Consider the following 41,356-nt stretch of genomic DNA (forward strand, 5'->3'; position numbering starts at 1 on the left):
CGGTTCATCCGCCCTCGGTCCAGGCCGTGCCTGGTCCGGGGTGCAGGGGGCGGACAGCCCCCTGCTGGGGTGCGGGGCAACGCCCCGCGCGCGCGCTCAGGGGCTTCCGCTTGGGGATCGCGATGGGCTGAGCGCCGGAATTTCGCCTCTGCAGGTGGCAAATTCCGCCCCGAGATCGGGATCCGGCGTTCGAGCAGGCTCGAACGATGCACAGGCGCCCTGAAACACGCCTTCGGACAGCTCCAAACCACGCACCGACGCGCCGCCATGAGGTTCTGGGGCTTCGAACGGCGCGCCGCAGGCTCGCCGGCGTCCTCGGGCGCGTCCGAACGTCGCGCCGGGCTTCCTGTGCATCGTTCGGACGTTTTCAAAGTGAGCCCCGACACGTCCTTTGCATCGTTCGTGCATGTCCGAACGAGGTGCCGGTCGACCGCCGCGGAGTTTTTGCAGGCCCGAAAGCTCGAACCTGCTTTCAGGCTGTGATTTGCCAGCATAAAAGAGCCTCCATCGCCGAAATCGCGCATCCTTCACCGATGCAGCTCTGGCTCGCCTTCACCTCCCCCTTCGCTCGCAAGATCCGCATCGCCGCCCATGAGCTCGGGCTCGCGGGTGAGATCGTGCTCGTGGAGACCGATCCGTGGACGGATCCGCGCTTGCGCGCGGTCAACCCCTGGCCAAGGTCCCGACCCTGATCCTCGAAGACGGCGAGATCCTCCACGAATCGTCGGCGATTTGCGATTATCTGGACGAGCGGGCTGCTCGAGGCCCGTGACCTTTTGCTTTCTCGCGCGGCAAAGGTCCAAGACCCCGAACTGCGTCGGAGCTACCTCGAGAATGTCCCCGAGAATGCGCGCATCCTCGCCCTCGCTGCCGCCTGGGAGCAGGCCGCCGCGTGACCTCGGAGAGCGCTCAAAACAAGTCGCGCGTCCAGCCGACGGTGACGAGCGCGCCGAGTCGATCGGTCCCGAGGGTGTGCATGGACGTCTCTTCGGTGGAATCGCCGTGGTCCCAGTCCACTGCCGTGTAATGCGTGGTGACCCTCGAGTGATAGAGATCTCCTTCATAGAGCCCCATCAGCCCGACCTCGACGTGATTCGGACCGCGGCCGAAGACGTAACTCGCGCCGATACGCGCACCCGCGAAGGGGATGGTCCCGTCGGCTCCCGGATCCTGGCTGAAGATGCGTGCCCCCACGTTTTGATAGGCGTGGAGCCCCAATACGGCGCTCGCGGTGAGGCGCAAGCCGAAAGGAGCGCGCCACGCGAGCCCGCCCGTCGCCCCGAAACCAGCGTACTGGCTCATGAACTCGGTGCCTCCCTCACCAAACCCGCCGACCTCGAACATCCCCAGCCGATACTGAACGTGAATACCAGCCATGGCGCCAAGCTCGTAAGCCGAGAACAGGCCCGCGTAGCCGCCCACCCTGACGTCGCTCGGCGGCACCTTGCCCGCCTGCGCGGCGTCCGCACCCACGGAATCCTGCGCGGCCGCGGGCGCGGCGCAGAGAAGGAGAGCAACGCCGAGACCAATGCACGTGTTCGACAATCTCGTTTTCACGGTAAGCTCCTCGCTTGCACCTCGGCCCAGGCAATCCACATGCCCGCTGCGTCCGCGAAGCGTGGGTGGCGAGCAAGGAGGAGGGTGCGAAGCGAGCTACCGCGCGTGATGTCGTGCGCGATACGCTCGGAAGGGCGTGCTGTGGTGGCCGAGGCACGCCTCTGCGACGAGGAGTTCCGAGTACGCGCCGCCAAACGAAGACACGGTGAGGACCGAGAGCGACACGAGGATCACGGACCGTATCCCCGCGGGCACGGTCCGTCGGTTTGCTACGATGCGACCTACTTCTTCGCCTTGCCCGCGGGCGGGAGCACCGTCGCGAGCGCCTTCTTGGCGTCGGCCTCGGTGCCCTTCTCCAGCGCGATCGCGAGGATCACGTCGGCCGGCTCGTCCGCGACGACGCCAATCGCGGCGCCCTTGAAGTCGTCGAGCCCGTGCTCCTTTGCCGCGTCGCCGTCGATGAGCGAGCGCGGCGTGAGGTTCGCGATGCCCGACTTTTCGGGCTTTTTCGTGGGACGCACCAGACGCACGCGCGCCTTCTTGGCGCCGTTCGCGACCTCGAACGTGTGCGCCTCGTACAGGCCCTCGACGAAGTAGCTATTCGTGCCGTCGACCGTCTTCCACGGGCTCGCCTTGAATGCCTCGCGCAGGTCCGGTTGCTCGATCTCGCTCAGGCTCTTGCCAGCGATCTGATACGTCGAGGCCGGCTTGGTGAGCGGCGCGATGACCTCGGCCGCGGGCTTCGGGGCTTCGGCGGCGGCGGGGGCCTTGGCGCTCGGCTCCGCATCGGCCGCCGGGGCCGGCGCGGGCTCCGGGGCAGGCGCCGGGGCGGGCGCGGCCGCCGGTGCATCCGCGGGCGTCTCGGGGGCGGGCGTCGTGCCTCCGCCGCAAGCGACGCCGAGGACGATGGTGGCGAGGAGGAACGAGGAGCTGATGGTCTTGGAGAGGTTCATCGCGGCGGGGCTCTACTACAGAGCGCCCGCGCGGTACAGGATCACCGTGGGGCGCCTCGGCAAGGCCTTTCCCCCGGGATTTCGCGTTTTCCTCCAGGGAACACTTGACGGCGCGTGCCCGTACCCCGATGCCTTCTCGTCGTGGCCCGTCCCGTCAAGGCTGATCCCGAGACCACCAAGAAGCGGATCCTCCAAGCGGCAGGGCGGCTCTTCGCGGACCGTGGCATCGACGGCGCCAGCCTCCGCGACATCGCGGTCGAGGCGGGGCTGAGCCAGAGCCTCGTCAGCCATTACTTCGGCGGGAAAGAGCAGCTCTACCGCGCCGTGGTGCGCGGCATGCTCCGCGAGCTCGGCTCGCTCGGCGAGGCGCTCACCGCGTCGCTCGCCGAGCGCCCGGCCACGCCCGAGGAGCTCGTCCATCGCGCCGTGCGCACGGGCTTCCGCTTCGCGCGCGAGCACCGGGACGCCGTGATGCTGATCCAGCGCTCGTTCATGGAGAAAGGCCACCTCGACGAGGAGACGTTGTCCGGCTCCCTGCTCCCGTTCCTGGAGCGCAGCTCGCTCGTGCTCGCCGCGCTCACCGGCAAACCCGCGCGCGCGCTGCGCATGCCCGTTCAGAGCAGCATCTTCCTCGTCGTTCGTTACAGCCTCGCGCCGCTCCACGAGCTCGCCGCGATCGCCGGCACGATCGCGGCGCCCGAGCACGAGACCCTCGCGGCCGTCGAGGAGCACCTCGTCGAGGCCGTCGCGGCCATCACCGGCATGCGCCGCGCCGCTTCCTCGTCCGCCCTTTGACGGGTTTGGCCCTCGCGATCACTTGGGGGCGTTCATGCAGGGGAACGGCATGTCGGAGCCGACGCCGCCCCAGCGGATCGAGCCGCCTGCCGCGTCACGCGTGATCCCGATGTTGAAGACGCGGCACGCGTTCTCGTCCTTCTCCTTCTTCAACCGCACCACGACGGCGGCATCGAGGGTGTAGTGCGTGAGCACGCCCGTGATCTGGTTCCGGATCGGCTCCCATTGCGCCGAAATCACGCGGGAGCCGAGCACGATTTCATTGTCCCAATCCGGTTTGTCGTCGACGAGCTTCGTGATCTCCGGCGCGAGCTTGTCGTTCTCCGGGTGCGGCGACGGGGCGAGCTGGGCGCCGTACTTCGCGAGATACTCCTGCTTGGCGCCGGGCTTGACCTTCACCTTGAGCGTCCCTTCGGCCACCAGCGGGTCGGTGTCGCGGGAGGCGCCGCAATCCATGCTGACGAGCACGCGCACGGTGTTGTCGCCCTCCTTGAGCTTGGGGACCATGATGGCGTTGAACTCGCGCAGGGCGCGCGTGTCGTTGTCCGCCTTGGTGAACGTCACGGTCGACGCTTTCGTGAACGGCACCTCGAGCTCGCCCGTGAGGCTGGCCATGGTCCGCACCTTGTTGTCGTTGAACTCGATGAGGTCGAAGGAGGAGATCTGCGACGCCGGTTTGCCGGCGTTCTCGCCGTTCACGTCGATCCGCAGGATGTGGCGCTGGCGATTGTCGCACTTCGGCATCAGGTTGTGCGGCGACTCCTTCGACCAGAAGCGCGCGTAGAGCGGATCGCCGAGCGTGTATTCGGTGTAGATGCTGCTGTCGTCGGCGCCGTCCTTGGGGATGGGCTTCGACGAGAACACGACCTGGCCCGCGTATTTCTGGTGGAGCGGGCCCTCCCAGGCGCCGGGATCGACGTAGTCCTTGCTCCCCGGCGCGGCAGGGGCCTCCTTCGCGTCCTCGCTCGCGGCTTCGTTCGCCTTGCTGCCGGAACCCCCGACGAGCTCCCCCAACAAAGAGACGCATCCCGTGAGGCCGAGCGCGCTCACCAGCATGAGAGTCCTGACCACCACCACCTTCACGAATACCTCCGACACCGCATCGCGGCTTCCCAGAATTGGGCGAACGTTCAATTACGCAGCTGGTTCCAGGAAGTCAAGCCCTTGGCGCAGGGCTGCCGCTCGCCCGGTGCCGTGCCGCCAAACGTGTTCCGTGTACAATCGCCCCCCGATGCCCGACGCCCGCCCCCACCTCGGCGACGCCCACAACTTCGGTCGCCGTGTCACCCGCCGTGACGGCCGCATCTCGAAGCCCCGCACGGTCTTCTGGGAGTGGCTCCTTCTCGCGGCGGAAAGCCCGCTCCGGCGCTTCCTGGCCGAGACCGCCGAGCGGGACGGGCTCGGCGCCGGCGCGTTCGGCTTTCTCCCCGATCTGAAGTTCTCCTCCCCGCGCGCCCGCGACGGCGGCGAGGTGGAGGCCGTCACGCTGGAACCGCTGCCCCTACCCTCGCCCGAGCAGAGGCGCGGCCTCGCGCGTATCGTGGGCCGCTCGCTCGCGCTCTGGAGCTTTCTCGGGGTCGCCGACCTGCACTGGGAAAACCTCGTGCTCGGCGTCGATGCGCGCGGAGAGGTGGTGTTCGCGCCGCTCGACATCGAGATGATCCTCGCCGAGCTGTCGCTCCCGACCGAGACGAAGCTCTTGCCGGACGCCGATCCCGAATACGCCGCGGTCTGCCGCCACGCCGCCGGCGTCCGGCGCGTGCTGCCGTATCTCGGCAAGCCCGTCGACCCGGCCGATCTGGTCGCCATGGCGAGCGCCTACCGCAGCATGCTCGGCTTCCTCGATCGCCACGCCCGCAAGATCGCCGACGTGTTCGCGAGCCTCCCCGAGCTCGGGGAGATGCCCATCCGGGTTTGCCTGCGCGGGACCGACGAATACGTCCGCGCGCGCTCGGACGCGTCGTCGTTATGGCCGCCGCTGCTCGACGCGGAGACGGAGCAGCTCGCCCGCGGCGACATTCCCTATTTCTTCCAGCTCTACGGACGGCGGGGCATTCACTGGTTCGGCAACCAGGAGCTCTCCAGGCTCGAGAGGCTCCCGCTCGAAGGTGACGTCCCGCAGCTCGATCCGGTCCTCCAGGTCTCTCGCGGGTTTCGCTCGCCCTCCCGCGCGAAGCTGCGAGAGGACGGGCTCTTCACGCTGCTCGGCGCCTTCGACCACGGTTCGTTCGCTGGCAAGCACGAGGCCGACGGGCTCGCGGTCACCTTCCGGAAACGCGCTCTCGTCGTGCACCTGCCCGACGGCGAGGAGCTCGAATCCCGGCGCAACCTGAGCGCGTTCGTCGGGAGCGTCTATCTGCCCTGTCGTTGCGGCGAGGTGCTCTCGGTGTTCGTCCCGGAGGTCACGATGTGCGAGGCCGCGACGCGCTGAGACGATCCCCTGCCCCCTCGGCGTGGTAACGTGACGCCGTGCTCCCCGCCTGTGACACCTGCCGCCGCCCGACCGTTGCCTGCGTGTGTGATCGGATCGTCTCGTACCCGACGGACCGCCGCGTGCTCATCTTGCAGCACCCGCAGGAGCAGGACGCGCTGCTCGGCTCGGCGCAGATCCTGATCGCGAGCTTGCCGAAGGCCGAGCTCGTCGTGGGCTTGAGCTGGCGCAACCTGGGGCACGCGCTCGGCGAGGAGGACGTCGACCCTCGCAAGTGGGCGGTCCTCTTCCCCGATAGCGAAGCGCAGAGCGACGTCACCACGAGGCGCGGCGCGCCCGTCGACCCGAAGGAGCTCGAGGGGATCATCGTGATCGACGGGACGTGGTCGAAAGCGAAGACGCTGTGGTGGCGCAATCCCTGGTTGAACAAGCTGAACCGCATGAACCTGCGGCCCACGAAGCCCTCGATCTACGGCCGGCTGCGCGCCGAGCCGAGGCGCGAGTACGTCTCGACGCTCGAATCCGTGGCGGCCGCGCTCACGCTTTGCGGGGAGAAGCCGGAGATCGCCGTGGGCCTCGAGCGTGTCTTCCGCACGCTGGTGCAGCGCGTCCGTGACGCGAACTTCCCGCCGGAAGAACGAAAGCTGCCGCGGCGGACACGTCCCCCGCGAAGGCCCGAGGCTCCGGGGCCGACGGGGCCAAAAGCGCCGAAGGAGTGAAGGGCGAGCCCGCCTCGGCAGGTCTGGATACCCCCGCCCTTCGACCCTACGTCGTGCGCATGAAAGAAGCGCCGAACGTTTCGCCCGCCGTCGATCTCGCCCTCGCGTTCGTGAAGACGGTCGAGGCCGGCGGGGACATCCTGGGGCTCGTGACCGACGACGTCGAGGAGGAGGAGCTGCCGAACCGGGTGTTCGCCGCGGGCGCGCGGCGGGACCTACCGGCGATGCGGGCGGGGGTCGAGCGGGGCAAGACGATCTTCGCCGAGCAGCGCTACCGGGTGTTTCGCGCGTTCGGCGACGCGACGCAGGCCGTGCTGGAGCTCGAGTGGACGGGCGTCCTCGCGATGCAGCTCGGCTCGCTCGCGAAGGGCGCGACGATGCGCGCGGCATGCGCGTTTTTCTTCGATACGCGTGATGGAAAGATCGCCCGCATCCGCCATTACGACGCGTTCGAACCGTTCTGACGTACGCACGGGCCCGTGGGCTCAGGAAAGGCGCTCCTCGACGATCATCCGCACGCCGTGCCTCGGCCCCGCATTGGCGGCGCGCACGGCGCCGTGATCGGGCTTCAGCGACGCGAGCCGCCATTTGTGACGCCCGAGCAGCGTCCCGAGCACGAGCTTCATCTCGTAGCTCGCCATGGCCGCGCCCAGGCAGCGCCGCGCGCCGCCGCCGTACGGCAGGAATTCGAATGGCGAGTACTGGCGGTCGAGGAATCGCTCGGGCGAGAACCGCTGCGGCTCCGGATAGACGTCCTCGCGGAAATGGGCGACCGAGATCGCCGCGACCACGCCCGTGCCGGCCGGCAGGCTGTAGCCCATCACATCGAGGGGCCGGAGCAGCTTGCGGGGCGCCGGCGCGGGCGCGAGCGGATAGCGGCGGAGCGTCTCGTTGCACACGGCCTCGAGGTACGGGAGTTTTCCGAGGTTTTCCGGTTCGGGATCGGGCCCGAGGGAGCCGAGCTCGTCGCGGAGGCGCCCGAGCACGGCGGCGTTTTCGGGCCGATGCAATGCGTAGAGGGCCCACGCGACGGCGATCGCCGTCGTCTCGTGCCCGGCGAAGACGAGGAGGATGAGCTGATCGCGGATCTCGTCGTCATCCATCGGCTGCCCGTCCTCGGTGCGCGCCGCGAGCAAGAGGCTCAGGATGTCCTCGCGGGGCCCCGTGGCCCGACCCTTCGCGATGAGCTCGTCGAGCGCGGCGTGGAGGCGGCGGCGTCGCTCCATGAAGCGCGCGTAGGGGCCGATGCCCCCGAATTCGCGGCGCAGCGCGGGGAAGAGGGCGAGGAGCGGCGAGATGCCATTCGTGATTTCGAGCAAGAGCTTGGCCAGCGCCTGCATGCCGGCGCGCTCGGTGACGCCGAAGACGACCTGCAGAATGACGTCGAGCGAGAGCTCCTGCATGACGTCGGACATCGTGACGGTTTGTCCGATCTGGAAGCCCGCCGCGCGCTCCTCGGTGAGCCGCACCATCTGTTCGCCATAGGCGCGCATGCGGGCTCCGTGGAACGGGGGCATCATGAGCTTGCGCGCTCGCTTGTGGCTTTGCCCGCTCGCGAGGATGAGCGAGCGGGGGCCGACGAAGACGCCGAGGTCCTGGTTGAGGGGCTCGAACGTGTCCGGATCGGCCGTATAGATGGCCTTGATGCCCGCAGGATCGCCGGTCATCACGAGCGGGGGATCACCCGGGAAGGTGAACGTACCGCCGTATTTCTGCGTGATCGGCTCCATGCAGCCGATGGGATCCCGCATGTATCGAACGAGGCTCGTGAGGCTGGTGCGCGGCCCAGGCGGTAGGTCCCCCATCACGTGATGATGCCAAGGTCGGAGTGGCACCTCAACGCAAAACGTACCCGCGGGGCCGCGAGGCTGGTAAACTACCGGCCTTCATGGTCGTCCGCGATTACCAGTGGGTCACGAGCTCCCTTGCGGTCGGCAGCGCCGTTGCCAAGTAAGAGCAGGTCGCGGCGCTCGGCCATGGTGGATCCGGCATTGAAGCGCCGACACCGTACGTCGAGCGAGGCCGACCGACGCATCGAGCCACGCAGCAGCCTGTGGAACACCCTCTGAAAATCGAGCTACCCTTCGGCACCATGCTCGCCTGCGTCGACGTCGCCTACGCTCCCGACGACACCTTCGCCGTCGCCGCCGGCCTGCTCTTCCACCGCTGGGACGACGCGGCCGCCGCGCGCGAGCTCACCGCACGTATCGACGAGGTCGCGCCCTACGAGCCCGGCGCCTTCTACCGGCGCGAGCTTCCCCCGCTCCTCGGCTTGTTGCGAGAGGTCGACCCGCTGCCCGAGGTTGTCGTCGTGGACGGCTACGTGTGGCTCTCGGCGGACGGGCGGCCGGGGCTCGGGGCGCGGCTCTTCGAGGCGCTCGGCAGGCGCGTCGTGGTCGTCGGCGTGGCGAAGACCGCGTTCCACGGCGACGCGCCGGCCGTCGCGGTGAAGCGGGGCAAGAGTGAAAAACCACTCCACGTCACGGCCGCGGGCGCGACGCCGGACGAGGCGGCGGCGTGGATCCGGTCGATGCACGGCCCGCACCGGCTCCCCACCCTGCTCGCGCGCGTCGACAGGCTCTGCCGGGACGCCTTGAACCCATGAAAAAAGACGATCGCCGCATCCGTCTCGTGTTGCGCCTCCTCACGGCCGCCCTGATCGTCGCCCTCTTCTTTCTCGAAGGAAACATGCTCATCGGCCCCATCACGCGGGTTTTCCCCCGCGAATGCGCGGCCGTGACGCCATCGCCGCCGCAAGTGGACACCACGCTTTTGCCCGCGCACGTGGTCGGCCAGGAAAACCTCTGCAATCGCGTGTCCAACGGCCATTGCGAGCGCGTCGTCGACGACGACCGGGTGACCGGCATGTGCAAGAACGGCGGCATGATCGGGGACTGGACGGTGAAGGACGCGGCGACCGGGGCCCTGCGCTGGTCGGGGCAATACGAGGGCGGCTGGGCGAACGGCGAATTTCGCGTCTGCAAGGACCCCGCGCATTGCGACAGCTTCCGCATCAAGGACCTGCACCTCGACGGCCCAGCGGTCACATGGGAGCGCGACGGCGACCGATGGATCGAGCTCTCCGGCCGGTACGAGCGCGGCCGGGGCGTCGGGCGATGGGTGCGCCGCGTCGACGGCAAGGGAGCCGTCCGCTCGGCGCTGGTCTACGACGAGCAGGGCCTCGACGCGAAAGAGTTTTTCTATTGCACGAACGGCAACCTGAAAGAGCGTCGCGGACAACGCACGATCCTCTTCGACGCCGCGGGAAATGTGGTCCGGGACGCGCGGCCAGACGGAGAAACGACCCTCTGTCCCCTGCCCTGAGCTGCGCGTTCCTCCAGGAGCGCCTCGCCGGGGCGCCGCCCCGGACCCCGCGGGGGCTATCCGCCCCTCGACCCGGACCAGGGCAAGCCCTGGACCTCAGGGGGAAGAACTGCGCGATGCGCAGTTCTTCCCACAGGCCGGTGGGACCGCCCCGCCCGTCGAGACGTCAGCGCTGCTGTCTTGGTTGGCGAGGTCGCTACCGGTCTCGACCGGGCCTGTGCGATGAACTGCGCATCGCGCAGTTCATCGTCCTGGGTCCAGCCCCTGGCTGGTCCGGGTGCAGGGGCGGACAGCCCCTGCTGGGGCCTGGGGCAACGCCCCAGCGCAGCGGCGTCAACATGAGACCACGACTCAGCCGTTCTGATACAAGGGGCACGATGCGCCCGCGCGCCGCTCACCACGCTCCGCTCCGCTGCCTCGACCTCGTGGTTTCCCTTGCGCTCCTCTCCGCCTGCGCCGGCCCCGAGGCTGGCAAACCCCCGGAGCCCGCGTCCTCGTCCGGCGGCGCTACGCCGACCGGGCCCTTGCGCCACGCGTACGGCCCCGAGCCCTCTCAATTCGGGGAGCTGCGCGTCCCGCAAGGCGAAGGCCCGCACCCCGTGATGGTGATCCTCCACGGCGGCTGCTGGGCCGATGGGTATCGCGAGGACCTCATGGACGGCATCAGCGAATCCCTCACCAAGGCAGGGGTCGCCACCTGGAACGTCGAATACCGCCGCCTCGGCAGCGGTGGGTATCCGAGCACGCTCACCGACGTCGGCCTCGCCGTGGACACCCTTCGCGAGCTCGCCCCGACGCACCACCTCGACACGACGAAGGTCTTCACGGTCGGCCATTCCGCCGGCGCGCAGCTCGCCGTCTGGGTCGCGGCCCGCGCACGGCTCGCCGCCGGAAATCCCCTCCGCGGCTCGAATCCCCTCCCCGTCGCCGGCGCCGTCTCCCTCGCTGGCGTCCTCGATCTCGCCGAATCCATTGACCTCGGCGTCTGCGGCGGCGCGGCGGCGAAGCTCCTCGGGGGCAGCCCGACCGAGGTCCCTGCGCGGTACGCCGAGGCGTCTCCGCGTGCTCTCTTGCCGATCGGCGTACGACAGATCCTCGTCCACGGGACCGACGACGCCATCGTCCCCCTCGTGATGAGCTCCCATTACCTCGACGCCGCGAAGGCGGCCGGCGAGAAGGACATCACGCTGAAGGTGCTCGAGGGCGCCGATCATTTCGACATGATCGAGCCTTCGTCGCCGAAATGGGCAGAGGTCTCGCAGGCGATCGTCGGGATCGGGGCGCTCCCCTGATGGTCGCCGCAGGGTTTTTCCGTCACGCTCGTCTCTTCTCCTCGATCTCCGCGCAATGCTGACACAATCCGCCATCTTCCTCGTCGCGGCCGTCGTGGCCGTCTCCGTCTTCCGGCGCATCGGCCTCGGCACCGTGCTCGGTTACCTCGCCGCCGGCGCGCTGATCGGCCCGTCGGGCCTCCGGCTCATCCAGGACGTCGACCAGATCCTCCACACCGCCGAGCTCGGGGTCGTCTTCCTCCTGTTCCTCATCGGACTCGAGCTCCAGCCGAGCCGCCTCTGGAGCATGCGGGGCACCGTCTTCGGCCTCGGCGGCGCCCAGGTCGCGCTCACGACCGCGGCGATCACGCTCCTCGGCCTCGCCCTCGGCGCGCCCTTCCCCGCGGCCGTCGTCGCCGGCGTGGGCGTCTCCATGTCCTCGACGGCCATCGCCACCCAGATCCTCGGCGAGAAAAACGAGCTCGGCACGCCGCACGGCCGCACCGGGTTCGGCATCCTGCTCTTCCAGGACGTCGCGGCCATCCCCGTCCTCGCGCTCGTCCCTCTGCTCGGCGCGGCGCCCTCGGCCTCGACGGGCAGTCCGCTCACGCACGGCCTCGTCATCGTGGCCGTCATCGCGGGGCTCGTCATCTCCGGCCGCTACCTCCTGCGCCCGGCCTTCCGCTTCATCGCCGAGGCCCAGAGCCACGAGCTCTCCACTGCCACCGCGCTCCTCGTCGTCCTCGGCACCGCGCTCATCATGGCGAGCGTCGGCCTCTCGATGGCGCTCGGCGCGTTCATCGCCGGCGTGCTCCTCGCCGACTCGGAGTACCGGCACGAGCTCGAAGCCGACATCGAGCCGTTCAAGGGCCTGCTCCTCGGCCTGTTCTTCATGGCCGTCGGCATGTCCGCGAACCTGCGCCTGATCAAAGACCGCCCGCTCCTCGTGATCGGCCTCGTCATTGCGCTCGTCCTGGTGAAGATGGTCGTCCTTTCCACGCTCGGCGTCGCGGCGAAGCTCAGCCGGCGATCGGCGACGAGCCTCGGCGTGGCCATCTCGCAGGGCGGCGAGTTCGCGTTCGTCATCTTCGGCGTGGCCCGCGGCGCCAAGGTCATGCAGCCCGAGACCGTGGAGCTGCTCATCGTGGTCGTCACCCTCTCCATGGCCATGACGCCGCTCCTCTTCCTCGCCCGCGACGGCATCACGAAGCGCCTCGCCGCCGCGGATCGCCGCTCCTTCGACAAGATTTACGACGAGGGCAGCAGCGTCATCATCGCGGGGTTCGGCCGCTTCGGGCAGATCGTCGGCCGTATCCTGCGCCTCAAGCACATCCCGTTCACCGCGCTCGACGCGAGCCCCACGCACGTCGATTTCGTCCGCCGGTACGGAAACGAAATCTATTACGGCGACGCCTCCCGCGTGGATCTCCTCCGCGCGGCGGGCGCGGAGCGGGCGCGGCTCATCGTGCTCGCGATCGACGACATGGACGCCTCGATGCGCACGCTCCACGTCGTGCAGTCGCATTTCCCGCACCTGAGGATCGTCGCGCGCGCCCGCAATCGGCAGCACGCGTACGCGCTGCTCGGCGCGGGCGTCACGAACATCATCCGGGAGACCTTCGCCGGGAGCCTCGAGGCGGCCATGATCACGCTCGAGGAGCTCGGCCTGCCCTCGGACGACGCGCGCGAGACCGTGCGCATGTTCGCCGAATACGACGAGGCGCAGATCCGCAAGGTGTACGTCCACCGCCACGACGAGAAGGCGCTCGTCGAGTCGGCGAAGCAGTATGGCGCGGAGCTCGAACGAATCTTCGAAGAGGACGCAGCGCACCGGAACTAGACGTCGGGTAAATCCAGGTTTGTCTGCCCCACGCGCACCACCACCGAGCCGACTGCCGGTCGTCAATCCGCTGCGGAGCAACGCTCCGCCCACGCGTCGTCCGCGAACGTGCCGAGGTGCTCGATGAAGAGGACCACCTCCGCAGCCTCGCTCGGCCCGAAGCGCAGCACGTAAATCTCGTCCTCCGCGAGATCCACGACGACTGCCGCCTCCAACGCTTCGCATGCAGCCTCCGGCTCGATCTGCGTGACGGTCAACGGGAGAGCTGCCTCGCCACGCGTGACGCTCACCGCGACCTTGGGGGACATCAAGAGCGCGTGCTCGCCGTCACGCGCCGGGCGATACGAAACCACGCCGCCATGGCGATCGCCTTCCGGCTGGAGCACCACGCGAAAAGCCGTGTGAATCTCGTCGACGTCAGGCAGCGCCGCGTCGGCGACCTCCCCCGCCACCACCTCCTGCAGGTCGCCGAACATGACGTGGTTGCACGCGTGCTCGAGGATCGGATCCCCCAGCCGGGGGACACAGGCATCTTCAGCGCGCCTGCCGTCCACGACCTCCACCCGGCTGCCGCACCCGCCGAGCAGGAGGGCGGCCGAGAGCAGTGCAGCCGGGCGCCGGCCCCGGGAGCGAGCGACATGCCGCCGGATGCGGAGCAGGAGCGCCGCGATCCCGACGAGCAGCCAGGTCGGCGCGTCTGCGGAGGACATCTCCCCCACGCGACAACCACACCCCGCGTCCACCCGAGTGGCCTGCGCGGCGTCCACGCACTGCGCCTCCGCGACATCGCAGATCTGATCGCCCGGGCAATGGTCGTCGTTCGTGCAGCCGCCGCCCTCGGGCTGGCACACGCCGGGGTTGGCTGGATCCGGCGAGGAGCAGACCAGCCCGACCGGGCAGCCATTCCGGCCTGGCTGGTCGACGCAGCCGTTCACGCACCGGCGCTGCCCAGGATCGCAGATGCGGCCGCTCGCCGCGTCGCCGCAGTCCTCGTCGCGCGCGCAGCCGCAGAGGTGGGCGCCCTGCGCCGAGATGCAGCGCGGCGTGTCCGCGAACTCGCTGCAGAGCCCGGCCTCGTCCCCGTCCGGAACGCCATCACAATCCTCGTCGAGGCCGTCGCACGTCTCCGTGGAGGGAGACCCCGCCGAGGCCGAGCAGAGGGCGGGCGCGCCGCTCGGCCCGCAGGCGAGCTTCCCGCTCGTCTTGCAGAGGCCCACGCCGGTCGAGCACGGCAAACCGACGTCATCGGGTACGCCATTGCAATTGCTGTCGACCCCGTCGCAGAGCTCGAGCGCGCCGGGGTGGACCGCGGGATCCATGTCGTCGCAATCGCCGTCGTTGCTCACGTATCCGGGCGGGGGGACGCACATGGTGACGACCGTATCGCTCGGATCCCCATGACCGTCGCCGTCGAGGTCGCGCCCGTTGAAGGTGACGAAGTCCTGCACGTTTTCGATGACGAGTGGCCCCCGGTCCACCGGCGCCGGCCCGAGCACGAGCCGATAACGCACGTCCTCGAAATGGTACACCTGCGCTCGCTGGAGCGGACCGCAGGGTTCGATGTCCTGCGCGAGAAGCGGCGTGAGCTCGTTGCCTTGGGGATCGAGGACGCGGATGGGGACGGACGGCTCCGAGAAGATGGCCCAGGCGCCGGCGCGGTCTTTCGAGGCCACGCGGTACGTGATCGTGTTCTCGCCGAGCGGCGCTGGCAAGATCACCTCGAAGAGCGTGTGCACGGGGTCGACGTCCGGCGTCTCGGCCGTCGCGGTGGTCCCGGCCGTGGCCTGCACGGTCGCGTAGGGGCCGAACTCGGCATGGAAGCACGAGTGGCCCACCAGGGCAGGGCCGAGCTCCTGGCAATCGGGAGGCAGCTCCGCGCGGGAGACCTGGGGCGCGAGGAGCGCGCACGAAAGGAGGGTTGCGCCGAGAGCATGGCGCGCACGCCGGCGTGGCGCCTTCGCAGAGAGACATTGGGCAGGAGCGTTCATGGAAGTTGCCTCATCGATGAGGAGAGCGGGGCCCGCGTGGCCTCACGGCACGACCAGGTCCCGCTCGAAAATCAGCTCGAAGGTCGAGGTATCCGAGGTCTCGAAGCGCAGCAGGTATTCGCGCCCTTCGGTCAGCACGGCCGTGCGCGCGTGCCGGATGAGCTCGCATACCGGGGGGGTCTCCAGGGACGCGACGGCAATGCTCTCGCCCGACGTGGCGTCCGTGACCTGGGCGGACACGTCGGCGCTCAGGAAGAGCGTGTACGTGAACATGTCGGTGGAGCCCGCGAGCGGGATGTTCTGGGAGACGTGGCCCGCGTGGACGGCGCCCATGTCCACCGCGGGCAACTGGAGCGTATAGCGCTTGTGTGTCGTCCCGACGGCCGGCGCGTTGTCGGGGGTCGGGGTGGCGACCACGTAGGCGAACGGATCCTCGAACGTGTGCCCACACGCGTGCTCGAGCAGGCCGTCTTGCGCGGCCGTGGTGAATCCGAGCTGCCCGTTCGCGAGGCCCGGCTGCGCGTCGTCGAGGGGCACGCCCGCGGTGCTCGAGAGCGCGCGCAGGTCGATCGTGTACGACGACTCGTATTCGAGGGGAAGCGACCCGCCGTCCATCGGATCGGGCGGCCCTATCTCCAGCAAGAGCGTGCGCGCGTCGGCGGACCATTGCGCGGGTATCGAGCGGACCGCTCCTGCCGGACCGGCGAGGGGCACGGCCCCGGCGCTCGTATCCATCGCCTCGTTGAACGTCACTTGCACGCGCTTGCGCCGCAGCGTCGCCGCACCCTCGCGGTAGAGCTCGAAGGGATAGACGTTCGTCGCTCCCTGGGGCGGCACCGAGGCCACCACCGTGGGATCGTCCCCCGGGGAGGCATCGGGCGCTTCGCCGCCGCCGTCCTGGCCGCCCGAGCCGGGCCGCGACGAAGGGGGCCCGCAGCCGAGGGCCATGCAGGGCGCAGAGATCGCGAGCAGCCATCGCATCCACGCCATCCGTTTCGCTCTCCCGCGGATCATCGGCGCCTCCTGTCAAAACACGGGCACGTCCGGCTGCGACGCCGGCGTCTCGTCAGACCCGACGTCGTCGAGGGAGCCCAGCCCGAGCGCCCCGGCGCCGCCGCTGCCCCAGCAGCGAATCGCGCCGGAATCGAGGCGCACGCAGATGTGCGAATACCCTGCGGACATCTCGACCACGGGGGACGCGCCGCCCACGGCAACTTCAGCGGGCGGGATCTCCCCCGGCATGTCGCCGACGAACGTGGTGATGCCGGCCCCGCACTGGCCCGCGCTGTTGAGTCCCCAGCAGCGCACCGCGCCCTCCGAAAAGAGGACACACGTGAACCGGTCCCCCGCCTCGACCGAGACGGGCGTGCCCGCGCCGAGCGCGACGTCCGGCGGCGGCATCTGCCCGGGGGCACCCCCGATGCTCTCGATCATCGGGTCGCCGAGCTGAAAGTGCGTGTTGTCGCCCCAGCACCGGACCACGCCCGTCGTCAGGATCGCGCAGGTGTGCTCTCCGCCTCCGGCCCCGCGCGCGACGAGCCCGCCCACGGGTACGTCCGGCGGCGGCATCTCGCCTGGCTCGTCGCCGACGCTGTTGGTCGAGCCATACCCGAGCTGCCCGTGCTCGTTGTTGCCCCAGCAGCGCAGCGCGCCCGACGTCATGCGGGCGCAGGTGTGCGTATATCCCGTGAAGAGATACGCCGCAGGGCCGTCGAGCGGCACCTCGGGCGGCGGCATCTCGCCCGGCTCGTCTCCGATCGGGAGCGTGTGTCCCTGGCCGAGCTGGCCGTAATCATTGCCGCCCCAGCAGCGCACGGCGCCCGACGCGAGGAGCGCGCAGGTGTGCAGGCCGCCCGCGACGAGCTGCGTGACGGGCCCCCCCAGCTCGACGTCGGCCGGCGGCAGCTCGCCGGGCTCGTCTCCCACGGACGCGACGTCGCCACGACCGAGCTGGCCGTACTCGTTGTAGCCCCAGCAGCGGACCTTCCCGTCGAGGAGCCGCGCGCACGTGTGCGCGCCTCCCGTGACCACCTCGATCACGGGCCCGCCGGGATCGACGTCTGCGGGCGGCATCTCGCCCGGCTCGTCGCCGAGGGTGCTCGCGGTCCCGTATCCGAGCTGGCCGTATTCGTTGTATCCCCAGCAACGTGGCGCCCCCGCCGCGCTGACGGCGCAGCTATGCCCGTCGCCGGCCGCGATCCGCGCGGGCGACGGAGGCTCGAGCGGGATCGCGCCGCCCCCTGCGCCGCCGGAGCCGCCGGAGCCGCCGGAGCCGCCGGAGCCGCCGGAGCCGCCGGAGCCGCCCACCCCGCCGTCCGGCCCTCCAGCGACGCCGCCGTCGCGGGGATCCATATCCACTGGGCCGTTCCCGTCCTTGCCGACGCAGGCCCACGACGCGATCGAGCTCATGGCGCCGAGCGCCAGGGCATACCACCGTGCCGAACGCATATCGCTTCCTCCGGAGGATCGTGTGGCGGAGAGGGGAAGCCCGCCGCGCGCACGGGGCGCGCGGCGGGCTTCGCGGTTCATTGCTCGCTGAGATCCTCGAAGAGGCCGAGCATGGTGCTCGCCGAGCTCTCGAACTCGACGGTGTACGTCACCCCGTTCGTGAAGTTGTAGGTGACGACCTTCGAGAGCGCCACGTTCTCCGTCTCGTAGTCCGGCAGGTCCTCGTCCTCCGACGCGGGGCAATTGGTGCTGTTCAGCGTCGTCGACCAGGCGGCCGTGACGGTCGTGGTGCCCTGCTTGACGACGATGGTCGTGGAGGGATCCACGTAGATCCCGTGCTCCTCGGTCGCGCCGGCCGTGAAGCTGACCTTACCCTTGTAATTCGAGCCCGAGGCCGGCAGCGTGATGTTGTACGCCACGTGCTCGGAGACCGACGGCGGCGTGCCGCTGCTGACGGCGGTCACATTGGTGTAGGCGCCGCCGGACGGATTCTGCGCATGCTCGCAGGCGTGCTCGATATCGTTCGCGTCGGCGATGCGGAGCACGGCCTCGGCCGCTGCGCCCTCGTCCTCCGCGGGTGAGAGGGTGCAGCCGGTCAGCGCAAAAGACACGACGGCGCCTGCCCAAAGATAGCTGTTCTTCATGGCTTCTCCTTGCTTGGTGGAGACCACGCGCGCTGCGCGAAGCGCCGCGGCGAAATCCCCTGTAACGGATGTCGAAGAGCCTCCGCCGGGAGCCTCGTTCGCGCCCCTGGAGACCGACATCCGCGGGCGGAGTGGATAGACTAGATGCAACTTTGTTGCAAGAGAAATTGTGTTTCGAAAGATACGGCATGCCGCTGTCCTCGCGCACGCCCTGCATCCGCGGCATCGGAGGCGGAGGGGATGCGGAGGTGGGAGGAGGTGCGGGATGCGGAGGTGGGGGGCGCTCGATCGATGCGCTACGAGGCTCGAGGTTCGTACAGACGAACGGATCGCTGCCTGCGCCGGTGGTCTGGGTTCAGCAGGAAGAGCCGCCGATCGGCCAAGGCCGTAATTTCGATGGAAACGAGCTGAACGCGCTCTAGACTGCGCCCCGCATGCTACGCACCGTCAACGCCGTCCGGTACGTCACCCCGCTGCGCGAGGGAGGGTCCGTGCCCGCGCTCGTCGAGGCCGACGACGACGGGCTTTACGTCGTCAAGCTTCGCGGCGCGGCCCAGGGCTCGAAGGCGCTCATCGCCGAGCTCGTCGCGGGCGAGCTCGCGCGCGCCGCGGGGCTCTCCATCCCCGAGCTCGTGTTCATCACGCTCGACGCCGAGCTCGGCCGCTCCGAGCCGCACCGCGAGATCAGCGACCTGCTCGACGCGAGCGTGGGCCTGAACCTCGCCCTCGATTACCTGCCCGGCAGCGTCACCTTCGACCCCGTCGCGGGCCCGACGCCGGATCCCGCCTATGCCTCCCGCGTCGTGCTCTTCGACTCGTTCGTCACGAACGTCGACCGCACTCCGAAAAACCCGAACCTCTTGACCTGGCACCGCGCGATCTGGCTCATCGACCACGGCGCGTCCCTGTATTTCCACCACGGCTGGGGCCCCGCGGATCCGCTCACCGAGAGCCGGGATCCGTTCACGTTCGTACGAAAGCACGTCCTCTTGCCGTGGGCGACGGCGCTCGCCGAGGCCGCGGCGCACCTCCGGGCCGCTTGGTCCGAGGCGTTCGTCACCCGGGTCGCGCAGGCGATCCCCGACGAATTTCTCACGGACGACATGGGATTCGCGTCCCCCGACGCCCACCGCGCGGCGTATGGCGCGTGGCTCTCCGCGCGGCTCGCCGCGCTCCCCTCGATCCTCTCGGAGGCCGAACGTGCGCGCGAAGAGCTCGTTTGAGTACGCCATCGTGCGTGTCGTCCCCCGCGTCGAGCGGGGCGAATGCATCAATGCGGGTGTAATTATTCATTGTGCCGCGCACGATTACCTCGGCGCGCGGATCGAGCTCGACGAGGCGCGGCTCCTCGCGGTCGCGCCGGACGTGGATCTCGAATCCGTGTGCCGCCACCTCGCGGCGATTCCGCGCGTCTGCGAGGGCGGGCCCGACGCCGGGCCGATCGGGCTCCTCTCGCGGAAAGAGCGTTTTTCGTGGCTCGTCGCCACGCGCAGCACGATGATCCAGACGTCGGAGGTGCACGTGGGTCTGTGCGACGCGCCGGATCGGGTGCTCGATCGATTGCTCGATAAGCTCGTCCGTGTGCCGCGCCCGCGCTGACGGGGTGGTCATTCGAGTTTCCAGCACGGGTTCGTCCCCAGAAATTGCGTTTCTTTGTCTTCCAAATGCCTATACTCGCTGGAGGAGGCAGGAATGGGACAAACGAACTTGCTCTTCGCGGGGCTTGGCCTCGTCGTGGCCTTCGCGACGGGGTGCGCGCCCGACATCGCGGATCTATGCGAGCGGCAGGAGGCGTGTTACGGCGGCAACGAGGCCGACATCGACGCCTGCATCGCGACGTACGAGGGGCAACGCGACACCGCGTATGGCATCGGATGCGGCGACGAGTTCGACACGTTCGTCGCTTGCACGGATCCCTTGCTGGAGTGTTCGAGCCAGCCCACGGGGGGGATGTGCATGTCGAACGCCGACTGCAACGGCGGGAGCGTTTGCAGCAATGGCCAATGCACGGGGAAGATCTTCGGCGTCCGCGCGAACGACGCGACCACGTGCGAAGCCGAGCAGAATGCGTATTCACGCTGCAACTGAAGGAGGTAGGAGCATGATTCGAACGATCCTCGTGAATGCCGTCCTCCTTTTGGGGCTCGCTTCCGCTTCGGCGGGGTGCTCCCGGGCGCAGGTCATCTGCGACCTCATCTGCGAGTGTGAACACTGCAACGATCAGCGCGAGATCGAGACGTGCGAGCAGCACGCGACGCGGGAGGCCGTGGCGGACGCCTACGATTGCGGCGACGCCTGGGCGACCTACACGACGTGCGTCGAGGAGCAGGGCACGTGCGACGAGAAGAATGCCCGCTACTCGACGATGAGCGGCAACAACGACGTGTGCGGCGACGAGGAGAACGCCCTCAACTCGTGCATCGACGCGGCCTCGGCGCACGACGGCGTTCGGTGAGGGCCTAGCGCTCGCCGTCGTCCTCGCCGGCCATCCCGAACGCCCGCATCTTTCGCTTCAGCGTGTTCCTGTCGATCCCGAGGGCCCGCGCGGCGCGGCTCAAGTTGCCACCCTCCGCCGTGAGCGCGGCCGCGAGCGCTGCACGCTCCGCAGCCTCGACCACGTCCCGGAGCGGCCGCACCTCGCTTCCGCTTCCGCCGCCGCTGCCGCTTCCGCTCCCGCCGCCGCTTCCGCTTCCGCCTCCGCTCCGGATGTCCGGGGCCAGATCCGACACGTTCACCACGTCGTCGCAGAACACGGCCCACCGCATCACCTCGGCCCGGAGCTCGCGCACGTTGCCCGGAAAGGCGTGGCTCGCGAGCGCCCGCATCGCTTCGCGCGTCACCCGCAGGCGCCGCCCTCCCTTCTTCGCCCGGATCTCCGCGAGGAACGATTCTACGAGCAGCTCCACGTCTCCCGGCCTCGCGCGGAGCGGCGGCACCGACAGCGTCGCCCCGCGCAGCCGATAGTAGAGATCCTCCCGGAACGCGCCCGCCTTCACCATCGCCCCGAGATCCCGGTGCGTCGCGGCCACGATCCGCACGTCGACGTCTACCCGCCCCTCGCCGCCCACGCGCCGGAGCGTCCCCTCCTGCAGCACGCGCAAAAGCGCCGCTTGCACCCGCGGCTGCATCTCGCCGATCTCGTCGAGGAACAGCGTCCCGCCGTGCGCTTGCTCGAACACGCCCCGGCGCCTCTTCCCCGCGCCCGTGAACGCGCCCGCCTCGTGCCCGAAGAGCTCGCTCGACAGCACACCCTCCGCGAACACCGAACAGTTCTCCGCCACGAACGGCCCGTCCTTCCGCGGCGAAAGCGCGTGAATCTCCCGCGCGCAGAGCTCCTTGCCCGTGCCCGTCTCCCCGAGCACGAGCACCGGCGCGTCGCTCGCGCCGACGCGCTCGAGCTTCGCCCTGAGCTCGACCATCGGCGCGCTCTCGCCGAGCAGCGACGAGTTTCCCCTCTGCGCTGCCGCCCGCAGACGAGCGATCTCGTCGCGCATCGCGCGGATCTCGGGAAACCCCTCGATGTCGAGCCGCACTTCCCGCACCGCCTTCGGATGCGGCACGGGTACGAACGCGGGCGGGATCACCTGCAGCATCCGCGCGGGCAAGAGGCCCGCTTGCACCAGGATCACCCAGAGCGTCTGCGCTTGCGGCGTGCCCGCCGAGAGCAGGACGTCGAGCGCCACGTTCGCGGCCAAAAGCTCCGACTTCGCCCGCTCGACGAGGGGGCCGAGCAGGCGAAAGAGTCGCCCGTAATCCGTCGGATCGTCGGTGTCGATCACGCAGAGCTCGACCTTGTGCACGCGCGCCTCGATCGAGCGGCAGAGTGAGCGAGCGGGCGTCTCCCCCTGCGGGATCGAGAGCACCCACGCGACGTCGTAACGGCTCTCGTTCTGGTCGAGCAGCCTGAGCACCGGCCCCCGATCACTCGCGGGCCGCGCCGCCTGATGCGAGGGCGGCGGGCCCGTCACCCCCGCATCCGACCACGTGATGAGCGCTCGCTTCACCTGGTGCATCGTACACCACCCATGATGCGTCGTGCACCATCCTTCTGATGCATCATGCACCACTTTCACGAGGCCACCCTCGAATTTCTCGCGAAATATGGCTGGCACGCTTTCCGCACTACGGGGCCGCGAACGCAATCAACACACCGTTCGAGTTACCTGCCATGGGCACTTCTTCCGTTCCCCAACCTTCCCTTCCCCCGCACGCTCGTATCTTCGCCCGCCCCGATGTCTGGATGGAGGGCGAGGCCATCACGCAGTTCGTCCGCGTCGCCGAGCTCCCCGGCTGCGTGCGCGCCGCGGGCATGCCCGATCTTCACTCCGGACGCGGGCCCATCGGCGCCGCGTTCGCCTTCGAGGAGCGCGTGCTGCCGTACCTCGTCGGCGGCGACGCCGGGTGCGGCGTGCTCCTCTTCGCCACGACCGCCTCGCCGCGCGCCGTGGACAAACTCGAGCGCCGCGTCCGCGCCGCGATGGACGAGGATCCGCTCGCAGACTGCGACCCCATCGAGGTCTTCGACGCCTGCTGGCAAAAGGGCGCGAAGGGCCTCGCCGAGGTCGCGAACGTGCCGGACGACATCGCCGCGATGGCCGAACGCGAGCGCGCGCTCGATCTCGGCCCGAGCGGTGATCCCGCGGCCTACCGCGATCCCTCGCACGGCCGCGCGCTCGGCAGCATCGGCAGCGGCAACCACTTCGCGGAGATCACGCGCGTCACCGAGGTGCGCGACGAGGCCGCGGCGGACGCGATGGGCCTCGAAAAAGGCGGCCTCGTCGCGCTCGTGCATACGGGCTCGCGTGGGCTCGGCGCCCAGATCGGGCGGCGCTACGGCGACGCCACGCTCACGGGCGCGGCGATCGACGTCTACCTCGCGGATCTCGCGGGCGCCGTGCGGTTCGCACAGGCAAACCGCTTCCTCGTCGCTTGCCGGCTGCTCCGCGCGCTCTCGGCGTTGCGAAGGGACAAGGTCCGCGGCGCGATCGACATCGTGCACAACACGATCCGGCGCGAGGACATCGCGGGCAGAGCCGTGTGGATCCACCGCAAGGGCGCCGCGCCCGCGAGCCGCGGCGAGGCCACGGTCGTGCTCGGCAGCCGCGGCGCGCCCTCCTGGGTGCTCCTCGGCAGCGGGCACGAAGGCGCGCTCGCGTCGGTCGCGCACGGCGCGGGCCGCCGCATGACCCGCACCGAGGCGCGGGCCAAGCTCGCCACGCGGTACAAGCGCGCCGAGCTCGGCCGCACGGCGCACGGCGGCCGCATCGTGTGCGACGACGCGGATCTGCTCTACGAGGAGCACCCGGACGCCTACAAGCCGATCGAGCCGGTCGTCGCGAGCCTGGTCGACGAGGGCCTCGCGGCTCCGATCGCCTCGCTCGTGCCGCTCGTCACGGTGAAGCAATGAAGAAGCTCGTCGTGCAGGTGACGGCGGGCTACGGGCCCGTGGAGGTGCGCAGGTTCGTCGCGCTCCTTTCGGCGCGGCTCGCGGAGGCGTGTGATGCGCGGGGCCTCGTCGTCGAGGAGACGGTGATCCACGGCGATGAGGACGCGCCTCTGTCGATGGAGCTCGTTGTTGCCGGCGATCCTGCGCGCCTCGCGGACGAGGCGGGCACGCACGCGCTCGTCGCGCGCAGCCCCGATCGCGGAAAAGCCGCCCGCAAGCGCTGGTACGCGTCCGTCGTGCTGCACGAGGACGAGGGCGTCGGCGCGGACGACGGGGCAACGATCGACCCGCGCGACGTCGAGGTCACGACGATGCGCGCGAGCGGCCCCGGCGGGCAGAACGTCAACAAGACGGAGACGGCGGTGCGCGCGCGGCACGTGCCGACGGGGATCGTCGTGCGGGTCGCGGACGAGCGATCGCAGCGGGCGAACCTGCGGCGCGCGCTCGCGCGGATCGCGGCGCTCCTCCGGAAGCGGGCCGCGCACGAGGCGGCCGCGAAGGAGGCCGCGCGCTGGACCTCGCATGCGCGGCTCGAACGAGGCGCGCCCGTGCGCACCTACGCGCTCTCGACGCAGGGCGCGCTCGTGGAGACTTGATCTTTCAGAGGTGAACGAATGCGAAAGGACATGTTCGAGATCATCATCGAGCGGCCGCGGTACGACTGGGGCCGCGGGCGTGGCGCGGGCAAGGGCCGCTACGCGACGCGCATGAAGGCCGATCTCGAGGCCTCACCGCTCAAGGAGGGCATAAAATACCGTGGTCGGACGCGGGATCTGAACGAGAACCTCGCCCCGCTCCGCCGCTTCCTCGAGCGCCGCGTGGGCCGCCCGTGGGACGCGGTCTGGTCGGAGATCCGCGCCTCCCTCTCGCCCAAGAGCGCCGTGCAGAAGCACGTCTTCGACCACGTCCTCCAGTACGTCGAACGAAACCCGATCCTCATCGACGGCATCCCGCACGCGCCCGCGGGCAATGGCCCGCGGCGTGACGATTTCCTTCCGCTCCCGGGCTACGGGCGCTGGAAATCCTTTTATGTTTGTCCGCGGACCGGCCTGCTCTGCGATGCCAGTCAGGCCCACCGCCGCCGTAAAAAGCGCGCTCCGCGGGCATGACGTCGTTGTCAGGGAGACGCCGCGCGCCGCGCTCCCCCGCCCCGCGCGTTTCTTCGAACGACGCCGCGATGGCACCCTTCTTGCCGACCGCCGGCCACCGCGCGACGCGCTCAAAGGAGGCTTTCCCATGCTTCGACTTCCCTACCTCGCCCTCGTCTCGACGCTCGCCCTCACCGGCTGTACGGGCCTCACGTTCGGGGAAAACAACCCGGGCCAAGACACCTGGCTAGAGGACGGATCCATCGCCGTCGACGACCGCACCGAGACGTCGTACGTGCTCGCCGGCGAGGCGAAGACCGACGCGCAGAACCCCTATCCCACGAGCACGCTCTTCGCGGTCGATCCGGACAGCGGCCTCGTGCGAACCGTCGAGGAGCTCTCGGGCCGCACGGATCCGCGGCTGCTCTTCCCTGCCTCGGGCTTGCTCGTCATGAGCGAGGCGAACGACAAGGATCGGATCGATCTCTACGATCACGAGACGCTCGCGCTGAAGAAGAGCGTCGACCTCGACATCCGCTACCACGGCACCCGCATGAGCCCGAGCCGCAAGTTCATCGGCGTCGCCGACAACACCTCGGACAGGTCGCCCATTCACATCATCGAGGCCGAGACGCTCGACAGGCACGTCGTCCCCCACGACGGTGAGTGGCTCGAGCTCAACTTCATGAACAAGAGCGACACCTTCGTCTCGATCGTCTTCTACGACCAGAGCACCCAGAACCCCCGCGCGCGCCTGCTCGGCTGGTCGATGGAGCAGGTCGCGAGCACGGGGTATCAGCTCGACGAGACGGGCAAGCTCTGGACGGCGCCGCTCTTCGACATCGACGTGCCGAACACCGCGTGGGACATCGCGTTCTCGTGGAGTTACGTCGGCATCAGCCCCGACGACAAGTACGTCGTGTTCCCCGTGCAGAAGACCGAAGCTCAGCCGAACGGCGAGCTCGCCTCCACGCACATGCTGCTCGTGCTCGACACGATGACGAAGGAGGTCCGCGAGGTTCCCGGCAAGGGCCCCGTGGGCTTCGCGCCCGACGGATCGACGATCGTCTCGTACGGCGATCAGGACAACGACGGCAACCAGGAGCTCTGGCTCATCGACGCGATCACGCTCGAGACCGAGCAAGAGCCCGTGAAGATCAGCGGCGGCATCAACTATTTCATCAGCCGCGACGGCAACTACGTCGTGGTCGCCCCCTCCGCCACCGGCACGGCCAGGCTCGTGCTCTACGATGTGGACCAGGACAAATCCACGCAGATGGACGGCCCCCACCTCCACCTCGACGAGTTCGTGACCCGCGTGGGCCACAAGGAGATGTGGCTCGTCGAGGACGAGTCGCTCTACCGGATCGACCTCGTGGAGGCCACGGCCACCGAGGTGCTGACATCCTTCGCCCCCGAGCACGTGAACATCCTGCCCAAGCGCGACCGCCTCGTGCTCGACGACGCCTCCTCGAACAACCTCTTCTTCTTCGACCCCAACATCCAGGGCGTGAAGTCGACCGTCGGGCTCCCCGTCTCCGCCAAGACCTCGCCCTGAGCCCGCTCGCGCGGTAGCCTCCGCGCATCATGCGGAAGGTCGTGATCCACGGGCCCGGCAGCTACGATCGCCTGAAGCTCGAAGAGCATCCGGATCCCAGCCCCGGCCCCGGCGAGATCCTCGTCGACGTCGAGGCCGCAGGCGTGAACTACGCCGATTGCATCGTGCGCATGGGCCTCTACGAGTCGGCGAAGAAGTACGTCGGCTGGCCCATCACGCCCGGCTTCGAGGTCGCAGGAAAGGTCGCGGCGCTCGGCGCAAACGTCGCCGGGCCCGCGCCGGGCACGCCCGTCTTCGCGGTCACCCGGTTCGGCGGCTACGCGAGCCGCGTCGCGATCCCCACGCACCAGGTCTTCCCCTTGCCGAAGAGTTTTTCCGTGGCCGAGGCCGCCGGCTTCCCGTCGGTGTTCCTCACCGCGTATTACGCGCTCTTCGAGCTCGCGAACGTGCGCCGCGGCATGAACGTGCTCGTCCACTCGGCGGCGGGCGGCGTGGGCAGCGCGCTCGTGCAGCTCGGTAAGATCGCGGGCTGTCGCGTGATCGGCGTCGTCGGCGCGAGCCACAAGGTCGCCGTCGCGCGCAAGCTCGGGGCCGACGCGGTCATCGACAAGAGCGTCGAGCCGTTATGGTCCGTGGCCGAGCGCCTCGCGCCCGAGGGCTACGACGTCGTGCTCGACGCGAACGGCGTGGAGACGCTCGGCGAGAGCTACCGCCACCTCGCCTCGGCCGGAAGGCTCGTGATCTACGGCTTCCACACGATGATGCCGCGAACGGGAGGCCGGCCGAACTGGCTCAAGCTCGCGCGCGATTGGCTGCGCACGCCCCGCTACAACCCGCTCGACCTGACGAACGACAACAAGAGCGTGCTCGCGTTCAACCTCTCCTACCTTTTCCACAAGAAGGACTTGCTCGAAGAGTACATGACGAAGCTCGTCGGCTGGATCGACGAGGGCCGCATCGCGGCGCCGCCCGTGACCCCGTTCCCCGCTTCGCGCGTGGCCGACGCGCACCGCGCGATCGAAAGCGGATCCACGGTCGGCAAGCTCGTGCTCACCTTCTGAGCGCTTCTTCCAGCAGCCGAGCGCTCTCGGCCTTGCCCGCTTCGCGCGCCCAGTCGAGCGCGGTCTTCCCCGTCCCGTCGTCGGCGCGTGGATCGGCGCCGAGCGCGAGCAGCGCGCGCACGGTCTTCGCATCGCCGTTGTAGGCCGCGAGGTGCAGCGGCATCCAGCCGTAGTTCGTCGTCGTGTCGATCGGCACGCCGGCCTCGACGAGCGCGGCCACGGCCTCGGCCTTGCCCGCGTTCGCGGCTCCGAGCAGCGCCTCGGGCCCGTGTTTTCCGAGGTCCACGCCTTGCGTGAAGAGCCACCGGAGCACGTCCACGCGCCCCGCGGCCGCGGCCCCTTCGAGCGCCTGCGTCGTGTTCGGATCGAGCCCGCGCGTCGCGAAGAACTCTGCGAGATCGAGCATCCCGCGCCGCGTCGCCTCCTCGAACGCCCGCGGCTCGATCGGCGCGCCCGCCTCCACGAGCTGCCGCGTGATCCCCGCATGCCCCGACGCGACGGCCGCCGTCACCGCGTTCATGTTCGCCATGGCGTCTCGCGCGTCGAGGCTCGCGCCGGCGTCGATCAGCGCCTCCACGACGCTGATCTCCCCGCGCGCGGCCGCCTCCACGAGCGGCGTGCGTTTCGTGAGCTCGTCTGCGACATCGGGATCCGCGCCCCGATCGATCAGGAGCTCGGCGACGCAGTCGTGCCCGTTCATGATCGCGAGCATCAACGCGGAGACCGTCCCTTCGAGCACCTCGCGATCGACGCTCGTCGTGTACCTCCGCGTCGCGTCCACGTTTGCCCCGCGCGTGATCGCGTCCGTGACACGCGCCTCATCGCCGCGGCTGGCCGCCTCGAGCAGCTCCTCGTCGAGCGTCATGTCTGGAGTGTGTGGGATCGAAGCGAGGGTGGGAAGCCGTACCGGAGAGCGGGCTCAGCTCCCGAGAGCTTTTTCGATGGCTTGCACGAGCTTCTCGTCCTCGGGCTCGACGGACGAGGGATACCGACCGAGCACCACGCCATCCTTGCCGACGAGGAATTTTTCGAAGTTCCACTTCACCTCGCCCGCCTCCGGGCCTCGCGTGAGGAACGCGTAGAGCGGATGCTTGCCGCTCCCCTTCACGGGGATCTTCGAGAACATGGGGAACTTCACGCCGTACTTGCTCGTGCAGAACGTGGCGATCTCGGCGTCGCTCCCGGGCTCCTGGGCGCCGTAGTCGTTCGAGGGGAAGCCGAGCACGGCAAACCCCTTCGCCTCGAAGCGCTCGTGCAGCCGCTCGAGGCCCGCATATTGCGGCGTGTAGCCGCACTCCGAGGCCACGTTGACCACGAGCACGACCTTGCCCCGGAAGTCGCCGAGCGAGCGCTCTTCTCCGAAAATTGTCTTCATCTTGAAATCGTGCAGGCTCATTTTCGTTCCTTCTTGAACCGCGGTTTCCCCGGAAGGATCCGTCCCGGCTTTAGGAGATGCCGGGGGCTGCGAGCCACCCTCGCAACCGACGAGCGCCGCGCCCCCGAGGAGCGCAGCGAAGACGACCGATCCAACCCGAAAGCTTTTCATTGCGCCTGCTTAGAGGGCCTGTGCTCGACACGCAAGGGGCGGGGCGTAGCTGGGCTCGTCCGCGCGCAGCCCCCAACCGTTGAAAGCGCATGAAAGCGCGTGAAAGCGCATGGACGAAGGACCCCGGGTCGAAGATGATGCCGCATGGCTTCTCTCCAATCCGGATCGCTCACGATCCATTGGTCGACGCGCGGGGACGAACGCGGCGAGCCCGTCGTGTTCGCGCATGGCAACTGGACCACGAGCCTCTCCTGGCGCCCCGTCCTCGACCGTTTGCCCGCGCGCTTCCGCGCGGTCGTGCCCGACCTCCGCGGCCGCGGGCGGAGCTCGGCCGAGGAACACGATTACCGCATCCCGCGCCTCGCTCAGGACCTCGCCGTCTTGATGGATGCCCTGGGTTTGTCCTCGGCGCACCTCGTGGGGCATTCGCTCGGCACGGCCGTGGTCCTCGAGCTCGCGCTCTCCGCCCGCGCTCGTTCCCTCACGCTCGTCGCCCCCGCCTGGCCCGACGGTATGCCGCGCACCTACCACCTCCCCGAGCGCCAGCGCCTCGCGCAGGAGAACATCGAGCTCTTCGGCGCTGCTTTCCGCGGCATCGCGCCCACCGCTCCGGACGACGCGTTTTTTCAGGAGCTCCTCACGGAGAGCCACCGCCAGCGCCCCGAGGCCACGATGGCCACGCTCGACGCGCTCTGCGAATGGGCGCCTGGCGACCGGCTCCGCGCGCTCGCGGGCGTGCCGGCCCTGGTCGTCAGCGGCGAGGTCGACATGCTCTCCACGCGCAAGGTGGGCGCGCGGACCGCGGAGCTCCTCGGCGCGCGCCACGAGATCCTCCCCGGCGTGGGCCATTCGCCGAACCTCGAAGCCCCCGATACCTTCGTCGCGCTCCTCGATTCCTTCCTGAAGGCACCTCCTGGAGGCTGAGCCATGCTCGATCGCGTCGTCCCGCCGCCCGATCCCGCCGTCCCGCTCGCGAACGAGGCCCGTTCCTTGCCCGACCTTTTCTTGCGCCGCGCCGCCGCCACGCCCACGGCGGTGGCCTGGAAGGCCAAGAAAAACGGGGAATGGCGCTCCACGACCTGGGCCGAGTTCAAGGCGCGCGCCACGGCCCTCGCGACCTTCCTCGCGAAGCGTGGCCTTTCGCCTGGCGACAAGATCGGCATCGTCGGCAGCACCCGCCCCGAGTGGTGCATCTGCGACGTCGGCGGTCAGCTCGCCGCGGTGGTCACGGTCGGCGCCTACCCCACGCTCGCGCCGGGGCAACTCGCGTATGTCCTCGATCACGCGGACGTGCGCATCGCGTTCGTCGAGGGCAAGGACGAGGTCGAGAAGATCCTCTCCATCAAGCACGAGATGCCCAAGCTCGAGCTCGTCGTCGTGTGGGACACGCAGGGCCTCGAAGAGACCTTGCGTCAGCATGCGTGGCTCGTCGGCTGGGACGAGGCCCTCGAAGCGCCGGGCGACGCCTCGCTCGTCGCGTCCCGCGTCGAGGCCATTTCCCCGGACGACACGGCGCTCTTCATTTACACGAGCGGCACGACCGGCCCGCCCAAGGGCGCGATGATCTCGCACCGCAACATCCTCGTGACGCTCGCGGGCGTCCATTTCAATGCCTTCACCCGCTCGGACATCTCCCTCTCGTTTTTGCCCATGGCGCACGCGGCCGAGCGCATTCTGGCGTTCTGGGGCCGCATCGATTTCGGCATCGCCACCGCGTACGCGACGAGCGTTCCCGCGGTGCTGGAGGAGCTCAAGGAGGTACGCCCGACGCTCTTCGGCAGCGTCCCGCGCATCTTCGAAAAGGCCTACGCCCGCATCCAGAGCGAGGTCGACAAGGCCCCGCCCGCGCGAAGGCGGGTGTTCCGGTGGGCCGAATCGGCGGGCCTCGCGGTCGTCGAGGCCTGGCAACGCGGCGAGGAGCCCTCGCTCCGGGCGAAGCTCGCGCATCGCGTGGCCGACAAGCTCGTCTTTTCGCGGGTCCGCGAGGTGTTCGGCGGTCGCGTGAAGCGTTTCGTCACGGGGGCGGCGCCGATTCCGCGCCCGATCCTCGCCTTCTTCTGGGCGGCGGGCCTGCCCATTTACGAGATGTACGGCATGACCGAGGCCACGGTCGTCACACACGGCAATCGCCCCGGCCAGGTCCGCCTCGGCTCCGTCGGCCGCGCGCTCCCGTTCGTGGAGGACAAGATCGCCGACGACGGCGAGATCCTCGTGCGAGGCCCGAACGTGTTCAAGGGGTATTACAAGAACCCCGAGGCCACGCGGGAGATGATCGACGAGGAGGGGTGGCTGCATACGGGCGACATCGGCAAGAAGGACGCGGACGGCTTCGTTTACATCGTCGACCGGAAAAAGCACCTGATCATCACGTCGGGCGGGAAAAACATCAGCCCGGCGAACGTGGAGAACGAGATCAAGGCGAGCGATACGCTCATCAGCCAGGTGCACGCGCACGGCGATCGGCGGCCGTATTGCACGGCGCTCGTGACGATTCACCCGCTCGAAGCCGTGGAATGGGCGAAGGCGCGCGGCCACCTCGGGGACGCGCAGGCGGAAGAGCTGCGCCGCGCCCTCCTTTCGAGCCCGCTCTCCCGTCCGCCGGGGCTCGCGCCGGTGATGGAGAAGGCCACGACCGATCCGGACGTGCAAAAGCGGATCGCGGCCGCGGTCCGCCGCGCGAATACGAAGCTCTCGCGCGTGGAGGGGATCAAGCGGGTGCACCTGCTCGATCGGGATTTTTCGCTCGAGGAGGACGAGGTCACGCCGACGCTCAAGGTGAAACGAAAGGTCATCGAGAAGAAATTCGCCCACGTCTTCGACCGGCTCTACGAGGAGCCGGGATTCGGTATTTCGATCGAAGACGAATGAGCGAGGAAACATCGGGCAGCCGTTGCGCCGGGGCGCTGCCCCGGACCCCGCGGGGGCTGTTCGCCCCTCGACCCGAACCAGCGCAAGCGCTGGACCCGGGGTGGAAGAACTGCGCGATGCGCAGTTCTTCCAACGGGCCGGTTGGACCGCGTCGCCAGCCGAAAGGGTAGCGCGGCTGTTTTCATTGGCAGGGTCGTAGCTGGTCTTGACTCGGCCTGTTCGAAGAACTGCGCATCGCGCAGTTCTTCGACAAACGGTCCAGCGCTTGCGCTGGTCCGGGTCCCGGGGCGGATAGCCCCGGGTGGGGTCTGGGGCAACGCCCCAGCGAAGCCGCGCGCCCGACGAGAATCCCGCCGGCACCCGCCACCTGCCCGCATGTTGCGCCGCAACATGAAATCCCTTGACGCGTCTCCTTCTGCGGACCTAAGCTGGCACGCGACTGGCTGCTCGATCTTCTATCGATCAGCTCAGCCCCTGTTTTTGCCCTGCTGCGGGTCCGCGCCCGCGGCAGGGCCTCGTTCTGCGCGGGCCCTTGTGCGCCGCAACATGACGGAGGACGATAGCGATGCGAGGATTGTCCGGCAAGAAGGTGCTCATCACGGGGGCGGCGAGCGGTATTGGTCGCGCCACGGCGACGCGGTTCTACGAGGAGGGCTCGGAGCTCATCCTGAACGACGTCGTCCCCGCCGAGCGCGCCGATCTCGCGTCCGCCTTCCCCGAGCGAATGACCTACGTCCCGGCCGACGTCTCGCGTCCCGAAGGCCTCGCCGCCCTGGAGCAGGCCGTGCGCGACAAGAAGGGCATCGACGTCCTCGTCAACAACGCCGGCATCACCCGCGACAAGAGCCTCGCCAAGCTCTCCCCCGAGGACTGGGATCAGGTCATCGCCGTCAACCTCACCGCCGTCTTCAAGCTGTGTCAGATGGCCGCCGCCTTCATGAAAGAGCAGAAGAGCGGCGTCATCCTGAATGCAGCCTCCGTCGTCGCCCATTACGGTAACTTCGGCCAGGCGAACTACGTCGCCACGAAGGCCGGCGTGATCGGTTTGACCAAGACCCTCGCCCGCGAGCTCGGCCGCTCTGGCATCCGCGTGAACGCCGTCGCCCCGGGCTTCATCCTCACCGACATGGTCCGCAAGGTCCCCAAGGAGAACCTCGACGCCATCGCGGGCCAGACGCCCTTGAAGCGCCTCGGCGACCCCGCCGAGATCGCCTCGGTCTACGCGTTCCTCGCGAGCGACGACGCCTCGTACATGACCGGCGCCGTCATCGACGTGAACGGCGGCCTCGTCCTCGGGACGTGATCGTCACCTCGCGAAGAGCACGAGCACGTCGTTGAGCATGCCGACGAGCGACGGCGGCATCCCGCCCCCTCCGAGCGCATCGGCGAACGTGCAGAGGAGCTGACCCAGGCGCCCGCCCCCGGCGTTCGCGGTCAGGACGAGCACGACCCGGCTCAGATCGATCTGCAAGCCGAACGCGGACAGCGAGTGCGGCCCGAGCTCGAGCTCCAGGATCGTGCAGGTCGCGTGCGTGATCGTCGCGATCTGCGCGACCACGACGTTCGTCACCGTGCCCATCACGTTCCCCGCGAGGTCGGTGACCCGCGCCGTCATCTTCCCGTTCGCGACGAGCTGGCCGCTCTGCGCCGCGAAGCTCTCGACCGTCACGGTGCCTGCGAGCTGACCTGTCACATTGCCGAACGCGTCCACGACCGACCCCGTGACCGGCGCGCTCATCCCGTACACCGCCGTGCTCTTCGCGGCCTGCGCGTCTCCCCCCGCGAGCACGAGCGCGCCTGCGAGCCCCGCCACCACCCCGAGGGTCGTCCGCCGATCCATCCTCCGTCCTTTCCGCATGCCATGCCGGTGCACACACCGAGGCGCCGGCCGAGACACGGGCAACCGGCGTACCGAGCATCCAGCATCATCCGCGCGCCGCGGGCGTTCCTAGAAACCCAGGACATCCACGAGCGCCGCCCCCACCGCCGAGGCGAACGACGCGAGCGTCGCAGGCTCATCCCAGAGCCTTGCCTCGCGCGGATCGAGCGCGTGGTGCGTCTCCACCAGCACCGAGGGCACCTTCGGCCGCCGCAGCACGAAGATCCGACGCTCCGGCGCGTGTCGATCGACGAAGACCCCCGCCTGCTCGGGATCGACGGCATAAAGCTCGCCGTACTCGATGCCCCCGTACGCCCAGAACCCCGCCTCGCGCATCCGCCGCGCCACGGACCGCGCGAGCGCGTGGCGCGCCTCCGCGAGCTTCGGCTCACCCTCGTCCGACCAGAGCACCGAGAAGCCCGGCGCCGCGAGGTTCACCACGCACTCCCGCCCGGGCTCGGGGTTCCATCGCTCGCCCGTTTGACCTCGAACGTCCGAGTGCAGGCTCAGGAACACCTCGGCCCCCCACGCCTCGGCATCCTCCAGGCGGGCCCGGTACTCGACGGGGCCGGGGCCGTCCCGTGCGAGGCGCACGTCGAAGGCCCCCGTCGCCCGCAGCTCCGCGGCCAGCGCACGTCCCGCGGCCAGCGTGAAGTCTTGCTCTTCCCGGCAAAAACACGAGAGGTTGCCGGGGTTTCCCGCTGCTCCGTGTCCCGGATCCACGAAGACGCGCCGCGTCCCGAAGCCCGCCGGAAACCGCGGCGTCAGCACCACGAGCGGCCCGAACGGATCGGGCAGCCGCGCGGCGCGCCCGCCGCGGTGCAGGGCGACGGCCGTCGTGGCCAGAGCCGCGCCCGCGCCGGCGAAGCCGAGAAGCAGGGATCGACGCGAGATCACGCCCCTCGTTCGTAGCCGAGCCAGCCCCTCCGCGCCAAGGTGGCCGGCCCTCCCGGAGCGCACTTTCCCTTGCTTTTCGCGGATCCGTCGGGCTATCGCTTCGAGAGAGCCCTAGCGCCCGAGCCTCGTCATGCCCTTCGCGCCTCCGCCCCCCCTGCCCGGCTTCCTCGCCGCCGACATGTCCCTGCGCCGCCGCGCCTACCGCCTCGAACGAGGTGAAGACGCTGGCAAGCTCGTGCATTTCGTCGACCACGGGCCGGAGCGGGCCCGCCCGGCGCTCTTCGTCCACGGCAACCCGACCTGGTCGTTCCTCTGGCGCAAGGTCATCGCGGGGCTGCCCGAGCTACGCTGTATCGCGCCCGACTTGCTCGGGTTCGGACTCTCCGACAGACTCGCCCGCCTCGAAGACCACTCCATCGAGCGCCACGCCGCCGCCATCGCCGAGCTCGTCACGGCCCTCGACCTGCGCGACCTCGTCCTCGTCGGGCAGGACTGGGGCGGGCCGATCGGCGCCCTCGCCGGCTCGCTCGTGCCCGACCGCATCGCCGCCGTCGTCCTCGCCAACACCTCCGTCCTCGTCCCGGCGCGCCCGCGCGGCACCTTGTTCCACCGCTTCGCCCGCGTGCCCGTCCTGAGCGACGTCGTCTTCCGCGGCCTCGGCTTCCCCCAGAACCTGCTCGCCATCGCCCAGGGCGACCGCCGCTCCATCCGCGGCGCGACGGCCCGCGCCTACACCTATCCCTTGCGCGGCCTCGCCGATCGCATCGGCCCCCTTGCCCTCGCGCGCATGGTCCCGGACGGCCCCGATCATCCGAGCCTCCCCGCGCTTCGGCGTGCCGAGGCCTGGATCCTCGGCTTCTCCGGGCCCGTCGCGCTCGTCTGGGGCGAGCGCGACCCGATCCTCGGCAAGGCCCTCGCGCGGCACCAGCGGGCGTTTCCCCGGGCGACCGTCACGGCCACCCAGGCGGGCCACTTCCTCCAAGAGGAGGTGCCCGACGAGATTGCCGCGGCCGTGGAGGACGTGATCGAGCGGCTCAGGCGGCGCTAGCAGGTTCGAGCCTCCTGGAGTAGGTTCCCGCGTCCGCGAAGCGGCCACGAGCGCCGCGCCGCACCTGGAGAGCCCACCGTGACGACCACAAGGCGCCCGGAAGAGCGCGAAGAGAGCGCGGCCCAGAACTTCATCCGGGCCATCATCAGCGAGGACCTCGAGAAGGGGCGCCACACGAAGGTGGTGACCCGCTTCCCGCCCGAGCCGAACGGCTACCTCCACATCGGCCATGCGAAGGCCATCTGCACGAACTTCGGCCTCGCCCGCGAGTTCGGCGGCGTCTGCCACCTGCGCATGGACGACACGAATCCCACGACGGAGGACGTCGAGTACGTCGAGAACATCCAGCGCGACGTCCGCTGGCTCGGCTTCGACTGGGGCGACAAGCTGTTTTACGCGTCCGACTACTTCGAGCGCCTCTACCAGTTCGCGGTCGAGCTCATCAAGAAGGGCAAGGCGTACGTCGACAGCCTGAGCGAGGCCGAGATCCGCGCGTATCGCGGCACGGTGAACGAGCCGGGCAAGCCGAGCCCCTACCGCGATCGCTCGATCGAGGAGAACCTCGACCTCTTCGAGCGCATGCGCAAGGGCGAGTTCGCCGAGGGCGCGCACGTCGTCCGGATGAAGGGCGACCTCGCCTCGCCCAACATGAAGATGCGCGACTGGCCGATGTACCGCATCAAGCGGGCGCATCACTACCGGACGGGCGACGCCTGGTGCATCTACCCGCTCTACGATTTCGCGCACAGCCTCTCGGACGCGATCGAGGGCATCACGCACTCGATCTGCACGCTCGAGTTCGACAACAACCGCGCGCTCTACGACTGGTTCGTGGAGAACGTCGACGTGCCCGCGCGGCCGCGGCAATACGAGTTCGCGCGCCTCAACATCACGTACACCGTGATGAGCAAGCGCAAGCTGCTCGAGCTCGTCAAGGGCGGGCTCGTGCGCGGCTGGGACGATCCGCGCATGCCGACGCTCGCGGGCATGCGCCGCCGCGGCATCACGCCCGACTCCCTCCGCGCCTTCTGCGAGGAGATCGGCGTCGCCAAGACGAACAGCACCGTCGAGGTCGAGAAGTTCGAGTCCTGCATCCGCGCCGACCTCGATCGCCGCGCCGGCCGCGTGATGGCCGTGCTCCGGCCGATCAAGGTCGTCATCGAGAACTACCCCGAGGGCAAGGTCGAGGAGTTCGAAGCCCCGCTCTTCCCCGACGAGCCCGGCAAGGGCGGTACGAGGAAGATCCCGTTCTCGCGCGAGGTGTTCATCGAGCGCGACGACTTCACCTTGGATCCGCCGGACAAGTGGTTCCGCCTCGCGCCGGGCCGCGAGGTGCGGCTGCGGTATGCGTACATCGTGACGTGCAAGGACGTCGTGCGTGATCCCGCGACGGGCGAGGTGACCGAGATTCGCTGCACGTACGATCCGGAGACGCGCGAGGGCGCGGCCCAGGCCGGCAAGAAGGTGAAGGGCACGCTGCACTGGGTGAGCGCGGCGCACGCGCGGAGGGTCGAGGTGCGCCTCTACGACCGGCTCTTCCGCGACGAACGGCCGGATCTCGTGGAGGAAGGTCAGGACTGGAAGGCGGGGCTGAACCCCGAGTCGCTCGTGATCATCCCCGACGCCGCCGTCGAGCCGAGCCTCGCCTCGGCCGAGGGCGGAAAGCATTTCCAGTTCGAGCGCCAAGGTTTTTTCTTCGTCGACCCGATCGATTCGAAGCCCGGCGTGCCCGTCTTCAATCGCACGGTCTCGCTGAAGGACTCCTGGGCGAAGATCGCCGAGCCGAAGCAGGAGGCGTCTCGGGCGAAGAAAGCCGAAGAGCCGAAGCCCGTCGTGAAGACGAGCCCGGAGGAGCGCCTCGGAAAGCTCTCGCCGGAGGCACGGGCGATCGCGGAGGGGCTCGAGTCCCGGGGGCTCGGCCGCGAGGACGCGATCGTCCTGGCCGAGGACGCGGATCTACGCGCCTTCTACGAGCAGGCGATCGCGGCGCATCCGGGCCCGAAGACCGTGGCGAGCCTCGTCGTGAACGAGCTCGCCCGCAAGCTCGACGGCAAGAAGCCAAGCGCACTCCCGTTCGGCGGCGCGGCGCTCGGCGAGCTCGCGTCGCTCGTCGACGACCGCACGATCACGCCCACGATCGCGAAGGAAGTCCTCTCCGAGATGCTCACGAGCGGCGAGGCCCCGCGCGCGATCGTCGAGAAGAAGGGCATGCGCCAGGTCTCGGACGCCTCCGCACTCGAGCCGATCGTGGACAAGGTCCTCGCCGACAGCCCGAACGAAGTGAAGCGCTACAAGGAGGGCAACGTAAAACTCCTCGGCTTCTTCGTCGGCAAGGTGATGAAGGCGTCCGGCGGCAAAGCCAACGCCGAGCGCGTGAACGAGCTCCTGCAGAAGAAGCTCGGCTGAGCCGCCGCGCCGGGGCTCTGCCCCGGGCCCCGCGGGGGCTGTCCGCCCCTCGACCCGGACCAGGGCAAGCCCTGGACCTTCAGGGGAAGAACTGCGCGATGCGCAGTTCTTCCCACAGGCCGGTGGCAAGACCAGGGACGGCGTTGCCAGTCGAAGCCGTCCTGGTGGGCAGGGCCGCTTGCGGTCTTGCCTCGTACCTGTTCGATGAACTGCGCATCGCGCAGTTCATCGACCCCGGGTCCAGCGCTTGCGCTGGTCCGGGTCCAGGGGCGGACAGCCCCTGGTGGGGCCTGGGGCGAAGCCCCAGCACAGCGGCTCCAGGCTAGCGCGGATGCCTCGCGGCGGACTACGCTGGGGCGCGTGATCGCCTGGGATCCGCGGTTCTTCCGGAAGAGCCCCCTTTATTGGCCAATCCGTGACATGGCCGTGCGCTTCGAGGGGGCTTTTGATTGGCCCTCGGTCGAGGCCGTGGACGAGACGCTCTCCGAGGCTGCGGGCGTCCATTTTCGCTTGCAGCCGCCGCGCCCCCGTCGCCGGCGCGGCCGTGGCCGTGGGCTGGTCGACCCGTCCTCGCTCTATGACGCCCGCATTCACGTCGAGGGGTGGGTGCCGACGCGCGCTGCGAGCTGGCACGACTTCCTGAATGCGCTCGTCTGGGCTGCGTTTCCGGCGAGCAAGCGTGCGCTGCATGCCCGGCAGCACCGGGCCCTCTCGGCGCGGCTCGGCGACGCGCCGCGGGCGCTGCCGGATCGGCGCACGCGCGAGCAGGACGGGCTCGCGCTGCTCGACGAGGGCAGCTTGCTCTTGCTTGCCGTCGAGCCGCGCGCTCCCGTGATCGCGGCGGCGCTCGAGGCGCGGGACGTATCGGCCGTGCAAAACGAGATTTCTGCGGGAAGCGCCGTGGCCCTCGTCTTTGGCCATGCGCTGTACGAGAGCCTCTTGCCGGACGAACGTCCGTCGATATGGGCGATGGTGGCCCTGCTCCCCTGCCCTGGGCCTTTGCCGACGGACGGCGAGGGCTGCATCCGGCTTGCGGATGCGCGCCTTTCGGAGCGCATCACGACCCCGGGGACGTTCTCGCAGCCGGAGACGTTCCGGAGCTTGCCGCTCGACGAGCGGGTGCTTTGTGGGGCGTCAGTTCTTCGAGGAGAGCCAGGCGGCGAGCTCTTCGGGTGAGAGATCGAGCACGAGGTCCCCGACCTGCTCGGCGCCGAGCGCGCTCGTCTGAACGTAGATCACCCCTGCGTGCTGTCGACAGGGCATCGGAGGCATCCTGATCACCCCTGCGTGCTGTCGACAGGGCATCGGAGGCATCCTGATCACCCCTGCGTGCTGTCGACAGGGCATCGGAGGCATCGGCATCATGCTCGCGGGCTGTCGACAGGGCATCGGATGGCATCGCCATCACCCTGACGCGCTGTCGACGGGCCTTCGAGGTAGTCGCCTTCATCCCTCACGTCCTGTCGACAGGGCATCGGAGGCATCGGCATCATGCTCGCGTGCTGTCGACGGGGCATCGGAGGCATCGTCATCATTCTGACGCACTGTCGACAGCACCTCGGGGTGGTCGCCTTCCCGCTCCCGCTTCCTTCTCCGCTGTACTGCAGCATCCGCTCTTACCCCGTCTTCCGCAGGAGCCTTGACCCGCCGCGCGGACGCACTCTAGCGTAGGGAGTTCGAGGAGGTTGACAATGGAGCAGAACAACCGATCGGGTTCACGGGCTTCTTGGGGTCGCATTGGAGCCGCGGCGTGCGCGGGTGCCATTGCGGCGATCGCACTCGGTGCGGCGAAGCCCGCCGAGGGTGGACCTCCCGGAGGGGGACTTCCCCCGGGCGGCGTTCCCGCCGCGCTGCAGCGCCTCGCCGACGAGGCGGAGATCGAGAAGCTGACCTACTGTTATGCCGAAGCCACCGACACCATCGGGCGAGGTGATCTCGAGGGTGGGCGGGCCCTTTATCAGAAATGCTTCACGCCGAATGCCGTCGTGGCGGCGTATTACCCCGGCGACGATCCGAACGGCCCCCCCAGCTTGACCTCGGGTCCGTCGGAATGGGCGGACGTCGCGCAGAACGAGTTCGTCACGGCCGGCTACGTCTCGACGCAGCACCTGAACGGCAACGTCGTCGTCAAAGTGCAAGGCAACACGGGCACGATGAAGACGTACCTCCAGGCGACGCACGTCCTCGAGCCGAACAGCGCCGTCGAAGTCGCCCACGGCTGGTATGACGATATCGTCGTTCGCACCCCGCACGGCTGGAAGATCGCCAAGCGCACGCTGCACCTCCAGACGTTCCTGCGCCTCGAGTCGCCCTGACGAAGGAAGGACCCGGGGGGGGCGGGTCGCTGCGAGACCGAGGATCACGGCGCGCATTGACGAAGGATTTCCTTCCATGTCTCAAGACGAGCACGGCCTGCAGTACGAATTCTTCTTCCAGACGTCCCGGGACCTCCTTTGCGTGCTGCGCGCCGATGGGCGCCTGCTCCGCACGAACGAGGTGTTTCGGAGCACGCTCGGGTATACAGAGTCGTCGCTCGCGGGCGAGGACTTCGCCCGGCTCGTGGTCTTCGAGGACGTCGCGCCCTTGCAAGCATTCCTGCGTTCGAGCGGGGATGACACGGAGATCAAGCTCAATGCGAGGTTCTTGAACCGGGACCTGAGCCACCGGAGGCTCCTGTTCTTGCTGCGCCGGCTCGGCGGGAAGGTCTACGGGAGCGGGCTCGAGGTCGAGGCGCAGGAGCCCGTGGACGAATGGAAGAGGCGTCGGGATCTGCTCCAGAAGATGCAGGTGACGGGCCGGGTCGGCGGCTGGGACGTCGATCTCGCGACGTCGACGCAGTACTGGACCGAGGAGACGTACCGGATTCACGAGCTACCCGTCGGGTTCGATCCGAACGTCGACGTGTCGTTTTACACGCCCGAGCATCAACCGATCATCGGGGCGGCCTTCGAGGCGTGCGCCCGCGAGGGCACACCTTACGATCTGCAATTGCAGATCATCACGGCGAAGGGCCGTCGGCTCTGGGTGCGCACCTCGGGCATGGCGATCATGGAGAACGGCAAGGTCACGCGGGTCATCGGGGCCTTCCAGGACATCGACGACTACAAGCGCCGCGAGATCGAGCTGGAGGAGAAGCTCGCGATCATCGAGAAGCAGCGGTCGGAGATTCACGCGCTCTCGGTGCCGATCATCCAGGTATGGGACGACGTGCTCGCGCTGCCGGTCATGGGCGAGGTCGATCAGGCGCGCGCGGACGACATGACGGCGCGGCTGCTCGATGCAGTCGTGGCGCACGGGGCGCGGTTCGTGATCCTGGACCTGACCGGTGTGGAGGCCGTAGACGAGGGGACGGCGGAGCGGCTGTCGCGGATCCTGCGGGCGATCCGGCTGCTCGGCGCCGAGGGCCTCGTCACGGGGATCCGGCCAGCCCTGGCGCAGGCATTCATTCTGTGCCTCGGAAGCGGGTTCGAGGGCGTGACGACGCTGCGGAACCTGCGCGAGGCGATCCAGGTATGCATGCGAGGCGGCGCGCGGCGCGCCAAGCACTGAGGGATGCGCGGGGCGTTGCCCCGCACCCCAGCAGGGGGCT

At 69.1% G+C, this 41,356-nt stretch carries 40 protein-coding genes and 1 pseudogene; 27 read left to right on the forward strand and 14 right to left on the reverse strand.

The features are described 5' to 3' along the window. Positions 1-533: 533 nt before the first annotated feature. Together QHF83_RS43470 and QHF83_RS53610 are read left to right on the forward strand one after the other, a co-directional pair. A pseudogene (locus QHF83_RS43470) lies at positions 534-694 on the forward strand (glutathione S-transferase N-terminal domain-containing protein); the annotation flags it as partial. After that, positions 692-772, forward strand: coding sequence for a glutathione S-transferase N-terminal domain-containing protein (locus QHF83_RS53610; RefSeq protein ID WP_348980519.1), 81 nt, complete (start codon positions 692-694; stop codon positions 770-772). The pseudogene QHF83_RS43470 and the gene QHF83_RS53610, both read left to right, overlap by 3 nt. A gap of 137 nt (positions 773-909) precedes the next feature. Here the strand turns inward: QHF83_RS53610 and QHF83_RS43475 are convergent, their stop codons facing one another. Both QHF83_RS43475 and QHF83_RS43480 read right to left on the reverse strand, forming a co-directional pair. Beyond that, a complete protein-coding gene (locus QHF83_RS43475) occupies positions 910-1,557 on the reverse strand; it encodes a hypothetical protein (RefSeq protein ID WP_282423995.1) in 648 nt (215 codons plus the stop codon). 281 nt (positions 1,558-1,838) lie between these two features. Continuing rightward, the gene (locus tag QHF83_RS43480; RefSeq protein WP_282423996.1) at positions 1,839-2,510 is read right to left on the reverse strand and encodes a hypothetical protein; all 672 of its coding nucleotides are present in this window, start codon (positions 2,508-2,510) and stop codon (positions 1,839-1,841) included. A gap of 141 nt (positions 2,511-2,651) precedes the next feature. Between QHF83_RS43480 and QHF83_RS43485 the strand changes: the two genes are divergently transcribed. Further along, positions 2,652-3,305, forward strand: coding sequence for a TetR family transcriptional regulator (locus tag QHF83_RS43485; protein WP_282423997.1), 654 nt, complete (start codon positions 2,652-2,654; stop codon positions 3,303-3,305). Positions 3,306-3,323: 18 nt separating this feature from the next. Here the strand turns inward: QHF83_RS43485 and QHF83_RS43490 are convergent, their stop codons facing one another. Then, positions 3,324-4,403, reverse strand: a complete 1,080-nt coding sequence (locus QHF83_RS43490) for a hypothetical protein (protein ID WP_282423998.1) — start codon at positions 4,401-4,403, stop codon at positions 3,324-3,326. A 133-nt stretch (positions 4,404-4,536) separates the two neighbouring features. Here QHF83_RS43490 and QHF83_RS43495 point away from each other — a divergent pair, with 133 nt between their 5' ends. From QHF83_RS43495 to QHF83_RS43505, 3 genes are read left to right on the forward strand one after another with little or no spacing between them, the layout of a single operon-like run. Next, positions 4,537-5,736, forward strand: a complete 1,200-nt coding sequence (locus tag QHF83_RS43495) for a hypothetical protein (RefSeq protein ID WP_282423999.1) — start codon at positions 4,537-4,539, stop codon at positions 5,734-5,736. Positions 5,737-5,774: 38 nt separating this feature from the next. Beyond that, entirely contained in the window at positions 5,775-6,455 is a 681-nt protein-coding gene (locus QHF83_RS43500) for a tRNA-uridine aminocarboxypropyltransferase (protein ID WP_282424000.1), read from the forward strand. 59 nt (positions 6,456-6,514) lie between these two features. Next, positions 6,515-6,919, forward strand: a complete 405-nt coding sequence (locus QHF83_RS43505; protein WP_282424001.1) for a nuclear transport factor 2 family protein — start codon at positions 6,515-6,517, stop codon at positions 6,917-6,919. Between the two features lie 21 nt (positions 6,920-6,940). On the opposite strand, the gene QHF83_RS43510 is transcribed toward QHF83_RS43505, so the two are convergent. Then, positions 6,941-8,206 (reverse strand): cytochrome P450, encoded by a 1,266-nt coding sequence (locus QHF83_RS43510; protein ID WP_282424002.1) that lies wholly within the window; start codon positions 8,204-8,206, stop codon positions 6,941-6,943. A 341-nt stretch (positions 8,207-8,547) separates the two neighbouring features. Here QHF83_RS43510 and QHF83_RS43515 point away from each other — a divergent pair, with 341 nt between their 5' ends. From QHF83_RS43515 to QHF83_RS43530, 4 genes are all read left to right on the forward strand, one after another. Next, entirely contained in the window at positions 8,548-9,060 is a 513-nt protein-coding gene (locus QHF83_RS43515) for an endonuclease V (protein ID WP_282424003.1), read from the forward strand. After that, positions 9,057-9,779 (forward strand): hypothetical protein, encoded by a 723-nt coding sequence (locus QHF83_RS43520; RefSeq protein ID WP_282424004.1) that lies wholly within the window; start codon positions 9,057-9,059, stop codon positions 9,777-9,779. The genes QHF83_RS43515 and QHF83_RS43520 overlap by 4 nt, the downstream gene beginning before the upstream one ends. A 377-nt stretch (positions 9,780-10,156) precedes the next feature. Continuing rightward, entirely contained in the window at positions 10,157-11,071 is a 915-nt protein-coding gene (locus tag QHF83_RS43525) for an alpha/beta hydrolase (RefSeq protein ID WP_282424005.1), read from the forward strand. Between the two features lie 55 nt (positions 11,072-11,126). Beyond that, positions 11,127-12,890: a monovalent cation:proton antiporter-2 (CPA2) family protein gene (locus QHF83_RS43530; RefSeq protein WP_282424006.1), complete on the forward strand. Its 1,764-nt coding sequence runs from the start codon at positions 11,127-11,129 to the stop codon at positions 12,888-12,890. Positions 12,891-12,952: 62 nt separating this feature from the next. On the opposite strand, the gene QHF83_RS43535 is transcribed toward QHF83_RS43530, so the two are convergent. The 4 genes from QHF83_RS43535 to QHF83_RS43550 all read right to left on the reverse strand — a co-directional run bounded on the left by QHF83_RS43535 (position 12,953) and on the right by QHF83_RS43550 (position 17,970). After that, positions 12,953-14,878 (reverse strand): putative metal-binding motif-containing protein, encoded by a 1,926-nt coding sequence (locus QHF83_RS43535; RefSeq protein ID WP_282424007.1) that lies wholly within the window; start codon positions 14,876-14,878, stop codon positions 12,953-12,955. A gap of 42 nt (positions 14,879-14,920) precedes the next feature. After that, complete coding sequence (locus tag QHF83_RS43540) at positions 14,921-15,892, reverse strand: Ig-like domain-containing protein (RefSeq protein WP_282424008.1); 972 nt, start codon at positions 15,890-15,892, stop codon at positions 14,921-14,923. Between the two features lie 12 nt (positions 15,893-15,904). Then, positions 15,905-17,326 carry an RCC1 domain-containing protein gene (locus QHF83_RS43545; RefSeq protein ID WP_282424009.1) on the reverse strand — a complete coding sequence of 474 codons (1,422 nt, stop codon included), beginning with the start codon at positions 17,324-17,326 and terminating at the stop codon, positions 15,905-15,907. A 77-nt stretch (positions 17,327-17,403) separates the two neighbouring features. Then, positions 17,404-17,970, reverse strand: a complete 567-nt coding sequence (locus QHF83_RS43550) for a hypothetical protein (RefSeq protein WP_282424010.1) — start codon at positions 17,968-17,970, stop codon at positions 17,404-17,406. A 434-nt stretch (positions 17,971-18,404) separates the two neighbouring features. Here QHF83_RS43550 and QHF83_RS43555 point away from each other — a divergent pair, with 434 nt between their 5' ends. The 4 genes from QHF83_RS43555 to QHF83_RS43570 all read left to right on the forward strand — a co-directional run bounded on the left by QHF83_RS43555 (position 18,405) and on the right by QHF83_RS43570 (position 20,425). Next, a complete protein-coding gene (locus QHF83_RS43555; RefSeq protein WP_282424011.1) occupies positions 18,405-19,193 on the forward strand; it encodes a HipA family kinase in 789 nt (262 codons plus the stop codon). Next, positions 19,171-19,569: a DUF3037 domain-containing protein gene (locus QHF83_RS43560; protein WP_348980517.1), complete on the forward strand. Its 399-nt coding sequence runs from the start codon at positions 19,171-19,173 to the stop codon at positions 19,567-19,569. Before QHF83_RS43555 ends, QHF83_RS43560 begins: the two co-directional genes overlap by 23 nt. Before the next feature lie 93 nt (positions 19,570-19,662). Next, entirely contained in the window at positions 19,663-20,058 is a 396-nt protein-coding gene (locus QHF83_RS43565) for a hypothetical protein (RefSeq protein ID WP_282424013.1), read from the forward strand. A 13-nt stretch (positions 20,059-20,071) separates the two neighbouring features. Further along, on the forward strand, positions 20,072-20,425 hold the full coding sequence (locus tag QHF83_RS43570) for a hypothetical protein (RefSeq protein WP_282424014.1): 354 nt from the start codon (positions 20,072-20,074) through the stop codon (positions 20,423-20,425). A 4-nt stretch (positions 20,426-20,429) separates the two neighbouring features. Here the strand turns inward: QHF83_RS43570 and QHF83_RS43575 are convergent, their stop codons facing one another. Beyond that, positions 20,430-21,974, reverse strand: coding sequence for a sigma-54 dependent transcriptional regulator (locus QHF83_RS43575; protein ID WP_282424015.1), 1,545 nt, complete (start codon positions 21,972-21,974; stop codon positions 20,430-20,432). A 164-nt stretch (positions 21,975-22,138) separates the two neighbouring features. Between QHF83_RS43575 and QHF83_RS43580 the strand changes: the two genes are divergently transcribed. The 5 genes from QHF83_RS43580 (at position 22,139) to QHF83_RS43600 (ending at position 27,123) form a co-directional block, all read left to right on the forward strand. Then, complete coding sequence (locus QHF83_RS43580) at positions 22,139-23,377, forward strand: RtcB family protein (protein WP_282424016.1); 1,239 nt, start codon at positions 22,139-22,141, stop codon at positions 23,375-23,377. Further along, complete coding sequence (locus QHF83_RS53615) at positions 23,374-24,012, forward strand: peptide chain release factor-like protein (RefSeq protein ID WP_348980518.1); 639 nt, start codon at positions 23,374-23,376, stop codon at positions 24,010-24,012. The genes QHF83_RS43580 and QHF83_RS53615 overlap by 4 nt, the downstream gene beginning before the upstream one ends. A gap of 18 nt (positions 24,013-24,030) precedes the next feature. Next, on the forward strand, positions 24,031-24,525 hold the full coding sequence (locus tag QHF83_RS43590; protein WP_282424017.1) for a hypothetical protein: 495 nt from the start codon (positions 24,031-24,033) through the stop codon (positions 24,523-24,525). A 127-nt stretch (positions 24,526-24,652) separates the two neighbouring features. Next, entirely contained in the window at positions 24,653-26,062 is a 1,410-nt protein-coding gene (locus QHF83_RS43595; RefSeq protein WP_282424018.1) for a hypothetical protein, read from the forward strand. Between the two features lie 29 nt (positions 26,063-26,091). Next, positions 26,092-27,123: a medium chain dehydrogenase/reductase family protein gene (locus tag QHF83_RS43600; protein ID WP_282424019.1), complete on the forward strand. Its 1,032-nt coding sequence runs from the start codon at positions 26,092-26,094 to the stop codon at positions 27,121-27,123. On the opposite strand, the gene QHF83_RS43605 is transcribed toward QHF83_RS43600, so the two are convergent. Together QHF83_RS43605 and QHF83_RS43610 are read right to left on the reverse strand one after the other, a co-directional pair. Further along, the gene (locus QHF83_RS43605) at positions 27,113-27,988 is read right to left on the reverse strand and encodes an ankyrin repeat domain-containing protein (protein ID WP_282424020.1); all 876 of its coding nucleotides are present in this window, start codon (positions 27,986-27,988) and stop codon (positions 27,113-27,115) included. The genes QHF83_RS43600 and QHF83_RS43605 overlap by 11 nt on opposite strands. Before the next feature lie 54 nt (positions 27,989-28,042). Continuing rightward, positions 28,043-28,519 carry a glutathione peroxidase gene (locus QHF83_RS43610; protein ID WP_282424021.1) on the reverse strand — a complete coding sequence of 159 codons (477 nt, stop codon included), beginning with the start codon at positions 28,517-28,519 and terminating at the stop codon, positions 28,043-28,045. A gap of 294 nt (positions 28,520-28,813) precedes the next feature. Here QHF83_RS43610 and QHF83_RS43615 point away from each other — a divergent pair, with 294 nt between their 5' ends. The 3 genes from QHF83_RS43615 to fabG all read left to right on the forward strand — a co-directional run bounded on the left by QHF83_RS43615 (position 28,814) and on the right by fabG (position 32,840). Further along, complete coding sequence (locus tag QHF83_RS43615; RefSeq protein ID WP_282424022.1) at positions 28,814-29,593, forward strand: alpha/beta hydrolase; 780 nt, start codon at positions 28,814-28,816, stop codon at positions 29,591-29,593. Positions 29,594-29,596: 3 nt separating this feature from the next. Further along, positions 29,597-31,537: a long-chain fatty acid--CoA ligase gene (locus QHF83_RS43620; protein WP_282424023.1), complete on the forward strand. Its 1,941-nt coding sequence runs from the start codon at positions 29,597-29,599 to the stop codon at positions 31,535-31,537. A 565-nt stretch (positions 31,538-32,102) separates the two neighbouring features. Next, complete coding sequence (gene fabG, locus QHF83_RS43625; protein WP_282424024.1) at positions 32,103-32,840, forward strand: 3-oxoacyl-ACP reductase FabG; 738 nt, start codon at positions 32,103-32,105, stop codon at positions 32,838-32,840. 3 nt (positions 32,841-32,843) lie between these two features. Here the strand turns inward: fabG and QHF83_RS43630 are convergent, their stop codons facing one another. Next, positions 32,844-33,377 carry a hypothetical protein gene (locus tag QHF83_RS43630; RefSeq protein WP_282424025.1) on the reverse strand — a complete coding sequence of 178 codons (534 nt, stop codon included), beginning with the start codon at positions 33,375-33,377 and terminating at the stop codon, positions 32,844-32,846. 108 nt (positions 33,378-33,485) lie between these two features. Then, on the reverse strand, positions 33,486-34,313 hold the full coding sequence (locus QHF83_RS43635; RefSeq protein ID WP_282424026.1) for an N-acetylmuramoyl-L-alanine amidase: 828 nt from the start codon (positions 34,311-34,313) through the stop codon (positions 33,486-33,488). Positions 34,314-34,443: 130 nt separating this feature from the next. Here QHF83_RS43635 and QHF83_RS43640 point away from each other — a divergent pair, with 130 nt between their 5' ends. The 3 genes from QHF83_RS43640 to QHF83_RS43650 all read left to right on the forward strand — a co-directional run bounded on the left by QHF83_RS43640 (position 34,444) and on the right by QHF83_RS43650 (position 38,943). Beyond that, positions 34,444-35,361 (forward strand): alpha/beta fold hydrolase, encoded by a 918-nt coding sequence (locus QHF83_RS43640; RefSeq protein WP_282424027.1) that lies wholly within the window; start codon positions 34,444-34,446, stop codon positions 35,359-35,361. Between the two features lie 78 nt (positions 35,362-35,439). Then, positions 35,440-37,767 carry a glutamine--tRNA ligase/YqeY domain fusion protein gene (locus tag QHF83_RS43645; RefSeq protein WP_282424028.1) on the forward strand — a complete coding sequence of 776 codons (2,328 nt, stop codon included), beginning with the start codon at positions 35,440-35,442 and terminating at the stop codon, positions 37,765-37,767. 360 nt (positions 37,768-38,127) lie between these two features. Then, positions 38,128-38,943: a DUF3025 domain-containing protein gene (locus QHF83_RS43650; protein ID WP_282424029.1), complete on the forward strand. Its 816-nt coding sequence runs from the start codon at positions 38,128-38,130 to the stop codon at positions 38,941-38,943. Here the strand turns inward: QHF83_RS43650 and QHF83_RS43655 are convergent. Then, the gene (locus QHF83_RS43655; RefSeq protein ID WP_282424030.1) at positions 38,902-39,030 is read right to left on the reverse strand and encodes a hypothetical protein; all 129 of its coding nucleotides are present in this window, start codon (positions 39,028-39,030) and stop codon (positions 38,902-38,904) included. The genes QHF83_RS43650 and QHF83_RS43655 overlap by 42 nt on opposite strands. Before the next feature lie 428 nt (positions 39,031-39,458). On the opposite strand from QHF83_RS43655, the gene QHF83_RS43660 reads away from it, so the two are divergent. Next, positions 39,459-40,082: a nuclear transport factor 2 family protein gene (locus QHF83_RS43660; RefSeq protein ID WP_282424031.1), complete on the forward strand. Its 624-nt coding sequence runs from the start codon at positions 39,459-39,461 to the stop codon at positions 40,080-40,082. A gap of 76 nt (positions 40,083-40,158) precedes the next feature. Continuing rightward, on the forward strand, positions 40,159-41,316 hold the full coding sequence (locus tag QHF83_RS43665; RefSeq protein ID WP_282424032.1) for a PAS domain-containing protein: 1,158 nt from the start codon (positions 40,159-40,161) through the stop codon (positions 41,314-41,316). Positions 41,317-41,356 lie beyond the last annotated feature (40 nt).

Origin of the sequence: Polyangium sp. 15x6, from assembly GCF_029960785.1 — a bacterium.
In the GTDB taxonomy this organism is placed as follows: Bacteria; Myxococcota_A; Polyangia; order Polyangiales; family Polyangiaceae; genus Polyangium.

Excerpts from the sequence above, each read along its gene's own strand:
- QHF83_RS43480 (WP_282423996.1), bottom strand. The coding sequence starts at position 2,510 with ATGAACCTCTCCAAGACCATCAGCTCCTCGTTCCTCCTCGCCACCATC.
- QHF83_RS43495 (WP_282423999.1), top strand. The coding sequence starts at position 4,537 with ATGCCCGACGCCCGCCCCCACCTCGGCGACGCCCACAACTTCGGTCGC.
- QHF83_RS43505 (WP_282424001.1), top strand. The coding sequence starts at position 6,515 with ATGAAAGAAGCGCCGAACGTTTCGCCCGCCGTCGATCTCGCCCTCGCG.
- QHF83_RS43510 (WP_282424002.1), bottom strand. The coding sequence starts at position 8,206 with ATGCGGGATCCCATCGGCTGCATGGAGCCGATCACGCAGAAATACGGC.
- QHF83_RS43515 (WP_282424003.1), top strand. The coding sequence starts at position 8,548 with ATGCTCGCCTGCGTCGACGTCGCCTACGCTCCCGACGACACCTTCGCC.
- QHF83_RS43520 (WP_282424004.1), top strand. The coding sequence starts at position 9,057 with ATGAAAAAAGACGATCGCCGCATCCGTCTCGTGTTGCGCCTCCTCACG.
- QHF83_RS43525 (WP_282424005.1), top strand. The coding sequence starts at position 10,157 with ATGCGCCCGCGCGCCGCTCACCACGCTCCGCTCCGCTGCCTCGACCTC.
- QHF83_RS43530 (WP_282424006.1), top strand. The coding sequence starts at position 11,127 with ATGCTGACACAATCCGCCATCTTCCTCGTCGCGGCCGTCGTGGCCGTC.
- QHF83_RS43535 (WP_282424007.1), bottom strand. The coding sequence starts at position 14,878 with ATGAACGCTCCTGCCCAATGTCTCTCTGCGAAGGCGCCACGCCGGCGT.
- QHF83_RS43540 (WP_282424008.1), bottom strand. The coding sequence starts at position 15,892 with ATGATCCGCGGGAGAGCGAAACGGATGGCGTGGATGCGATGGCTGCTC.
- QHF83_RS43545 (WP_282424009.1), bottom strand. The coding sequence starts at position 17,326 with ATGCGTTCGGCACGGTGGTATGCCCTGGCGCTCGGCGCCATGAGCTCG.
- QHF83_RS43550 (WP_282424010.1), bottom strand. The coding sequence starts at position 17,970 with ATGAAGAACAGCTATCTTTGGGCAGGCGCCGTCGTGTCTTTTGCGCTG.
- QHF83_RS43555 (WP_282424011.1), top strand. The coding sequence starts at position 18,405 with ATGCTACGCACCGTCAACGCCGTCCGGTACGTCACCCCGCTGCGCGAG.
- QHF83_RS43565 (WP_282424013.1), top strand. The coding sequence starts at position 19,663 with ATGGGACAAACGAACTTGCTCTTCGCGGGGCTTGGCCTCGTCGTGGCC.
- QHF83_RS43570 (WP_282424014.1), top strand. The coding sequence starts at position 20,072 with ATGATTCGAACGATCCTCGTGAATGCCGTCCTCCTTTTGGGGCTCGCT.
- QHF83_RS43580 (WP_282424016.1), top strand. The coding sequence starts at position 22,139 with ATGGGCACTTCTTCCGTTCCCCAACCTTCCCTTCCCCCGCACGCTCGT.
- QHF83_RS53615 (WP_348980518.1), top strand. The coding sequence starts at position 23,374 with ATGAAGAAGCTCGTCGTGCAGGTGACGGCGGGCTACGGGCCCGTGGAG.
- QHF83_RS43590 (WP_282424017.1), top strand. The coding sequence starts at position 24,031 with ATGCGAAAGGACATGTTCGAGATCATCATCGAGCGGCCGCGGTACGAC.
- QHF83_RS43595 (WP_282424018.1), top strand. The coding sequence starts at position 24,653 with ATGCTTCGACTTCCCTACCTCGCCCTCGTCTCGACGCTCGCCCTCACC.
- QHF83_RS43600 (WP_282424019.1), top strand. The coding sequence starts at position 26,092 with ATGCGGAAGGTCGTGATCCACGGGCCCGGCAGCTACGATCGCCTGAAG.
- QHF83_RS43605 (WP_282424020.1), bottom strand. The coding sequence starts at position 27,988 with ATGACGCTCGACGAGGAGCTGCTCGAGGCGGCCAGCCGCGGCGATGAG.
- QHF83_RS43610 (WP_282424021.1), bottom strand. The coding sequence starts at position 28,519 with ATGAGCCTGCACGATTTCAAGATGAAGACAATTTTCGGAGAAGAGCGC.
- QHF83_RS43615 (WP_282424022.1), top strand. The coding sequence starts at position 28,814 with ATGGCTTCTCTCCAATCCGGATCGCTCACGATCCATTGGTCGACGCGC.
- QHF83_RS43620 (WP_282424023.1), top strand. The coding sequence starts at position 29,597 with ATGCTCGATCGCGTCGTCCCGCCGCCCGATCCCGCCGTCCCGCTCGCG.
- fabG (WP_282424024.1), top strand. The coding sequence starts at position 32,103 with ATGCGAGGATTGTCCGGCAAGAAGGTGCTCATCACGGGGGCGGCGAGC.
- QHF83_RS43630 (WP_282424025.1), bottom strand. The coding sequence starts at position 33,377 with ATGGATCGGCGGACGACCCTCGGGGTGGTGGCGGGGCTCGCAGGCGCG.
- QHF83_RS43640 (WP_282424027.1), top strand. The coding sequence starts at position 34,444 with ATGCCCTTCGCGCCTCCGCCCCCCCTGCCCGGCTTCCTCGCCGCCGAC.
- QHF83_RS43655 (WP_282424030.1), bottom strand. The coding sequence starts at position 39,030 with ATGCCCTGTCGACAGCACGCAGGGGTGATCTACGTTCAGACGAGCGCG.
- QHF83_RS43660 (WP_282424031.1), top strand. The coding sequence starts at position 39,459 with ATGGAGCAGAACAACCGATCGGGTTCACGGGCTTCTTGGGGTCGCATT.
- QHF83_RS43665 (WP_282424032.1), top strand. The coding sequence starts at position 40,159 with ATGTCTCAAGACGAGCACGGCCTGCAGTACGAATTCTTCTTCCAGACG.